The organism is Polyangiaceae bacterium, assembly GCA_020633205.1.
Classification (GTDB): domain Bacteria; phylum Myxococcota_A; class Polyangia; order Polyangiales; family Polyangiaceae; genus JAHBVY01.
The window spans coordinates 1-57671 of the sequence record JACKEB010000023.1; the positions used below are offsets into that span (position 1 = coordinate 1).

39 protein-coding genes, 1 tRNA gene and 1 pseudogene (1 of these 41 running past the window's edge) are annotated in these 57671 nt (G+C 64.6%); 23 read left to right on the forward strand and 18 right to left on the reverse strand.

Annotated features, from left to right (window positions below; translation table 11 throughout):
* Window positions 1-119 precede the first annotated feature (119 nt).
* Window positions 120-1133, reverse strand: a complete 1014-nt coding sequence (locus tag H6718_34545) for a hypothetical protein (GenBank protein ID MCB9590580.1) — start codon at window positions 1131-1133, stop codon at window positions 120-122.
* A 203-nt stretch (window positions 1134-1336) separates the two neighbouring features.
* On the opposite strand from H6718_34545, the gene H6718_34550 reads away from it, so the two are divergent.
* From H6718_34550 to H6718_34560, 3 genes are all read left to right on the forward strand, one after another.
* Window positions 1337-1900 (forward strand): DUF99 family protein, encoded by a 564-nt coding sequence (locus tag H6718_34550; GenBank protein ID MCB9590581.1) that lies wholly within the window; start codon window positions 1337-1339, stop codon window positions 1898-1900.
* A complete protein-coding gene (locus tag H6718_34555; protein MCB9590582.1) occupies window positions 1897-3018 on the forward strand; it encodes an aromatic ring-hydroxylating dioxygenase subunit alpha in 1122 nt (373 codons plus the stop codon). Before H6718_34550 ends, H6718_34555 begins: the two co-directional genes overlap by 4 nt.
* Window positions 3019-3222: 204 nt before the next feature.
* Window positions 3223-3468: a hypothetical protein gene (locus H6718_34560; protein ID MCB9590583.1), complete on the forward strand. Its 246-nt coding sequence runs from the start codon at window positions 3223-3225 to the stop codon at window positions 3466-3468.
* A 132-nt stretch (window positions 3469-3600) separates the two neighbouring features.
* Here H6718_34560 and H6718_34565 read toward each other — a convergent pair whose 3' ends face one another.
* Complete coding sequence (locus H6718_34565) at window positions 3601-5985, reverse strand: UvrD-helicase domain-containing protein (protein ID MCB9590584.1); 2385 nt, start codon at window positions 5983-5985, stop codon at window positions 3601-3603.
* A 484-nt stretch (window positions 5986-6469) separates the two neighbouring features.
* Here H6718_34565 and H6718_34570 point away from each other — a divergent pair, with 484 nt between their 5' ends.
* Window positions 6470-9286, forward strand: coding sequence for a hypothetical protein (locus H6718_34570; protein ID MCB9590585.1), 2817 nt, complete (start codon window positions 6470-6472; stop codon window positions 9284-9286).
* Window positions 9287-9297: 11 nt separating this feature from the next.
* Here H6718_34570 and H6718_34575 read toward each other — a convergent pair whose 3' ends face one another.
* On the reverse strand, window positions 9298-11046 hold the full coding sequence (locus H6718_34575) for a serine/threonine protein kinase (protein ID MCB9590586.1): 1749 nt from the start codon (window positions 11044-11046) through the stop codon (window positions 9298-9300).
* Window positions 11047-11274: 228 nt separating this feature from the next.
* On the opposite strand from H6718_34575, the gene H6718_34580 reads away from it, so the two are divergent.
* The 4 genes from H6718_34580 (at window position 11275) to H6718_34595 (ending at window position 19358) form a co-directional block, all read left to right on the forward strand.
* On the forward strand, window positions 11275-12714 hold the full coding sequence (locus tag H6718_34580) for a hypothetical protein (GenBank protein MCB9590587.1): 1440 nt from the start codon (window positions 11275-11277) through the stop codon (window positions 12712-12714).
* Window positions 12635-13384 (forward strand): nucleotide exchange factor GrpE, encoded by a 750-nt coding sequence (gene grpE / locus H6718_34585; protein ID MCB9590588.1) that lies wholly within the window; start codon window positions 12635-12637, stop codon window positions 13382-13384. The genes H6718_34580 and grpE overlap by 80 nt, the downstream gene beginning before the upstream one ends.
* Before the next feature lie 179 nt (window positions 13385-13563).
* Window positions 13564-15399, forward strand: a complete 1836-nt coding sequence (dnaK, locus tag H6718_34590; GenBank protein MCB9590589.1) for a molecular chaperone DnaK — start codon at window positions 13564-13566, stop codon at window positions 15397-15399.
* On the forward strand, window positions 15396-19358 hold the full coding sequence (locus H6718_34595) for a protein kinase (GenBank protein MCB9590590.1): 3963 nt from the start codon (window positions 15396-15398) through the stop codon (window positions 19356-19358). The genes dnaK and H6718_34595 overlap by 4 nt, the downstream gene beginning before the upstream one ends.
* A 94-nt stretch (window positions 19359-19452) precedes the next feature.
* Here H6718_34595 and H6718_34600 read toward each other — a convergent pair whose 3' ends face one another.
* Window positions 19453-19665 (reverse strand): hypothetical protein, encoded by a 213-nt coding sequence (locus tag H6718_34600; GenBank protein ID MCB9590591.1) that lies wholly within the window; start codon window positions 19663-19665, stop codon window positions 19453-19455.
* Between the two features lie 170 nt (window positions 19666-19835).
* Between H6718_34600 and H6718_34605 the strand changes: the two genes are divergently transcribed.
* The gene (locus H6718_34605) at window positions 19836-20594 is read left to right on the forward strand and encodes a hypothetical protein (protein MCB9590592.1); all 759 of its coding nucleotides are present in this window, start codon (window positions 19836-19838) and stop codon (window positions 20592-20594) included.
* A gap of 106 nt (window positions 20595-20700) precedes the next feature.
* On the opposite strand, the gene dnaA is transcribed toward H6718_34605, so the two are convergent.
* Entirely contained in the window at window positions 20701-22215 is a 1515-nt protein-coding gene (dnaA, locus tag H6718_34610; GenBank protein MCB9590593.1) for a chromosomal replication initiator protein DnaA, read from the reverse strand.
* A gap of 1327 nt (window positions 22216-23542) precedes the next feature.
* Here dnaA and H6718_34615 point away from each other — a divergent pair.
* On the forward strand, window positions 23543-24607 hold the full coding sequence (locus H6718_34615; GenBank protein ID MCB9590594.1) for a hypothetical protein: 1065 nt from the start codon (window positions 23543-23545) through the stop codon (window positions 24605-24607).
* Between the two features lie 5 nt (window positions 24608-24612).
* On the opposite strand, the gene H6718_34620 is transcribed toward H6718_34615, so the two are convergent.
* The gene (locus H6718_34620; protein ID MCB9590595.1) at window positions 24613-25941 is read right to left on the reverse strand and encodes a hypothetical protein; all 1329 of its coding nucleotides are present in this window, start codon (window positions 25939-25941) and stop codon (window positions 24613-24615) included.
* A gap of 19 nt (window positions 25942-25960) precedes the next feature.
* Window positions 25961-26797, reverse strand: a complete 837-nt coding sequence (locus H6718_34625; protein ID MCB9590596.1) for a hypothetical protein — start codon at window positions 26795-26797, stop codon at window positions 25961-25963.
* Window positions 26798-26933: 136 nt separating this feature from the next.
* Between H6718_34625 and H6718_34630 the strand changes: the two genes are divergently transcribed.
* The 4 genes from H6718_34630 to hemG all read left to right on the forward strand — a co-directional run bounded on the left by H6718_34630 (window position 26934) and on the right by hemG (window position 30937).
* On the forward strand, window positions 26934-27422 hold the full coding sequence (locus H6718_34630; GenBank protein ID MCB9590597.1) for a hypothetical protein: 489 nt from the start codon (window positions 26934-26936) through the stop codon (window positions 27420-27422).
* Between the two features lie 197 nt (window positions 27423-27619).
* A complete protein-coding gene (locus H6718_34635; GenBank protein MCB9590598.1) occupies window positions 27620-28240 on the forward strand; it encodes a cytochrome c maturation protein CcmE in 621 nt (206 codons plus the stop codon).
* Between the two features lie 176 nt (window positions 28241-28416).
* Window positions 28417-29442, forward strand: coding sequence for a uroporphyrinogen decarboxylase (hemE, locus tag H6718_34640; GenBank protein ID MCB9590599.1), 1026 nt, complete (start codon window positions 28417-28419; stop codon window positions 29440-29442).
* 40 nt (window positions 29443-29482) lie between these two features.
* Window positions 29483-30937, forward strand: coding sequence for a protoporphyrinogen oxidase (hemG, locus tag H6718_34645; GenBank protein MCB9590600.1), 1455 nt, complete (start codon window positions 29483-29485; stop codon window positions 30935-30937).
* 68 nt (window positions 30938-31005) lie between these two features.
* Here hemG and H6718_34650 read toward each other — a convergent pair whose 3' ends face one another.
* From H6718_34650 to H6718_34660, 3 genes and pseudogenes are all read right to left on the reverse strand, one after another.
* Window positions 31006-32418, reverse strand: coding sequence for a hypothetical protein (locus tag H6718_34650; GenBank protein ID MCB9590601.1), 1413 nt, complete (start codon window positions 32416-32418; stop codon window positions 31006-31008).
* 113 nt (window positions 32419-32531) lie between these two features.
* Window positions 32532-32918: pseudogene (locus H6718_34655) on the reverse strand (DUF4440 domain-containing protein).
* Between the two features lie 694 nt (window positions 32919-33612).
* Window positions 33613-33683, reverse strand: a tRNA-Gln gene (locus tag H6718_34660).
* A gap of 168 nt (window positions 33684-33851) precedes the next feature.
* Here H6718_34660 and H6718_34665 point away from each other — a divergent pair.
* Both H6718_34665 and H6718_34670 read left to right on the forward strand, forming a co-directional pair.
* On the forward strand, window positions 33852-34706 hold the full coding sequence (locus H6718_34665) for a sigma-70 family RNA polymerase sigma factor (GenBank protein MCB9590602.1): 855 nt from the start codon (window positions 33852-33854) through the stop codon (window positions 34704-34706).
* A complete protein-coding gene (locus H6718_34670) occupies window positions 34703-35125 on the forward strand; it encodes a hypothetical protein (GenBank protein MCB9590603.1) in 423 nt (140 codons plus the stop codon). Before H6718_34665 ends, H6718_34670 begins: the two co-directional genes overlap by 4 nt.
* Before the next feature lie 108 nt (window positions 35126-35233).
* On the opposite strand, the gene H6718_34675 is transcribed toward H6718_34670, so the two are convergent.
* The 4 genes from H6718_34675 to H6718_34690 form a co-directional block, all read right to left on the reverse strand.
* Entirely contained in the window at window positions 35234-36007 is a 774-nt protein-coding gene (locus H6718_34675; GenBank protein MCB9590604.1) for a Stp1/IreP family PP2C-type Ser/Thr phosphatase, read from the reverse strand.
* A gap of 290 nt (window positions 36008-36297) precedes the next feature.
* Window positions 36298-37437, reverse strand: coding sequence for a serine protease (locus tag H6718_34680; GenBank protein MCB9590605.1), 1140 nt, complete (start codon window positions 37435-37437; stop codon window positions 36298-36300).
* A gap of 273 nt (window positions 37438-37710) precedes the next feature.
* Entirely contained in the window at window positions 37711-38394 is a 684-nt protein-coding gene (gene rpiA / locus H6718_34685) for a ribose-5-phosphate isomerase RpiA (GenBank protein ID MCB9590606.1), read from the reverse strand.
* 72 nt (window positions 38395-38466) lie between these two features.
* Window positions 38467-39606: a hypothetical protein gene (locus tag H6718_34690; GenBank protein ID MCB9590607.1), complete on the reverse strand. Its 1140-nt coding sequence runs from the start codon at window positions 39604-39606 to the stop codon at window positions 38467-38469.
* Between the two features lie 257 nt (window positions 39607-39863).
* Here H6718_34690 and H6718_34695 point away from each other — a divergent pair, with 257 nt between their 5' ends.
* The 3 genes from H6718_34695 to H6718_34705 all read left to right on the forward strand — a co-directional run bounded on the left by H6718_34695 (window position 39864) and on the right by H6718_34705 (window position 47310).
* On the forward strand, window positions 39864-43163 hold the full coding sequence (locus tag H6718_34695) for a BamA/TamA family outer membrane protein (GenBank protein ID MCB9590608.1): 3300 nt from the start codon (window positions 39864-39866) through the stop codon (window positions 43161-43163).
* A 284-nt stretch (window positions 43164-43447) separates the two neighbouring features.
* Complete coding sequence (locus H6718_34700) at window positions 43448-45217, forward strand: ABC transporter ATP-binding protein (GenBank protein MCB9590609.1); 1770 nt, start codon at window positions 43448-43450, stop codon at window positions 45215-45217.
* Window positions 45218-45297: 80 nt separating this feature from the next.
* Window positions 45298-47310, forward strand: a complete 2013-nt coding sequence (locus H6718_34705; GenBank protein ID MCB9590610.1) for an ABC transporter ATP-binding protein — start codon at window positions 45298-45300, stop codon at window positions 47308-47310.
* A gap of 13 nt (window positions 47311-47323) precedes the next feature.
* On the opposite strand, the gene H6718_34710 is transcribed toward H6718_34705, so the two are convergent.
* On the reverse strand, window positions 47324-47704 hold the full coding sequence (locus H6718_34710) for a hypothetical protein (protein ID MCB9590611.1): 381 nt from the start codon (window positions 47702-47704) through the stop codon (window positions 47324-47326).
* Window positions 47705-47816: 112 nt separating this feature from the next.
* Here H6718_34710 and H6718_34715 point away from each other — a divergent pair, with 112 nt between their 5' ends.
* Window positions 47817-48263 carry a hypothetical protein gene (locus tag H6718_34715; protein MCB9590612.1) on the forward strand — a complete coding sequence of 149 codons (447 nt, stop codon included), beginning with the start codon at window positions 47817-47819 and terminating at the stop codon, window positions 48261-48263.
* A 33-nt stretch (window positions 48264-48296) separates the two neighbouring features.
* On the opposite strand, the gene H6718_34720 is transcribed toward H6718_34715, so the two are convergent.
* Window positions 48297-49163: a hypothetical protein gene (locus H6718_34720; protein ID MCB9590613.1), complete on the reverse strand. Its 867-nt coding sequence runs from the start codon at window positions 49161-49163 to the stop codon at window positions 48297-48299.
* Window positions 49164-49571: 408 nt separating this feature from the next.
* Here H6718_34720 and cobA point away from each other — a divergent pair, with 408 nt between their 5' ends.
* On the forward strand, window positions 49572-51119 hold the full coding sequence (cobA, locus tag H6718_34725) for a uroporphyrinogen-III C-methyltransferase (protein MCB9590614.1): 1548 nt from the start codon (window positions 49572-49574) through the stop codon (window positions 51117-51119).
* A 61-nt stretch (window positions 51120-51180) separates the two neighbouring features.
* On the opposite strand, the gene H6718_34730 is transcribed toward cobA, so the two are convergent.
* Window positions 51181-52299 carry a hypothetical protein gene (locus H6718_34730; protein ID MCB9590615.1) on the reverse strand — a complete coding sequence of 373 codons (1119 nt, stop codon included), beginning with the start codon at window positions 52297-52299 and terminating at the stop codon, window positions 51181-51183.
* Window positions 52300-52469: 170 nt separating this feature from the next.
* Here H6718_34730 and H6718_34735 point away from each other — a divergent pair, with 170 nt between their 5' ends.
* Window positions 52470-54095 (forward strand): protein kinase, encoded by a 1626-nt coding sequence (locus tag H6718_34735; protein MCB9590616.1) that lies wholly within the window; start codon window positions 52470-52472, stop codon window positions 54093-54095.
* Window positions 54086-55003 (forward strand): hypothetical protein, encoded by a 918-nt coding sequence (locus H6718_34740; GenBank protein ID MCB9590617.1) that lies wholly within the window; start codon window positions 54086-54088, stop codon window positions 55001-55003. The genes H6718_34735 and H6718_34740 overlap by 10 nt, the downstream gene beginning before the upstream one ends.
* 5 nt (window positions 55004-55008) lie before the next feature.
* Here the strand turns inward: H6718_34740 and H6718_34745 are convergent, their stop codons facing one another.
* Window positions 55009-57671, reverse strand: partial view of a glycosyltransferase family 39 protein gene (locus H6718_34745; GenBank protein ID MCB9590618.1) — the 3' portion only. 322 nt of this gene lie beyond the right edge of the window; the window shows 2663 of its 2985 coding nt (coding positions 323-2985); its start codon lies beyond the right edge, outside the window; the stop codon is at window positions 55009-55011.

The window sequence follows — 57671 nt, forward strand, 5'->3', positions numbered from 1 at the left end:
TGCTTTATAGTGCTGAAGCGCTCCGTGCGGCTCGCGGCCACGTGTGGCCCGACCGTTTGCCTGCGAGTCCCTAACAACATTACCGTGCGGAACGGAATGCGGCTGGCGGCAGCTGGCGGCTACTGCGTGCAGGTCACGCCTTTGGTCTGCAGCTTGATGCTTGGGTCTTCCGCGTAGATGTATGCACCCGCGTAGCACATCTCGTCGTTGGTGCTCTCGCCGTACTGCACCGCACCCCCGGTATCGTTGATGTAGGTGCAATCGACCTGAAGCTGATCTCCCTTCTGCATGCTCACCGGCGGGTCGAGCAAGCGGAAGCGCTGTTCTTCGAACTCATAGTCCGTGTCGAGGAGCGTGCTTGGATTGCTCCCAAGGCTCGTGACCTTCATGTGGCTGCCGAGGGTGTGCATGTGGGGCATCACCGCGAACACGTTGAGGGGGATGGGGGAGGTGCAGTACCCAGTCTGGGTTGTCTCACCCGTGTCAACGAAGAGCCCTTTATCCTTGCCAGCAAGCACCGCGAGCGCCTCGTGTTCGACGTCCGCTGCTTCGACCGCCAAGATCTCGATCGCGCTGGTGCCAGCGATCGCCTTGGGTGTCGCGTTGAAGAGGTGCAGGTTCAGCTTGATTTGTTCCCCCGCGGCAATCTTTACCGCGACTCCGGACGGGAACTCAAGGGCGTCTGTGCCAACACCCGAGCCGTACAGCATGCGTGGGCCGTTCATCCCCCCATCGCAGTCGTCCTGCCCATCGGGCTTCCCGTCTTCCTCGACGCTGAGCACCGTGTGGTGCGTGCCGAAGGGTGCGACGGGGCGGAACGCGCTCACGTAAACATCTTCGGGAACGGTATAGCGCACGCAGACGTAGCCTTCTCCGCCGGGCTCCATGGTCCAGTCGCCCGACACCAGGGTGCGCCAGCCGGCGCCGCCACCGCCACCTTGGCCCCCAATGCCAGCCGAGCCGCCGCTGGCGCTGGAGCCGCCGCTTGCACCGGAGCCACCGCTTGCGCCCGAGCCACCGCTGCCAGCGGTTCCATCATCGCTGCCCCCGCAAGCGCTGGCGGTGAGAGCCAGCGCGCTGGTGAGCAGGGCCAAACGCAGGGTGGTTGGGTGGAGCAGTCGTGGCGTCTTCATGACCTGCGCTTGAGCAAGCGACATGCCGAGCCCAACATGGCCGTTTGCCGCCGGATTTGCGCGAATTTCACCACCGGTTGGCCCTTGGCGTGGCGCCTGCGCCACGTGAGGAGCGTGGCCTCGGCGCCTCGCCTCGCGGCTTGCAAGTCAAACTAACGCCGCCGATCGAGCCCGCGCCCCGGTGGTGAGAGTAAGCTCGGCGCGTGAACTTGCTCGGGATAGACGACTGCCCGTTTCCTCGCGACGTGGCGGGGGCGCGTTTCCGTGGAGATGTACGCTTCGTCGGGACGGTGTTTGCGGGAACCCGCCTCGACGGTGTGTTGGTCGGCAAGGTGCGGCGGGATGGACGCAACTCGACAGCGCGCATCGCGCAACTGTTGAACGACTCCCACTATCGGGGCCACGTCGGCGGGATCTTGCTCCAGGGCATCGCCCTCGCCGGATTCAACGTGGTGGATGTTCACGGCTTGCACCAGCTCACCGGGCTTCCAGTGATGGTGGTGGCGCGTCGGCAGCCGCGCATGGCGCAGATCCGCGCGGCGCTGCGCAAGCTCCCCGGCGGTGAGCGCAAGTGGGAGCTGATCGACGCCGCGGGGCCGATGGAACCTCTGAGGGGTGTGTTCGTGCAGCGCGTCGGCTTGGGGCGCAGCTTGGCGGCCCAGTGGCTGCAACGTTCGACGCTCCACGGCTCGTTGCCAGAGCCCTTGCGCGTCGCGCACCTGATTGCGGGCGCACTCGAGACGGGGGAGAGTCGGGGCCGCGCATGAACCTGCATCCCGATGAACTAGAGATCGACCCACGCATCGCACATGCAGCGACGCTCCCCGGAATTGCGTACACCGACTCGGTCTACTGGCAGCGCCAGCGGCGCCACCTCTGGCCGCGGGCGTGGCTCTTCCGGTCGGCGCCCACTGCGCGCGTCGAACCCTGGAGCCCCCTCCCGGGTGTGCTGAACGAACCGCTCGTGTTCGTGGACGATGGCGAGCTACGTTGCCTGTCCAATGTGTGCACGCACCGCGGTGCGTTGCTCGTGCGAAAGCCATGTGATGTACAGAGCCTACGCTGTCCCTATCACGGTCGGCGCTTCGGGCTCACTGGGCGCTGTCAGCACATGCCGGAGTTTGAAGGGGTTGTCGGTTTCCCTGCGGATAGCGATCACCTGCGTAGCTATCCGGTGCTGCGTTTGGGGCCCCTGGTCGGTACTTGTGTCGCGTCAGGCACGCCGCTGGTCGACCTTGAAGCGGGCCTCGAGTGGCTCTCGAGGCGCCTAGGTAGTGTGTACCGCCGCATGCTCGATGCGTTCGCAAGCAGCAGCGCCAGCCTGCGCTTCGAGCGGCGTTACGAGCTCCGAGCCAACTGGGCCCTCTACTGCGACAACTACCTCGAGGGTTTTCACATTCCCTTCGTGCACCCCGCGCTCAACCAAGCCCTCGACTTCGGGAGTTACCGTACGGAACTATTTGAGCAGGGCTCACTCCAAGTGGGGTTTGCGGACGCCAAGCAACCAGACGCCGCGTGCTTCGAGCTGGAAGCGAATGACCCCGACTTTGGCCATGCGGCGGGGCGCGTCGCGGGCTACTACGTTCAGCTGTTCCCCGGCTTGATGCTCAATTTCTATCCATGGGGGCTCAGCATCAACTTGGTGGAACCAAGCAGTGCCGAGACCAGCGTGGTGACCTACTTGGTGTACGTGTGGGACGCGTCGCGTCTCGAGGTCGGAGCAGGTGCCGACTTGCATCAGGTCGAGCTCGAAGACGAAGCCATCGTCGAGCAGGTCCAGCGCGGGGTGCGCTCGAGCGCCTACACCCGGGGGCGTTACTCCCCGACCCGGGAGCAAGGCGTGCATCACTTTCAGCGCTGGTTGCTTTCCGCGTTGCGAGAGTGAGTTTGCGTTCGGGTTCGCGTTCGCGTTCGCGTTCGAGTTCGAGTTCGCGTTCGCGTTCGAGTTCGTTCTTTTCGAATTTTGCCGGCGTGCTCGGCGTCGTCCAGGCCTTCGCCGGGCTGCGCCCGGTGCTCGCTGGGCTCGCAGCCTCGACGACGCCTGCGACTCGCCGGCGTGGCGATCGGGTGATCGAAAGGAGGTCACCCAATGCTCGATATCTATCCATTCATTCTCGAAACCATCGTGCTGATCCGGCCACTAGCGGAGCAAATTTACCGCGCGGATTCGGATCTGGGGCGGCAACTGCACCGCGCCCAGTCCTCCATAGCCCTCAACGTTGCCGAGGGTTGCTCAGCCGTGGCCGCAACCAAGCGGCGCGTTTTCACTCTGCGATGGGGTCAGCGCGTGAAACTTTGGCGTGCTTGGAGGTTGCCGCTGCGCTGGGGCAGATAGCTCCCTTGGAGGACGCGCTCCGCCGGCGCTTCAATCGCATCCTCGGTACCCTTCACCGCCTCTGCATCAAGTAGGGGTATGGGCGTGGGTCCGCTTGGGCCCACGCCTCTTGCGGCAGCACGCTCGTCGAAACTAGTGAGCGGTGCGGTTCAGCTTGGTGGCGAGCACCGTGCGTACGCCGAAGCCGCCAAAGTCGGCGACGATGCGTGGGGGCGACTCGGGCTTGATCTCGCGCACCACGCCTTTGCCGAAGCGATCGTGATAGACGCGGGCGCCTGGGCGCATCCAGCGTAGATCCATGGCTTCGTCGCCCACGTCGTCGAACGCCTCGGTGTCCACCCAGCGGCCGTCGTTGCCTGACTCTGCCGCAGCCCGGCCGCTGCCGCTGGCGTTGCCGGCGAGCATGCGGCTCCGCAGATCTTGCCAGGAGCTCCTCCCCCCCGAGCCCGAAACTCGACGTCCTCGGGCCGTCGTCTGGGAGTAGTCCACGTCTTGGTCGTACTCGTCGTAGGCCGGTCGACGCGCGTATGGATCCACCCGCCCCGAGTAGCCGCCTGCATACCCGCCCAGGGAGTTCACGCCGAAGCGCCTACCTAGGCCCTGCTGCTCCGAGACGTCTTCAGGTATATCCGAAAGGAAACGACTCGGGCTGCGCGGTTCAGTGCGACCGAACAGCATGCGCTGGCTAGCGTGGGTCAACGTGAGGAGCCGCCGTGCACGGGTCAGCGCGACGTAGGCGAGGCGGCGCTCCTCTTCGAGCTCGTCGCGATCGCCGTCCATTCCGCGGTAGGGGAAGACGCCTTCTTCCATGCCCGTGAGGTACACTACCTCGAACTCCAGGCCCTTGGCGGCGTGCACGGTCATCAGCACCACGCTGGGCGCTTGATCTTGCATGCTGTCGACGTCGGCGATCAGCGCGACGCGCTCGAGGTACGCTTCGAGGGATGGCTCCTCACCGAGGTGCTCTGCCTCGAGCAGGTACTCACGGATGGAGCCCACGGTTTCCTGCAAGTTCTCGAGGCGCGCGTCGGCCTCTGCGGTGTCTTGCTTCTTCAGCGCATCGACGTACCCGCTGCGCTCGAGCACTTGCTCCGCGAGTTCGTCCGCGTGAAGTTGATCCATTTCTGCGCGGAATCCGTCGATGAGTTCGTGGAAGCGCAGCAGCGCCTGGGTGGCGCGCTTCGAGAGCTTCTTTTCCAGGGCAGGGCTCTTGATCGCATCGAACAGGCTCACGCCGAGGTCGCGCGCCACATCCATCAAGGCATCCAGCGTCTTGTTGCCGATGCCGCGGGTTGGAGTGTTGACGACGCGGAGCAGATCGGCGTCGCTCTTCGGGTTCATGATCAGCCGCAGGTAGCTGAGCAGGTCCTTCACTTCTGCGCGGTCGAAGAACTTCGTGCCGCCGATGATCTGGTAGCTGATGTTGCGCGCGCGGAGCTCGCCTTCGAGCACGCGGGATTGAGCATGGGTGCGATAGAAGATGGCGATTTCGCGCGCGTCCGTGCCTTGCTGGAGCTCAGAGGCGATACCCATGACCACCGAGCGGGCCTCCTCCTTTTCGTCGAGCACGCCTCGGATACGCACCGGCTCACCAGGAGGAGACTGTGTGAAGAGCTGCTTCGGTTCACGCTCGAGAGCGCGCTCGATGACCCCGAGCGCTGCAGCGACGATATTGCCGCTGGAGCGGTAGTTCTGCTCCAGCTTGACGACCTGCGCCCCAGGGAAATCCTTGCGGAAACCGCGGATGTTGCGCACGTCTGCGCCACGCCAGCTGTAGATCGACTGGTCGTCATCGCCGACGACGCACAGATTCTGGGTGCTCGCGGCGAGCGCCCGCACGAGGCGGTACTGGATCTGGTTCGTGTCTTGAAACTCATCGACCAAGACGTGATCGAAGCGCTGGCGAAGGTCGCGCCCTGCGGGCGAATCGCTCTCCGCGAGTTGTGTGCCGAGCACCAAGAGGTCTTCGAAGTCCACCGCATCGGCCGCGCGCAGCGCCTGTTGGTACTTGCGGTAGAGCTCCACCATGTTGCCGTCGAAGTTCGGCGAGAGCTTGATGTCGTCGGGGCCGCGGCCCTCGCGCTTGTGAACGTGGATGCGGCTCAAGACGACGCGCGGCGGGTACTCCCGATCGCTTAGCTTTTCCGCCTTGATGATGCGTCCAAGTAGCGCTTTTTGGTCGCTATCGTCGTAAATCAAGAAGTGGCGCGAGAGCCCGACCTGATCGTGGTAGCGACGCAGCAGGCGCACGCAGATCGAGTGAAACGTGCCCACCCAAAGATCGCGCACGATGGCTTCACCAGCCAGCTTGCCAAGGCGCTCCTTCAGCTCTCCTGCTGCCTTGTTCGTGAACGTGACCGCCAGGATGCGATAGGGCGGCACCTGGTGCAGCGCGAGCAAGTTCGCGACGCGAAACGTGATGACGCGGGTCTTACCGCTACCGGCGCCTGCGAACACCAAGAGGGGGCCACTGTCGTGAGCGACTGCCAGCTGCTGGGGAGGATTCAGTTCCGTCATTTGCGCGTTTCGCCAGGGTGCATGCCGCGCCCGGTTTCAGGGCCGTACCTCAGGCGCGCGGCCCTGGCCAGCGCTGATCGGGAAGCGCGCGGATCGGTTGCGTATCAAGTGCCCCAGCCGCAGTTGCCGGCTGGTTTCTGCCGAAAGCAGCGCGCGCGTACATTTCGCGCACGCCGATCTGTGCGCGGCGTTCAGGCTCCTCTGGGTGGGTTCCCGTGGACTGGTCGGGCAGGCGCCTGGCCACCTCCGTGCGCGGGTTTGGGGGAGAGTTTATCCGTGTGGGAAATCGTGCTTGCCGCGCGTAGCGTGTCGCTCGAGACACGAAACTCTAGTTGGCTCAAGTCCAAAGTTGGTTAGTCGCCGTTGCGACGAAGAAACGCTCCCGTGGCGAAAACGTCGGCGACCGTGCGGCATCCGGCTCACCCTGGTGGCCGCAGGGAACATCTACTAGGCTCCGCCCACCCGGGGGTAGTCGAGAGTTCCTATGCGCAACTGGCAGCTGCAGCCCGAAGAAGTCATCCAGAACCACCGCGTCGAGCAAGCACTTGGGCCGCGCCGCTACCGGGTGACGTCGCTTCGCGATGGGAGCTCGCGCGTACTCACGTTGCTCGAGCTGAGCGACGCGCAGGCGGTGACTCAGTTCGAAGCCGACGCGAAGAAGCTCTGCCGGCTGCGTCATCGGGCGTTGGTGAGCTACGTCGAGCAAGGCTTCGTGGAGCGCGTGGATGGCTACTGGGGGCTGCTGTTTCAGGAGCTCGCGCCGGGGGTGAGCCTGCGCCAGTGGATTGAGAGTGGAGCGGCTCCGAGCCAAGAGCGCGTCGTCAAGTTCGCACAGCAGATGCTCGAAGGGCTCGGGTTCCTTCACGAGCAAGCGCCGCCAGTTTTGCACGGTCAACTGTGTCCAGACTACGTATTCGTGGACAACCAGGCGGGCCCGAAGCTCGTGTGCTTTGGCGATGTGGAGCGCTTCGAAGGAGCGACTCAGCTGCGCGGCGCCGTTGGGTTTGCCGCGCCAGAGGAAACTCGAGGGCAGAAGGCAGTCTCCTCCGATCTCTACGCGTTGGGCGCCTTGCTCGTCTACATGCTGGCCAGGCGTTCCCCTGCGGAACTGGTCACTCCGGGGGGCAAAGTCGACCTCCGCTCGCTAAGGCTCAGCACGTGGCTGGCGCCCCTGGTCGAGCGACTGCTCCAGCCTGATGCTAGCCGTCGTTTTCCTTCGGCCAGTAGCGCGCACCTCGCCTTCGAGCGCAAGGAGACGCCGCTCAATCTGAAGCGCATGTTGATCCTCGGCGTGGTGCTGACGCTGCTCGTCGCGGTTCCGGCAGTCGGATTCGCCTGGTACTCCACGCGCTCGGAAGCACAGACGGCAGCCGCGCCCGCACCGACTGTTAGCGGTGTGTTGCCGCCGCGCCTTCCCCCTTCGGGCGCGCTGGTCGTTTGGCAGCGGGAGTTCGTGGGGCACCTCGGAGTCGTGAGCAGTCTGGCGTGGCTGCCTGACAGCGAACACTTCGTCAGCGCGGGATATGACGGCGCAATCAAGCTCTGGCACCGTGATCACGAAGAACCGCTACGCTCTTTCAGCGGCCAGCAGGGGCAGGTGCAATCCCTCGCAGTAGATCCTCAGGGAAAGATAGTCGCGGCGGGCGGCAAAGACGGGCAGTTGCGCATCTGGTCGGTCGAGTCGGGGAAGGTGATCCGCAGCATTCCGGACTCGGCGGGTGGCATTCACGACGTCGAGTTCTCCAAGGAAGGCAAGCTCCTCGCGTCTTCGGGCGCCGACGGGGTGGCGAGGATCTACGACGCCGAGACTGGCAAGGAGCTGCGGAGGTTCAGCCTTGGCTCTCCTGGTTTGGCTGTGGCGTTTTCCCCTGATGAGAAGCTGTTCGCGACGAGCGCGATGGGGCCGGATATCACGCTCTGGGACCGAGAGTCGGGCGCCAAGCTCTTCAAGTTGGTGCACGGCGCGAGCGTGAGCGACCTCAAGTTCACAGCGGATGGTGCTGGCCTGATCAGCGCGGGAGACGACACACGCATCCTGGTGTGGAACATGGCAGCCCGCGATGTGCGGCATGTGATCAGCGTGCACCGCGACGAGGTTTGGCGAATTGCGCTGAGCGACAAGAACGGCTTGATGGCGACCGGCGGCAAGGATCACCTGCTCGTGGTCTCAGACCCCTTCAAGGGGGAGCCGCTCCAAGCCACGTTCGGTGGCAACGTCGGCTTTCCGGCACTGGCCTACTCACCTGACGGTCGCTACCTGGTCGGGGGTGGTGCTCAACAGAAGATCTGGCTTTACTACGCGGAAAAGTCCACCTGGTTCCCAACGCCGGTGCTCACGGCGCCACCGCGCGCCACGTTCAAGCCGAGCGACGGGGCGTCGAAGGCTCGCGCTTTGGCCGAAGAAGGCATCTTCGTGATGCGCCAGGCGCCGGACAAGCAAGGGCTCCTCAAGGCGACCAAGCTCTTGGAGCAAGCCGAGGCGCTGGATGAAAACGACCCGCGAGTGCTGGAGCTGGGCTCTCGCGTGGCCCAGGACGCGGCCTACTTGCACAACGACAAGTATGAGCCCGTAGGCCTCGTCAGGGCACGCGTGCTGATCGACAAGGCGAGCAAGCTTGCGCCGAGAGACCCCGATGTTTGGCGCCGGGTGGCCTACGTCGCGTTCGCCCAGAAGAAGCTCGACGATGCCGCAGCCGCAACCGCGAAAGCGGGCGTGCTCGACCCTGGATCCGTGTGGCAAAAGCGCTGCGAGCTCGAGCTAGCCATTCATCAGAAGGCAGCCCGCGAGCGGCGCTTCGCGCTGGCGAAGGCCCTACTGGAGTCCGACCCGACAGATGCGTACGGCCTGTCGGCGATGCTCAAGATCTTCAAGGAGCGCGGCGAATGGGAAGCGGCGGAGTCCATCTACAAGAGTCAGCTCGTGCTGGAGCCGAACTCCGCGTGGCTGGCGGGTCGGGTGGCTGACTTCTACACCCTCCAGCGCAAACCAGAGAAGGCGCTGGAGATGGCGCGGCGAGCTCTGGCCATCATGGATTATGGCGTGGGACATCGCGTGCTTGGCGACGCGTTCCTGGAACAAGCCCACCAACAGCTGAGGGCCGGCAAGCCGCGGGGCCAGGTGGTGCGCCTCGTTGACTCCGCGGCGAGCGAAGGCGCGACGGAGTCTCATGTGTTCTTCTTGCGAGGCCTGCTCGCCTGGACTGGGGGTGACTTCCCCAGGGCCCATGGTCTCTTCAAGAAGGCTTTGGATATCGACAAGCACTACAAGGAGGCGCAGGACGCCTTCTCCTGGAAGCCTTGAGATCTCCGCGGTCACTCCTCCCGAGACTGCTCTTGGGCCGTCAACACCAAGCGTCGCGCGAAGCTCTGCTCCCCGCGCCGCAGATCGATGCGCGCGCCAGGGCAAGCGTGACGTAGTCCTCCGGAAAGCACGCCCGCGAGCCACAAGCGAAGCCCCATCGGCGCAGCCTCGAAGTTCTCGATTATGAGCTCTCCGTTGTCGGGATCGAGACGCCAATCTCCGAAGTCTAGGAGTGGCTTGCAGGCGGTGGTCAGGCGCCGCATCACAACCACCAAAGGTGCGAGTCGCAACGCCGATCTCAGCATCGGCCCAAGGCTGCCGTCGACTGCGCTCTCTCCCGCTTGGCGACACCAGGCAGGGTTTCCGCCGTAGAGTTCATCGGTCGCCACTCTCAAGTAGCTGGCTGCCATATCCATGGGGTAATAAACGATGGCTTGCAGCGTTTGCTCTTCGAGTTCCGCGCGAGCATCTGGGGGGAGGCCATCGAGCACGCGCCGGTGCATCCAGGGCGCGAAGTTTTGCGCGATGTAGCGGTCCAGAGCCTGGACGACTGCACCACGCGTGTGGAAAGGCGACTGAGCCTCCAGCTTCGGGCGATGTGACCAGTCAAGTTGCCGCGGGCTCTCTAGCGTCTCGTCGCTTGGGTTGCGAGTCCTGGGTGTCGACGCGCGTGGCCGACGCTCTGCCGCCAAGAGGTCGTTGGGGTTCGACTGTCTCGACTCTCTCGGTGGGCGACTGCTGCGCGCGGCGCGGTGCTTGGGTACTTCTTCGTCGAGGCGGACCGTTGGCGTCAGCGGGGCGTGCCTCGCCTTGGCGGCGACCCGCTGGCTGTGCCGCAAGCGCAGGCTGCCGGCGAGCTCTCGCTCCATGGCGTCTGTGTCTTCGACTAGTTCAATTAAATCTGCGCGGAAATCTTTTGCGGAGGTGTAGCGGCGCTCACGGTCCTTGGCCATCGCGCGGCCCAGCAGTGCGTCGAGGGCTGGACCTCGCGGGACTTTGCGCTGGCTCAGCGGTTCTGGCTCTGAGTGAGCGATGCGATACGCGGTCGCGACAGCCGAAGCAGCTTGGAACGGCCGCTCGCCGGTGAGTAGCTCGTAGAGCATGACTCCGGCGCTGAATACGTCACTGCGGGCATCTACCCAGTGGTCCCCGGTTGCTTGTTCTGGGCTCAGATAGTCCGGGGTGCCCAAGATCATTCCTGTGCTCGTGCGGGCGTCGCTGTCCCCGCAGTCTTCGAGTGACTTCGCGATCCCGAAGTCGAGCAGCTTGATGCACGGCTTGCCCGCGTCATCCAGACTCAAGAACACATTCTCTGGCTTGAGGTCTCGATGAACGATACCGACGTCGTGCGCGGCACTCAGCGCATCCAACACCCGGACCACTACGCCCAACGCGGCGTCGATGGTCAGCTGGGTGCGACGAATGAACTGGTTTAGCGTGACCCCATCGAGGAACTCCATCACGAGGTAGGGCCCCATCTCGCACACGCCAGCGTCCATGACCTGGGCAACGCCTGGGTGGTGCAGCTTGCCGAGCGCTCGCGCCTCACGCATCAGGCGAGCGCCCAGCGCGCGATCTCCAGCGCGCTCCGGCAACAAAAGCTTCACCGCGACCTCGCGGCCAATCAGCAGGTGCTCCGCTCGGTACACCACGCTCATCCCACCTGAGCCGATCTGCTCAAGCAGTCGGTACTTGTCCCCAACCTGGGGCAATGCGTTCCCCCCACGCATGCGCAACGTTCGAGCGTACCCGAAGACCACGGGCGCAGGGACACCTCCAAACTAAAACGTTCAAGCCCTTGGCCTGGGGAAACAAGAAGTGGGCGTTGTGCAGGGGTTTTTTTATCGTTCGCTTGCCGTCGCTGCGCTGTTTGTTTCGAGCGGCGGTTCGTTTCGAGCGGCGGTTCGTTTCGAGCGGTGGTTTCGTTTCGAGCGGCGGTTTCGTTTCGAGCGGCCGCTTGGCTGACTTATGTGTGCCGCTGACACGAGATGCGCGACCCGACTGACGATGAATTGAAACTGGAGGAGCTGCGAGGCGGCGATTCCGCGTCGAGTTCGGCGCTCGGGGAGCTCGGTGTCGCGGAGGGGGCTGTCGACGGAGCTGTCGATGCCGCGGTGCCGGTGGTCGCGGCGCCCGAGTCGGTTGACCTCGCGGTTCTCAAGCTTTCCGCTACGGAGGTCGACGACGCACCCAGCGCTCCCTCACCCCCAAACCCGGGTGACGATGCTCTTGAAGCGTCCGGCAAGGCCATCGAGAGTAAGCGTGCGGGTGACGCTGCTCATCCCGACGCTGCTCGACAAGCGCAGGCGCACGCCGCGCTAGCGTCGCTCGTGCTGCCGCAGGTCTGCGCGTGTTGCGGGGCACCGTCGAGCGCATCTCGGAAACTCGACTTGGAGACCCGGCCTGGCGCGCTGATTGTGCCGCTCTGCGAGCGTTGCTTGACCCACGACGCCGTTTCCCGGACGCGCTCATTGAGTGTGGTTTTGGCGGCGTTGTTGATTGGGGGGGCGACTGCCCTGGGTCTCCCACTGATGTTCGAGCGACTCGCGAACGCCGGCACGTGGCAGCTCTCGGTTGGCTCATGGTTCAGCCGCTGGGGGCTCTTTGTATTGCCTTGCGGAATCGTTGCTGGCCTGTTCGGGATGCGTGGTTTGGGGTGGTACGCATGGGCGCGCTTGCGACGACGCCCCGGCTGTTCGCGCTACCCGGCGCTGGCGATTCGCGAGACTCCTCGCGAAGACTGGGTCGCTGTGTTGCGCTGCGCTCGAGCCGACTTTGCGCAGCAGCTCTTGGCGTTGAATCCAGAGCGGGTGATTGCACTCTCTCGTGGGGTTGCGCCGCGCCGCGCGCCGACAGCAACGCCCGGCGCGCGGTGGATGTTCGCGGTGCTGCTCGCGACGGCGCTCCTGAGTGTCGCAAGCTACGTCATTCATCGACCGCGGATTCAGGTGCTGAACCTCACGGAGCACCCGCTCGCCCTCGAGGTGGACGGCGAGATCGTGGCTCGTATCTCGGTCACCAGTCAGGAGTCTCCCGACGCGGGCGTCGTGCTCAGACTGCCGGCGGGTCGTCGTCATTTCCGTGCGCTGCAGCATGCTGGCTCGCCTGAGCAGCAGGTAGTGGCGGAGGCGGACCTCACGCTGCAGGGCGCCACGCGCCATCTGTATGCTCCCGCGGCGGACGCCTATTGTTTCTGGCTCGAGCGCATCGGTTACGGTCGCGGCAACGCCGCCGCGGCTCGTCCTGGCGCGGTGGAGCGCCTGCCTCTGGGAAACCCGCTGCACTTTTGGGCCTTTCCCCAGCCACCAGATGTGTGGTTGGCCCCGCCGCCGGAGCCGCTTCTGGACGATGCTCGGTCGAGCGGGGGAGAGGTCACCGCCCTGCGCCAAGCGCGTTGTATCGACGCACCCAAGGACGCCCAGCACTGAGCCTGGGGCCGTTTTTCGCTGCGTTCTACGAACGACCCGGGCGGAAACGTCGGCCACACGTTTGCAAAGCGGATCCGTTGATTATATTAGCGGGCCCGTGAGCGACGAGAACGAGAACCTGGAAGCAACCGAGGCCGCAGCACCGGAGCAAGGCGCTGCGGAATCGGCAGAAGGCAACTCTGGCGACGCCGAGGTCGCGGCCGCCGAGGCGCCCGTGGACCCGTTGGAGCAGGCTCAAGCAGAGGCCAAGCGCCTCAAGGAGCAACTGCTTCGCACCGCGGCTGACTTCGACAATTTCCGCAAGCGCACCCGCAAGGAGCTCGTGGATGCAGAGCAGCGCGGCACGGACCAGCTGTTGAAAGAGATGTTGCCGGTCTTCGACAACCTCGAGCGCGCCGCTCAACACGCCGAGACCGCTTCCGAAGTCGCGTCGCTTGCTGACGGCATTCGCATGGTGATGAAGCAGTTCACGGACACTCTGGGCCGCCTGAACATCGAGCGCGTCGAGGCTGTGGGTAAGCCTTTTGACCCAAGCGTACACGAGGCGATCCAGCAGATGGCCACGGAAGAGCACCCTCCGGGCAGCGTGGCCGCCGAAGTGCAAGCGGGTTATCGCCAAGGCGAGCGGTTGATTCGTCCAGCGCTCGTCGTCGTGGCCAAAGCTCCCTAGGTTCCGCTTTTCTGCGTCCTACGTGCGGTCTGAGGGCGTTCCACGCCTTCGCTGAGCATCTGGCGTGCCCGGCGCAGGCGGAGGTTGCGCTGCGTGGCGTCCGCGCGCCTGCCCGGCTCCTAAAAAGCTAACCATATCCCTCCAGTCCACTCGAGCGGACGGGTATGCTCACGCGTCCCATGGGCAAGATCATCGGTATCGACTTGGGGACCACGAACTCGTGCGTCGCCGTCTTGGAAGGCGTGAGCGCCACTGGAGAACCCGAAGTGCGGGTGATCCCCAACGCAGATGGCGCGCGCACCACGCCTTCCATCGTCGCGTTCACGGCGAGCGGTGAGCGCTTGGTTGGGCAGGTTGCCAAGCGTCAGGCCACGACCAACCCTGAGAACACCGTCTACGCGGTCAAGCGCCTCATGGGGCAGTCCTTCGACGCGACCGACATCAAGCGCCATCGGGAGAGCGTGCCTTACGAGGTAGCTCGGCACGACAACGGCGACGCTTGGGTGAAGGTCCAAGGCAAGGCGATGTCGCCCCCCGAAGTCTCGAGCTTCGTGCTCACCGCGATGAAGCAAATCGCTGAGTCGTTCGTCGGCGAGACAGTCGTTGAGGCAGTCATCACCGTGCCGGCGTACTTCGACGACGCACAGCGCCAAGCGACGAAAGATGCAGGGCGCATCGCGGGTCTCGAGGTGAAGCGCATCATCAACGAGCCCACGGCGGCTGCGTTGGCGTACGGGCTCGACAAGACCGCTTCCGAGCGGATTGCTGTCTACGACTTGGGTGGTGGCACCTTCGATATCTCGATCCTCGAAATCGCCGGGGGCGTCTTCAACGTGAAGGCGACGGGCGGCGACACCCATCTTGGTGGCGAGGACTTCGACATTCGCATCATCGATAAGCTCGCCGAGGAGTTCCTCAAGGAGCACGACATCGATCTGCGGAAGGACCGCATGGCGTTGCAGCGCCTGAAGGAGGCCGCGGAGAAGGCCAAGCACGAGCTCTCGAGTTCGCTCTCCACTGAGATCAATATTCCGTTCATTGCGACCGGGCCCAGTGGACCCATGCATCTCGAGCGGACGCTCAAGCGCAGTGAGCTCGAGATCATCACCTCGGACTTGGTGGAGCGGACGGTCGATGCGTGCACGCGTGTGCTTGGTGACGCGAAGGTGGCACCGAGCCAGATCGATCAGGTGGTGTTGGTGGGCGGCATGACGCGCATGCCCGCCGTCCAACGCGCGGTGAAGGAGCTGTTTGGCCGCGATCCCCACAAAGGGGTGAACCCCGACGAAGTGGTGGCGATCGGTGCTGCTGTCCAGGGTGCCGCACTCGGCGGCCAAATCGATGAGGTGCTGCTGCTCGACGTCACGCCGCTCTCCATTGGTGTGGAGACCGGTGGTGGCATCTTCTACAAGCAGATCCCGCGCAACACGACTGTCCCCACGGAAAAGAGCGAGATCTTCACGACCAGCGTGGACAACCAGCCGTTCGTGCCGATCCACGTGCTGCAAGGCGAACGCGAAATGTCCGCCGACAACCGCAGCCTCGCGCACTTCGAGCTCACTGGGATCCCACCGGCTCCGCGTGGTGTCCCGAAGATCCAGGTTACTTTCTCGATCGACGCGAACGGTATCCTCAGCGTGGAAGCGAAGGACCTCGGTACCGGTAGGGCGCAGTCCCTCAACATCACGCCTACCAGCGGACTCAGCCAAGACGAGGTCGACCGCTTGGTGAACGAGGGCGAGAAGTTCAAGGAGACGGACCACCTGCGGCGTGAACTAGCGGAGCTGAAAAACCAGGCGGAAACTCTGATCTACACGACGGATCAAGCGATCGAGGGCTACGGCGATCTGCTCGACGCGGACAAGGTCGCCGCGATGAAGGAAGACCTCGAGTTCTTGAAGGCCAGCCTGGAGAACGGCAGCGACATCGACACGATTCGCGACGCGTATGCCAGGCTCGAGAACGCGACGTTCGAGATCGCCGAGGCGATGTACGGCGGCGAAGAAGACTCGTGAGCAGCCTGGGAACTTACGGTCGATACCAGCTGCTCGATCTGCTCGGGCGCGGCAGCATCACGGAGGTCTTCAAGGCGAAGAGCTTCGGCGTCGAGGGCTTCGAGAAGACCCTGGTCATCAAGCGCGTGCTGCCCGAGCTCTCCGCGGAAGCGGACTTCGTCGGGCGCTTCGTGCGGGAAGCCCAGCTGTCGGTGCGCCTCAGCCACTCAGGGGTCGTGCAGGTGTTCGACCTTGGGCGTGTCGATGAGGCGGTCGGCACGAGCTTTTTCATGGCGACCGAGCTGGTGCAAGGGCTCGACCTACGCAGACTGCTTTCGCTCGTAGATCGCTCGGGCAAGCAGCTACCAGTGGGGCTCACGCTGTACATCGCGAGCGAGGTCGCGAAGGCGCTCGACCATGCGCATCGGCGGCGCGACGAACGGGGCACGCCGCTTGGCATCGTGCACGGCGACTTGAACCCGGGCAACGTGCTGCTCAGCTGGGAGGGCGAGGTCAAGCTGAGTGACTTTGGAATTGGTCGCGCCTTCTACTCCCTCGGCGAACGCGCTCAAGAAGAGCTTTTGAACCAGAAGCTCGCCTACACCAGCCCCGAGCAGATCTGCGGCAATGACATCGACGCGCGGAGCGACCTCTTCAGCCTGGGGACACTCGCCTATCGATTGCTGACCGCGAAACACCCTTTCGCGGGTGCGCGACCGACTCAGACTTCGTCTCGCATCCTTGGGGAAAAGCCTTTGCAGCCCGCGGAGCTACGCTCCGATGTGTCGCCCTCGCTCTCCGCACTGGTCATGCAGCTCTTGGAGCAGGACCCCGGCAAGCGCGGTGATAGCGCGGCGCGAGTCTATGAGCAGCTCTTGGAGGAGCTGTACGCGGCGGGTGCGCGCCAAGGCGCACGCGAACTCAGTGACTTGATCGAGGAGCTGAACGAGGCTCCGTCTAGTCCCGAGCTGCCATCCGAGCCACGGCTCGAGCTACCTTCGGAGCCGCGAATCACCTCCGTGCGGGCGACCTCCAGCGAAGGGCCGCCATCTTCCGGGCGCTTCCAGGGTGTCGCGCAGGTGTTGGACACCACCCCGGAGCCTGCGGCCGTCAACGCTCGAGCGTTTCCCCAAGGTGCGCTGGCGGACCTGGCGGGACGTGAGGTGTCCGCGCTGATCGTGCGGTTGCCTCGCGGATCCAACAGTGAAGAGACGAGCGAGCGTGCCCGCGAGGTGGTGGAGCGCTACGGCGCGCGCGTGCTGAGCTTTGGCGCGGACGAGGTCGTCGCGTTGTTCGGCTTGGACGAAGCGGATGGGCGAGACACGGAGCTTGCGGTGCGCTCTGGATTGGTGCTGCTCAGGAGCCTCGGCGCGAGCGATGTCGAGCCTGGTGTTGGGATCCACGCGGGGCGCATCGCCGCGGGTGCCATCGTCGACGTGAACGCGGCGGACGTGGCGCTCTTGCTCGGGCAGGCGCGTGATCTGTGCAACACCCTGGAGGGCAGCCTGATCATCAGCGACGCCGCGGCGAAGAACGTCGGGCGTTTGTTCTCTCTGGAGTCTGCGCCCGGAGCAGGGCGCACCGCGGCGCGTGCCTGGATCGTCGGTGAACCCCGGTCGCCGCGTGAAGCCTATGGGCGCTTCGTCGGTCGTCTCGACGAACTCAAGCGCCTCGGCGGCGTGCTAGCGCGGGCGTCGCGCCGTCACTTGCAGGTGGTCGGCATCGTGGGCGAGCACGGCATCGGCAAGTCGCGCTTGATTTACGAGATGGAGCGCCGCATCCAACGCGGTGAGTTCAACATCCGTTGCCACTTGGCAGAGTGTGTTCCGAGCGGAAAGAGCCTGCCGTATTCAGCCATCGTCGCCATGCTGCGTTCCCTGTGCGGCGTGCGTGAGGGCGACTCTCCGGAGCGCATCGCAGCGGTGGAGCCTCGCCTGCGCGCCCTCGGGCTGCACGACGAAGAAGTCGAGATCGTCCTTACGGAGCTTGGCCTCAGTCGCGGGGATCGCGCGGCTTCCGCGGGCGTCTTGAAGAACGCCGTCGCGGGCATGCTGGATGGTCTCGCGAAGGATCAGCTGCACGTCTTTTCGTGGGACAACGCTCAAGACATCGACGCGCCGAGCGTCGAGCTCTTGAGCCGCGTTGCTGAGCGACTCGAGCGCGCGCGTCTGATTCTGTTGTTCGCGGCTCGCAGCGGGGAGGCCGCCCATTTCCGCGAGCTACCGGGCTATCAAGAAGTGCAGCTCGGCACCCTGGATGAAGACGATGTGTATCGTCTCGTCTGTGTTCGTTTGGGGGTGAGGGAAGTTCCGGAAGCGCTGTTCCAGTTCGTCCATGAGCGTTGCGCGGGTCACCCGATGTTCGTCGAAGAGCTCCTGCGCGAGGCTCAAGAAGCAGGCGCCGTCGTCGTTGAGGACAAGCAGATCACCCGCCTGGATTTGGGTGGTGTGCTCAGCGTACCTCGACCCTTGCGCTCCCTGCTCGGCGACCGCATTCGGCGCCTGGACGATCCTGAGCGGGACTTGACCATCGCGACGGCCATCGTGAGTTCCCCCGCGGATACATCGGTCTTGAGCGCAATGCTCGACTGCAGCCTCGGGCACCTGAACCTGCTGGCTGAGCGCCTCGAGGCGGCGAAGTTGATGCTGCGAGACGGCCCGGTGGCGCTGTCGTTTCCGTCGCCGCTCCTGGCCGAGGTGATCCTGGCGAGCCTGGATGACGAGCAGCTGATTGAGCTGCACCACCGTGCCGCGAACGCCTACCAGATGATCCTGGGAGATCGGACTGAGCAAGAAGCGGCGCGCATCGCCTATCATCTGGCGGAAGCAGGCGAGCTGGATCGCGCGGCGGGGTTCTACGCGACGAGCGGCATGTATCAGCTGAACGCGCGGCGCCTCGAGTACGCCGTCGGCGACCTCGCGCGGGCGCTCGATCTCGCTGACTGGGACGCGCGGGGCGGCGAACAGCTCGCGGAGTGGGTACGCGCGTTGTCCCGAGCCATTCGTCACGTTCGCTCCGGCGAGGGTCTGGCGGAGCTCGTCTTGCGCCTCGCGGTTCGCCTGGAGCAGGACTCGGCGATGTCCATCGCGCTGCGCCTGGGTGCGGGCGTTGACCTCGCGTTGAGTCTTGGTGCCTTGCATCGCTACAAGGAGGCTCGCCAGCTCCTGAGCCGCGCCGCCCAGCTCGCTCAGCAAACCTCGCTGAGCAGCTCCGAGCGGCGCGCGCTGCTGGCCGCCGAGGCCGAGGTCTGCTTCCACCAGGGAGACTTCCGTGCGGCAATGGAATCGATCGAGCAGGCCAAGCAGCTCACGGGCGGCGACGACTTCGAGCGCCATCGTATGGAGCTCTCGTCCGCCCAGGCTCTCGCCGGCGCTGGAGAGCTAGACGCCGCGCAGCAGGCGCTGGATGCCGCGAGCGCCATTTTGCCCGCGGAGGATGACCCGGTGATGTTGTGCGAACGGGCGAAGGTGCGTGCGCTGATCCGCGCGTTCCAGCGCGACTGGGGTGGTTCCGCGCTCGCGGCGGAACAGGCGGCAGAGCTGGGGCGTGAAGCGGGCCTGAGCCACGAAGTTGCCGTCAACCTGCACAATCAGGGCGACTCACTGATGCGCCTTGGAGAGCTCCCGCGGGCCTACGCGGCGCTGCAGAAGTCGCTCGAGGTGGCTGAGGTGATCGGCTCCGACCGCATGGTGAACCTCAACCGCATCATGCTCGCCTATCTGGATGCGGCGAACGGCTCCAACGTCGCCCGCCGAGTGCTGGGAGAGCGCTTGGCAGCTGCAGAGGCGCAGCGTTGGACGTGGGACGCGATCACTGGCCGCTACCTCTTGGGCAAGCTGTTAGCCGAGCAAGGCGATGTGCTCGGAGCACGCCGTGAGCTCACCTTGGCGCGACGCTTGGCGGAAGACTCGAAGAACCGCCTACTCAGCGAAGACTGCCGGATGCAGCTCGAAGCGCTCGAGCCGTCTAGCCCGAGCTAAGGGGGCTGGGCGCGGCCGCGCGTGACGCGAAAAATCGACCGCCTCCGCGCCCACCGCCAGGAGTGCTGGCAGGGTGGGCGCGGGGCGTCTGCTGTCACGCGGATTTCGCCGGAGCCGGTCCGACGACACGGGCCAATTCAACCTTGGCTACCGTGGGCCCCTTGTCCTCTTCTGTCCAAATCGAGACGAGGGTGCCTCCACTGGGATAGGTGGTGTCCACTCGGACAATCTTGCCAACTCTCCCATCGTCCAGCAGAACGCGGCGGCGGTCCGTCATGTACTGATGGATATGCCGTAGGTCTGCCATAGACTCTTCAATATAGGTGGCTTTGCCAAACCAGCTAGTTTTTGCTGAAGAATACTTCTGCATGAACTACTCGCGAATGCGTAACTATCGGGAACTACGCGAGAAATCGGGCAACTTGAGGGTCCGCAACATTTTGGGGTCAGGCCTTTCCCTACGGCTAACCTGCTCGAATGGAGCGTCCCATTTGGGCTCGGGTCAAAGCGCAAGGTCAGGTCGATTGCCCGAAACGTAGGCATTCCGTGGGGTTACGGCGTCCGAGCGGCAGCGCCGGCGGCCTCTTGCTGACTTGCGTGGCGCTAGGTGCGGCAGCCCTGGGATGTTCCCCTGCGGAAGTGATGGGTCATCGCGCACCTGTCTCCAACGTGCCGGTCTATGCGGCCTCCTCGCAGGTGAAGCACTCGTCCAGGCTGTGGGTGGAGCTGCGTGACGAGACGCCGAACACTCAATGCGTCAAGGCGCTTCACAAGCAGCCCGTTTGTTTCCGTGAGGTACAGGCGGAGATGGGGGCGCAGCTGGTGCGGCTCCTGGGAGCTAGCTTTCCAGACGTGCGTGTTCGTCAACGAGGTGATGCCTTGGAGGCAGGGGACTACCTGCTGCGAATCGAGCTACGACTCAATGCCGTGGAGCCTGGCGAGGGAGTGGGTTGGGGCGCAGTCGGGCGCGGGCGCTGGCAGCTGGTGCGGGACGGCTTCAGTCTGACGCGGGAACGTTTCAGCTCTCACTCCGAGGGCCGCTTCACGTACGGCAGTGCCCTGGGGGTTGGCGCTGGCGAGGTGATCGCCGCGATTGCGACGCGCATCTCGGATCGCTTGGGGAGCCTTCCTGAAACCCGCGGGCAGTTCCCGGCTCCCGATTTGCCTGACGTAGTGGTTGAGACGCCGAGCGCATTTCCGCGCGGGAACAAGCAGGCCCAGCAGATCAGCCGCTGACCCTGCGCCCTCTGGCGCACCTCTCCCCCTAAAAATAGAAGCGAACCAGAGCGAAAACGCCGACCCTATGGGGGGTCGGCGTTTTGTGTTGTGGCTGCTGCGAGGCTCACTCGCCGCTAGAAGCGAGCTCCTGCTCGATAGCCTCGAGGTGTGCGTTGACCTGCGGGTCCTTCTGGCGGAGCGCTTCGACACGGCGCACGGCGCTCATCACGGTGGTGTGATCGCGGTTACCGAAGGAGCGTCCGAGCTCCGGGTAGCTGCAGCGCAGGCGCTGGCGGCAGAGGTACATCGCTACCTGGCGCGCGAAGGCGACGCTCTTGTGGCGATCCTTGCTCAAGAGCTCGGCGTTGGTGAGCCGGAAGTGGTTACACACGGCGCGCTGAATGTCTTGCACGCTGACCGGCTCCTGTCGCCGCGGGGCAACGGCGGCGAGCTCACGGCTGGCGAACTCGTAGTCGATGGGGCGCCCGGTGAGCGATGACTTCGCGGCCAAGCGGATCAACGCGCCTTCGAGCTCGCGCACGTTGCTCTGCACGTTCTGGGCGAGCAGGACGGCGACCTCGTCGGTCAACGGGATCCCTTCGAGCTGCGCCTTCTTGCGCACGATGGCGACCCGCGTCTCGAGGCGGGGCACCTGAACATCGGCGACCAAGCCAGAAGTGAAGCGCGACACTAGACGCTCAGGCATGCGTTGCAGCTGCTGAGGATAGGTGTCGCTGGTGACCACGATCGGCCGATCCGCTTCGTGCAGGGCGTTGAATGTGTGGAAGAACTCCTCCTGAGTCTGCTCTCTTCCCGCCAGGAACTGGATGTCGTCGAGCAGCAACAAGTCGCACTCGCGTCGGTAGCGGTTGCGGAACTCGTCCATCTTCTGGTGCTGAAGCGCCTCGATGAACTCGTTGGTGAAGCGTTCGGCCGACACGTAGATAACGCGGGCGTTGGGCTTCTGGTCGAGCAAGCGCTGGGCGATTGCGTGGACCAAGTGCGTCTTGCCGAGACCCGTACCACCGCAGATGAACAGCGGGTTGTAGCGAGGGCCGTCGTCACCTGCCGACGACATGGCAGCCGCATACGCCAGCTCATTGGATGGGCCGACGACGAAGTTCTCGAAGGTGTACTTCGGGTTGAGGACGTCCTTCAGTGATGCGCGCACAGGGTGGATCCGAGAGGGCGATTCAAAGCGGGGTTCACGAGATGATTGCGAATGGGCTGTCCCATCCGAGCGCGACGACGGTGGCGGTGGCTCGCTGACTTGCAAGCGCCGCGGCCGTACCGCAGGACGCATGGTTTTACCATCACACACCGGATTGTTCAGCTCACTCGAGATGCGCCACTCGACTTGAGTCGGTTCGTTCGACCGAGACACCGGTGCTTGGGGCGAACTGTCGCTGTAGGTGCGTGCTTCGCGTGCGCGCAGCTCGTCGATGGTGTTGACCAGGCTGGGCAGGAAATGGGTCTTCACCCAGTCACGCACGAACTCGTCGCGAGCAGTCAGCTCAAGGCGACCCGCTTCCAACTTATCGAACTGGATGGACGAGAACCACTGCTCGAACGAGGCGGGTGACGCCTTGCGAGTGCGTTCGAGGGCAGCGGTCCAGATTTCGAGGTTTGAGCTAGTCATCCTGCTTCAGATTGGGGGTCGGTGATGCGGGTGCTGGCTTGCATGGCGGAGCGGCCACGCTGAAGCCCCCACAACTTGTCCACAGCCTGTGGAAAGGCGTGAGCGAGTGTGGGGTAGGTGGTTCGCTCCCAGCAGGGTGCGAACGGCGGTGAATGAGTGGCGCGTCGTTGGGGCGCGAGGTCGAGGGGCAAGCTTGGAGTCTCGTGTGAGCGTTTGGAGAGTGGAGAGGGCTCTGGGCTTGGCTAGTTTTGTTGTTGGTTAGGGTCGACGTCTCAAAGCGCGAATGGGAAGTGACTGAAGTGCTGAGCTAACGGAGCGGTTTCCTGGTTCGCGCCGTGCGCGCGGATTCGGGACGACTGTGCCTCAGACCGAAACGACCGTTGCGTCGCTGGTCTTGAGATTGCTTCACGCGCGGCATGAAGCAATCGGTCATCAACGACCGGTTCGTGCTCGGAGGCGCGAACGATAACAGTTGCGACCCACCCGGAATCGGTGAGCCTAGCAAAGTCGACGGGCGACGCATCGCCCAATCAACACCATCCCCCCTTAGCTAATCCTGTCCCGCTGTCGTCAGTTGTGTGGCCTGCTGCTTGATCGAGTTTCGCGTTGCTTGCGTTGCTTGCGTTGCTTGCGTTGCTCGGTTTGCGTTGCTCGGTTTGCGTTGCTCGTTCTGCGTTGCATGTTGCTCGAACCGCGGTCACCCGAAGCAGGCTGAACGCGCTAGCGAATCGATCGAATCGCGCCGTTCCCAACCGACGAGCGAGTGCTGAGCTAGCACCGCCTCGCGCACGAGTTCAATGGACGATTTTCGGATCGCCGCGATCCCGCAGCAAAGTCCATCGAACAAAAATCGGGGTGTGACGTACGCGTGACCCGATGCGCCAAGACACTGCTTTGCTGATCGCGGATCCAGCTGAAATTACGAGTGAAACGCATCGCGCCGTGCGTGTGACGAAGGCAAGGCTGCACCAACTTTCGGGGTTTGAAAGATCAAGGGTGAGCGCCGAAAAAAATCCCGAAGCGCGCGTCGGTTGCGCGTCGTCCACAGCCTTGTGGACGAGTCTGTGAGTGGCCGAAACGCGGATCCAAGTTGAGCTCATCCGTCCACACACAGCGCGTCCACAGGCAGTGCACAACCTACGCGTTCGCGCCGCGGATCGACTCGCCCAGCACTGCAGCAACGAGCTCACCTCACCCCACGTGTTGAACTGGTGTTCGTCTGAACAGCATTCGCGGCGGGTTTGGGCGAGGACCGCGCGTTGCGACAAAACTTGGCCCGTTGGCACGCAGCCAGTTAGTGGGCGCGATGCCGTCCGAGTGCCCACCGATGGAAGAACTGCGTTCATCATCAGAGCCCCAAAGCGTCCTACGGCGCGGGACGCAGCGTGGCTACGCCGACCTTCGGCCGGGCGTTTTGGTGCGGACACTCGCGCGCTGGCTATCAGCCGTGGGCCTGGCGGGTAGCGCATTGCTGTCAGCGTCGACGGCTAGCGCTGACCCAAGCGATCTGCCGCCGGAGACGGGGTTCGACTACGGGGATGTCGAAACTCCTCGCACCGCTGCCATGGGTGGCGCCTTGCGCGCGTTCTCCAGCTCGACGGAGTCGATCTACATCAACCCGGGTAACATGGCGGCGTCTCGCGTCTATCACATCGGCGCACTGGCCGCGCTTTGGCCCGAGGCAAGCCGCCAGACGTATGGCGCCGCCGCGGTTGATTCCGTGGGGAGCCGCACGCAGCTCGCCGGTGGTCTGGCGTTTGCGTTCAACCGACAGGATCCAGACGGCGTCGATCGCCAGTGGAACGACCTGCGTTTCGCCCTGGCGTTTCCCTTCTCTCAGCAGTTTCAGCTTGGCATGGCGGGCCGCGTGATGTGGATGAAGGAGAACGGCGATGGACCGCTGGGTAACGACGCCGTGGCGGCTGGCCTGCCCGACGAGAACATCGTTCGTGACTTCACGTTCGACGCGGGGATGTCCTTCCGCCCCACGCCAGAGTTTGCCGTCTCTCTGGTCGGCAACAGCCTGACGAACCCTGATCACGGCTACTTGCCCTCTCGCCTTGGCGGGGGCATCGGCTACGGTACACCCGACTTTACGCTCGAGGGCGACTTGGTTGCTGACTTTACCACGTGGCAACGCACGACGGTGCTGGCGATGGGCGGCTTCGAGTACCTCGCGGGCAACGTCGTGCCCTTGCGGGTCGGCTATCGCTACGACGAAGGACCAGCCACGCACTGGATCTCCGCGGGACTGGGCTACGTCGACCAGCAGGTTTCCGCCGAGATCTCCGCGCGCCGCAGTGTCGCGGGCGAGAAGGCGACCGCCGTCATTATCGGTTTCAAGTACCACCTGGAGAGCGCCGGCGCGGGTATCTCCGGCGGCTTCGACTGAGCGCCTCAGCCCAAGTAGTCGAGGAGCGCGCGTGCTAGCGGCTCGAAGTCGACCGACGGAACCTCGCTGAACGGCGGGCGAGCGGCTTCCGAACGCATCTGATCGATTCCGCGGGGATTTCTAAACCAGTCTTCGTCGTGAGCGTCGCGCAGCTGTTCGACTTCTTGTGCAGCGAGGTGAGCTCCGAGGAAGCGTTGAGCGTCGTCTGGATGGAGCTCAACTAGCGCGCCGCAGAGCCGTGGATCGAGCGCGGTGCCCGTTGCTCTGCGCGCCTGCTCTTCGAAAGTCTGTTGCAGGCGCTCGGTGGAGTAGCTGGCCGAGGCGCGGAGCAGCACTCGCAGCGCAGCGAGCCTTGTCTCCCACAAAAGACTGATCGCGGTGCAGCGTAGGTGCTGGCTCAGCCGAGGCCCGGAGAGCTCGAGCTTGCGTCGCACGTAGCTAGGGTTCAGCGTCAGCAGGGCGAAGCGCGCGCCAACGCTGCGACGTCTGAGGCCGTAGGGATCGAAGCTGACGACGAAAGGCTGATCCTTGGGGCTGGCCGCGTCATGCCAGGCGGCGCCGACGCGCGCCAGCGCGCGCAAGAATGAAGCGCCGCCGAGGGCCTGGGGGAGTGGACCAGGGTCGAGGTTCAGGCTGCGGAACAGCTCTCCCTCGTCGAGCAAGCGGCGCAGCGTGTGGGGGTTGATGCGGGCGGGCCAGCCGTGGTCTTCACGCACGTCGAGGCCCAGCTCGAGCACGTGGCTCAGGCTATCGGGACCGAGGCTGAGCCACGCATCCTGCGTCTTGTCGAGCCACGCGCTAGCGAGCGCGGCGCTTTCTGGGTGGGGTAGCTCGATCTCGTCGGGCGACTCGAGCCCCATCCGCTTGGCGGTTTCAAGCCGCCGCTGCCATAGTGTCGCCGTTACCCTGCGGTAATCGTGGGAGTGTGTCGTGAGCGCTTCGAGCAGCGCCGAGCGGCGCCCGAGCCGCTCATCCAGCGCGCCGGGGGGGCGCAACACGCGCTGCTTCAGGGCGGCGAGGCTGAGCTCCTCTTTCTCGCTTTGTACCCTGAGCCGCTTGGTGCGAAGTTCGGTCGCTTGCTCGAGCAACGCGCCCTGATTGATGCGCGCGTCGGCCAGGCGATAGATCCAGCGACTCAGGTGTTTCCGTAGGGGATCGGCTTCGTGGAGCTCGAGGACTTCGCAGAAGCGGCTCTTCCCCAGCGCCCAGCGGTGGACTTCAAAGGCGCCAAGCGGCGCGATCTCCCCACTGCGGAGTCTGCGTGACCAGCGCACCCACTCCGTTGCCGCGCGAAATAGCGCGCGATCGAGCTTTAGTGGATCGAGGTAGTCCATGGCCTTGGCGATGGATTTGCTACAGCTCGCTGCCGAATTGAAAGGTCAAGTTGCCCACCACCTGAACATAGCTGTCCAGGTGGCCGCCCAGATCCGTGGAGACGTCTTGGCATTCGCCACTGCCCGTAGCCTTGCAGCGGCGGATCTTGTCGACGAACACGCGTGTGACGCTGAGCGCAGGCCCCAAGCGCAGGGTGCGGCTGAGGTGAAAATCGAACCCGATGCCGCCTCGCAAGGCAGGGCCTGCGCCGGTTTCTTCGTAGCCCGTCCGACCGTTTGTAGTTGGCTCTTCTTGGCGGGTGCCCAGCGCGCCTCCCCCCAAACCCAACTCGACGAAGGGTTCGAAGGCACCTTCATCAGCGAAGTAGACGCGGCCTGTGAGACCGAGGAAAGCCGCTCCGGCGCGGGCGTCTGTGTACTCCGGATCTTCCGGTTCATTGCGGAAGCCAGCGATCTCGAAGGTGCCGCCCCAAGCGAACATCGGGGTCACGCGCCACAGCGCGGTGAGGCCAAAGCTCAGGCCAGCGCCGACCCCACTACAGCGTGCGTCGGAGGCGTCGCCCTCCGCACAATGAGGCAGCCCTAGACCGAGATAGAGCACGAGTTCCACGGAGCGGCGCGCGAACTCGGGTTCCTCTGCGAGTGGCGCAGGGGTGACGACACTGGAGCTCGGGCCCGGCCCTGCAATGCCTTCGCCTTGATAAGGCGCATAGGGTGCGGGCTCTGGTTCTGACGCGGCGGCGAGGGTGGGATCGCCAACGTCCGACGACTGCGCGGCACCTGCCGTCAGGGAGCTGGACAGCGCGGCGAGGAAGCCAGCGCAGGACAAAAGTCGGGAGATCAGTGGGTGAATCATCGAGATTCGTAGTCGGTTGTCAGGACAGCCGGCGAGGACCGTATTACACCTCGAGCAAGGACACAGCCTTCGCGCGTTGCGGAAGTCGCGCGCACTCTTCATCGACCTGTTCGCGGCTCAGTTGCGCGAGTGCTGCATGGCACGACACCTCCCAGTCATCCAGAACCAAGATCCGGAAGACGCGGCCGCGGAAGAGCGCTCGCCGCGGGGCTGGGTCGTGGTTGGCGCGATGCTCGGCTTCACGCTTTGGCTGCCGCTCCTGATGATCGCGCAGTGGGTGAGCGCGAAGTGGACCGTCGCGGTGAGTAGCGACGGTGCGCCCAGCTACGATGCGCTGCTGTTGATCCAGCTCGGCCCGGTGCTGCTCACGCTGATGATCGCGACGGGTGGCGCAGGCGGTTTGGTCGGGCGCTTCGGTGGTCGGGCGGGCGCTCTGCACGGGGCGCTCTCGGGCTTGTCGATGGCCGTTGGGGTTGGCGTGTTGGCCGTGCTGAGTGGCAGCTTTCCGTCCTTGCTGGTTGCTGTGCTGGGCACCCTGGTGCTGGCGTTGGTGGCGACCTCCGCCGGCTATTTCGGCGGTCGCTTCGGCGTGCGGCGGCGACCAAGCATCAAACCGAAGGCGTGATTCGTGCGCTTGCGCGGCCTTCGAATGGTTTGGGGGGAGGCGCACTGAAGCGTCCCGTGGGCCCCCCAAAACGTCCTCGAGGTGTCTGCCGCAGCCCCCGAACTCGTGTGTATTCCCGGGTTTCGCGACCGCAGTGCGACCAATAGCCACCTAGGTGCGCTGGACCTGGCCCAGCGGACAAACTACGATCCCAAGTAATGTCGAACCTCGACGACGAGCTCAAAGCTGCGGTCGAGGCGAGCGAGGCGCAGAGCCCGGTCGCCACGGATGTCGCCCCCGAGCCCAAGAAGCAAGGCAAGCGCAGCCTCGGACTCCTGCTCACGTTGCTCGTGATCGGAGGCGGGCTCTTGGTGCTGGTGTTCACCGGATTCGATGGCGACGCGGTCTACTCTCGCGGCGTCGATCAGCTGATGGACGAGAAGGCCAAGCTCGACAGCGAGGTGGCTGCGGCGACAAACGCTGATCAGGCGGTGCGCGAGAAGGAGCGACTGCTCAATCGCAACACGCGAGTGATGGGAACGCTGGTCAAGGGCTCGCTAAAGAAGCGCGACCAGCCTTGCGAGTATCGTTTCGACATTGAAAAAGGTGGCAAGAAGCTGCCGGTCCGTTACTCCCAGTGCGTCGTGCCGGACACCTTCCGCGATGTACCTGAGATGGACGTCGAGGTCACCGTCACGGGCAAGCTGCAGAACGAAGGCTTCTTCCAAGCCGAACAGATCATGGCGAAGTGCCCGTCGAAGTACGACATGAAGCAGCGTGCGGCGAACGGAGAGACCGCGCCTCACGGCGACATGGGCGCCTCGCCCCGGGTCAACTGACCGCGCCCCGCCTATTCACCCGCGTTCACTCACCAGACGCGCTCCGCTGGCATGCCCGGCAGCGTCCCGCTCGCCGCAGGTCCTGCACGTTTTGCGGCCACAAACGCGCCGGATTCGCCGCTTGCTTGCGCGGTGTTGGTAGCTGACGCGAGCAGGCCGTGATAGCCCGAGGCACTATGTGGGATCGCTTCCTCAGGGCTTGCCGGCGTGAACCGGTCGATCAGACTCCCGTTTGGTTCATGCGTCAGGCGGGGCGCTACATGGCGGAATACCGCGCCATTCGTAAGAACCACACGCTGCTCGAGATCTGTAAGCAACCGGATCTAGCCACGGAGGTCACGCTGCAGCCGGTGAACGCGTTCGCCGTCGACGCGGCAATTCTGTTCGCTGACATCTTGTTGCCCCTCGAACCGATGGGCGCCCCCTTCGAGTTTGCAGCGGGCGAGGGACCCCGGGTGTTCGACCCGGTGCGGGACAAAGCCGGCGTCGAGCGCCTGCGCGTCATCGAGCCTGAAGAAGGCCTCGGCTACGTGCTCGAGTCGATCAAGAGTATCCGCAAGGAACTGGACGGGAAGACGCCGCTCATCGGCTTTGCCGGTGCACCGTTCACGCTGGCTTCCTACCTGGTCGAGGGCGGCAAGAGCTCGCACTACGCCATCACCAAGCGCATGATGTACGGCGAACCCGAGCTCTGGAAGAGCCTGATGGAGAAGCTGTCAGAGGTCGTTCGCCGCTACCTGCGAGCGCAGGTCGAGGCAGGTGCTCAAGCGGTGCAGCTCTTCGACAGCTGGATTGGTGCGCTGTCTCCTCAGGACTATCGCGACTTCGTTCAGCCTCACGTCGCGCACATCCTGAAAGATCTGGAGACGACTGGCGTACCGGTGATCCACTTCGGCACTGGCACGGCGATGCTGCTCAAGGACCAAAAGGCGGCGGGCGGCACCGTGATCGGTGTCGACTGGCGCACCCCCATGAACTGGGCTCGTGAACAGCTGGGTGACGACGTCACGCTCCAAGGCAACCTGGATCCGCTGGTGCTCCAGGCGCCCGAGGCGGTCGCCAAGCGTCATGTCGATCGGGTGCTGGACGAGGCCGGGGGCAAGCCCCATATCTTCAACCTCGGTCATGGAATCCTCCCGGAAACAAATCCGGACATGGTGAAGATGGTCGCGGACTACGTTCACGAGCGCAGCGCTCGCTGACCGACGTCTCGCATCCGCTCTACGCTTCAGGAGACGAGAAGTGAGCGAATCGCTCTCAAAGCACGTGGTCGTGGTCGGCGGTGGTGTCACCGGGCTGACCGCGGCGTATCGCATTCACAAGCTGCGCCCCGAGTGGCGGGTCACACTCCTCGAGAGCCGTGACCGCCTAGGTGGGAACATCGTCACCGTGCGCGAAAAAGGTTTCGTCATCGATGGTGGGCCGGATTCATTCGTGCGCACCAAGCCGGCGGCGGTGAAGCTCGCCCGCGAGCTCGGGCTGGAGGACCAGCTCATCACCACCAAGCCAGACGGTCGCAAGGTCTACCTGGCGCACGCGGGCCAGCTCGAAGCCATGCCCGAGGGGATGGCGCTGGGCGTCCCAACGCGACCCGGTCCGCTGGTGCGTTCACGGCTGCTCGGCTGGCCCGCCAAGCTGCGCTTGTTCTCCGAGCCTTTCTGGCCCGCAGGCAACGACGACGGTCGCGACGAGTCGATCTACGACTTCCTCTCCCGCCGTCTTGGTGGCACCGCAGCGGAGCGCTTGGCTGGCCCGCTCCTGGGCGGCATCTACGCGGGGGACATCCGCAAGCTGTCCATGCGCGCGACGTTTCCTCAGCTGATCGAGCTGGAGAAGAAGCATCGCAGCCTGGTGCTCGGCACGTTGGCCATGCGTGCGGATGGGCGCCGTCGCGTGAAGGGCGAAGCGACACCGAACAGTCGCCTGAAGCGCACCCAGCAGCTGATCCAGGCTGCCTGGGGCACCGCGGAGAGCCCGTTTTATTCGTTCAAGGGTGGCATGCTCAGCCTGATCGACGCGCTCGCGGATGCATTACCGCAGGGAACTGTTCGGCTCGAAGCTGGGCTCGATGGGTTGCGACGCGAGGGCGAGAAGTGGCAGCTCGTGTCGGGCGACCAGAAGCTCGAGGCTGACGCAGTGGTCCTGGCTTGTCCGGCGCGCGTGGCCGCAAAGCTTGTCCCAACTGAGCAGCTATCGCGGGATCTGTCGAGTATCCAGTACCTCTCGACGGCCACGGTGTTCTTCGCCTTCGACCGCTCGCAGGTGTCTCACCCTCTAGACGGCGTTGGGTTCGTGGTGCCGCCCGGCGAGGGCGATATCCTCGCGGGCACCTTCATCAACTCCAAGTGGGAGCACCGGGTGCCCGAGGGCAAGGTGCTCCTGAGAGCGTTCCTCGGCGGAGCGCGTGGTGGTGAGCTGGTCGAACAGCAGAGTGACGCCGAACTCAGCGCTCGCGCCCTGAAGGAGCTCAAGCGCCTGATGGGGAGGCTCGGCGAACCCGAATGGACGCGCGTGTTCCGCTACCCGAAGAGCAACCCTCAGCCGCACCTCGGACACAAAGAGCGCCTCGTGCGTCTGCGCGAGAACGGAGTTCGCGGGCTGGAGCTAGCCGGAGCCGCTTACGACGGCGTTGGCATTCCGGACTGCGTTGCGCAGGCGGAACGCGCTGCTGAGTCTATCATCAAGCAGCTCGCCTAGTCACTGCGGAGCCCCCAAGCGATCGACGCCGATGGGCTCCGTACAGTTTCCCTGCGGTTAATTGGTGGCTACTCGTTGTAGATGTACTCGAACTCGCCGAGAGTCATCTGCAAGGTGTTGCCGCTGACGCAATAGTCGATGGTGTCAGTCTTGCTCGGGGCCACCAGGGTGAGCTTGGTGCCCGCGGTGGAGTAGGTGCCGGTCTCGACGCCGTTGTCAGCCACGCTTGGGAACACGCTGCAGTCGCACTGCGTCGCCGGGTTGCCTTCACACACCATCGCCATCTTCATGGCCGCGCTCAGCGGGGCGTCCAGCTCCGAGCACTGGCTCACCGTGATGCTCAGCCCGGACTCGATCTTCGAGACGCAAGTCGGTTGCATGTGGAAGGTGGTTTTGGTTGCCACCGTGAGCGAATAGACGAAGTTGCCGCCATTGAACTCGAACAAGCTTCCACCCACCGTCCCCACGGAGCCGGTTGAGTCGGTGCTGCAAGTCGGGAATGGTCCGGCGCCCGGCGGTGTACCGGTAAAGCAGAAGCCACCCAGATCGTAGTGAGAAGCCAGCGTGCCTCCGCACGGAGACGCGATGTTGCAGCCGCTGGTCACATCCGCAGCGTTCCCTTGCAGTACGGCGTAGTAGGTGAAGTGATTGATCGGAGCCGCGACTCGCCCCGTGAGCTGCAGCGTGGGTACCGGGATCCAAACGTTGTTCGTCGTATCGAGCCAGGCGATGAACCACTGCTTGCCGGTTGGTGCCGCGCCGCTGACCGGTAGGGTCAACACGCCCACGTCGTCGAACTTCGTGCCGTTTGGGGTGAGGTCATACACCTTGCCCTGGATATCACCCGCACGCGGCAGTCCGGAGGTCGAGCTAGTCGAGCTGCCGGTGATCACCGTATTCCCGGTCACCGCGTTCTGACCGAACGTCAGCGAAGCGCCGTCGAACTCCAGGCGCCCGCCGTCGGTGGTGATGGTGACCGACGTACCCGCAGAGCTGCCTCCAGTGCCGCCGGTTCCAGCGGTACCGCCCGTCGTGCCACCGGCTCCAGCTGAGCCTCCCGTCGTCCCCGCAGAACCTCCCGTCGTCCCCGCAGAACCTCCCGTCGTCCCCGCGGCACCACCGGTGGTGCCGCCCGAGCCGGCTGTGCCGCCAGTCGAGCCGCCAGAGCCGCCTGTGGTGCCAGCGGAGCCGCCTGTGGTTCCAGCAGTGCCACCGCTGGTGCCAGCAGACCCGCCCGCACCGCCTGCGGCAGTTCCTCCGGTGCCGCCCGCCGTCCCGCCGGCGGCGCTCCCACCCGTTCCGCCGCTCGCCGCGCTGCCGCCGGCGCCGCCGTTTCCGGAGCCGCTAGACCCAGCATCTCCGCCGGTCCCGGCAGCCGAGCCGCCAGCACCGCTCGAGCCGCCAGACCCGCTGGTGTCATCGTCGCTACAACCCGCCAGGCCGAGCGCCACGGCGAGTACCCCCAAGGTGACTCTTCTCATAACGTCGGATAGTCCGTTCGAGCCGCCATCCCGCCAATCCCCCAACCAGGAGAAGCAAAGTTACTCACACGCATGATTCCGCAGGGTTGCCGCGCGCTCCGTCGCCTACCGCGGATCAGCGTGCCCTGGTGGTACACGATCTGCCAGCCGTCCGCGCTACGCCGCCAAATGGTGGCCCGCCGGCTACGCCTGCCCGCCTGATCCAAGATGTAGGTGAGCAAGTAGGTGTCCGGCCCGAGCTCCCGGCACCAATGGTCGCTGCTCGCCCAACGACTGGTATCTGGCTCGGTTCCCTCGAGGAAACGCGTCTCAACCGTATCGATCACGTGCTGTCTGTCGTATGCAAGACCGGTCGCGCCAACTTGCCAGAAGGCAGCTGCAGTCTGCGCCTCGAGCGCTTCACGGGTCACCCCAAGCTCTTCACGATGAAAGATCGGCTCACGCGCCTTGAGCTCTTCGAGGACATCCAGAAGCGCAGGGTCGGTCGCAGGCAGCGTCATGCTCCGAGCATAACCGCCACCTCCAAGCTGAGGGTCGTTGGTCTCGAACCGTCGCAGCCGCGACCCGAGCGCAGCAAGGGACGCTCGCTCTCAACTCGCCAGACCCGAGCGCAGCAAGGGGTCACAGGCGTTCCGACTCCCATCGCCAGCGACCCGAGCGCCGCAAGGGGTCGCCAGCGTTTGAACTCGCGCTCTCGATGGTCAGAGAGTCCGCAGCAGACGGGAGGACGCCGCAGGCGTCCGAACAGTTCTGGCGCTAGGACTCTCCCCGTGGTCCGCCGGCACGAATCGCCTCGAGCGACCCCGCGTGAGCGAGGGGTCGCTCTCGTCTCCTCAAGGCACCAGCTCTGCGTCCCCCGCGCTGTATTGATTTGCGCTCGGCCTACGGCCTCACGCCCTCGCGAATGTGCGAGCTAGGCTCGCACTCGCGAAGGTCAGAGAGTCCGTCGCGAGTGGCGAGCGCTTCAGCGCCTCGCACAGTTCTGGCGCTAGGACTCGACACCTAGCGAAATGCGCGAGCTGAGCTCGCGCTCGCGCCGGTCAGAGAGTCCGCGGCAGACGGGAGGGTGCTTCAGCACCCGAACAGTTCTGGCGCTAGGACTCGAAACCGAGCGAAATGTGCGAGCTAGGCTCGCACTCGCGAAGGTCAGAGAGGCCGCGGCCTGTGGGAGCGCGCCGGAGGCGCGCGACAATGTTCTGGCGCTAGGACTCGAACCTAGATTCAGGGATTCAAAGTCCCTTGTCCTGCCTTTAGACGACGCCAGAGTGTCTTCGCTTTTGGCGAAGGAGCCGGGAGCTTAGTCAGCTGAGCGTCTCCTTCAAGGGGAGAAAGCCGGATTTTCCTTGGGGCCAGGGGGCTCCAAAGAGTGCCGAGAGCGGGAGACTGCTCCGCTGCTGTGTGGGGCGCGAGCGCTGAGCGCGCGGCCGAGTCGCCTGGGGCAACAGCATGGGCGGGTCACACAGGACACTCGGTTCGCTCCGGAGTTCCGCCGTTTTGCGCTTTTCTGCCAAGCTTTTCTGACGCTCGTCAGTCCATGGGAACCCCGTGGGTCAAGGCGCTGTCCGCTGCGAGTGGCCGGCAACGCGCGCACCAAGTCGCCCCCAGTCAGTGGGGAAGCACCGAGTGTGCCCGACGCCGACCAAGTTCCGCTATACGGTTTACTTGAGGCTTGGTGGAGCGTGCCCGAATCGGACGAAGCCAGCGAGCGTAAGTTCATCGAGCGCCTGCGGGCGCATGACGAGCGAGCGTTCAACGAGCTTGTTGAGCTCTACAAGAACCGCGTGTTCGCGTTGGTCTTCCGCATGCTCGGGCGCCGGGATGAAGCGGAGGACATGACCCAAGAGGTCTTCGTCCAGGTCTTCAAAGCCATCGGTCAGTTTCGCGGCGACTCCAAGCTCAGTACCTGGATTTATCGCATCGCGGTGAACCTGTGTAAGAACCGGGTCAAGTACATGGCGCGGCGCCACAGTGATCGTCAGGCAGAGCTCGAACCCATCGCTGAACGTGCTCCGCTGAGCAACGCAAAGGGCGTCACCTTTGGCGACGTCGCAAGACCGGATCACATGGTCGAGGGCTTCCAGATGGAGGTCATCGTCAAGCTGTGCATCGAGGAGATCGAGACTGAGTTCCGCGAGGTACTAGTGCTGAGGGACGTGGAGGATCTGACCTACGAGGAGATCGCGGAGATCACGTCCTTGCCCGTCGGCACCGTGAAGAGCCGCATTCATCGCGCACGCGCGATGCTCAAGACCAAGGTGGAAGCGCGCATGGGGGAGAAGATCCGATGAGCGACTCCAATCCCCCCGAGGACGAAGCCATGGAGCAAGAGCTTGCAGACGCCATGCAGGAGCTCGAGGAGGAGGGAGTATCCCTGCCGGAGCTCAGCGAGGACGAAGAGAACGAGCTCCGGAGCCTGATCCGCGGTGCGCTCGCGGAGAAGCAAGAGAGCGACGCGCCCGATGTGCTCGCAGGCGTCCAAAAGAAGCTGCGCGAGCGAAGCGGCGGCAAGTTCTATCGCGACGGCTGGAGCACCTCTCAAGAGGCACCCATCGCGACCTATCTGGTGACCAGTGCGCTGATGCTCGTCGTGTTGCTGCTGGTCTACGCCGTGCTCGGGCCACTCTCAGGGGAAGCCATCAAAGTGGACATGCAGCCTGCGCCAGTCCAGGTGCTCCCCTCACCCCCGGCAAATCCTGGGCATAGCTAGACGAAACCCCCGGATCCTTGAGGAGCGGGGGTTAGGTCAGCTGTTTCGCGGCGGACACGCGCTGCGTCTAGCGTTTACGCACGGAAAATCCGAGACTGCGTTTGAGAATCACGGGATCCAGCGGGCGAGGACGCAGGTGATGTTGTCGGGTCCGCCGCCGTCGTTGGCTGCTTCGATCAGGCGATGGGTGGCCGTCGGCAGATCAGGCGATGCGAGCACGATCTCCAAGATCTGTTCGTCCGTGACTGGGCCGCACAGACCGTCGCTGCAGAGCAACATGGTGTCGCCAGCCAGCGGCCGCTCGAAGCGCGTGTCCACCTTCACGGTGTCCTTCATTCCAAGGGCGCGCACGATCACGTTCTTGTGAGGGAAGTTCGCGATCTCCTCCTCGGTGAGCTGCTTCATCTTCTTGTAGTCGTTGAGCAGCGAGTGATCTTCCGTGAGCTGTTCGAGCTTGCCGTCGCGAATGCGATAGCAGCGGCTGTCACCCACGTGCGCGACGTAGACGCCGTCTTCCACTGCGAACAGTGAAGCGAGGGTCGTACCCATGCCGCGTTGCTTCGCGTTGCGATGTGAAGCTTCGTAGATGCGCAGGTTCGAGAGCTTGATCCCGGTGATCAACCGGTTCTCTTCGTAACCCTTGGCGCGATCCATCTTGTACGGCCAGGTGCGCTCCGGATCGTCCGCGGTCGAGGCGAAGAAATCCGCCATCGTGTCCACGGCCATCTTGGATGCGACCTCGCCCGAAGCGTGACCGCCCATTCCGTCTGCGACGATGTAGAGGCCGTACTGCGCGAAGATCGCGAAGTTGTCCTCGTTGTGGGCGCGCTTGCGTCCGACGTCAGTTTCGCCGGCAACCTCGATACGTAGGGGCTGTGACACGGTCCTCTTGTGAGCTGCCTTACCTGCGGCCTTCCCTGGTCACGCAGTTCACAGGATCGTTGTCCGATGCGCTCGAAGTGTCAATCACGGCTCGCGGCTCTCGCCGCCTTGTGGGTCAATTCGCTCGTCCGCATGGCGCTTCTTTCGCGTTCACCCCGCAGGGGAGACATCTGCACACAGCCGCTCGACTAGGCGCATCGCGGCACGACGACGCGAAAACGCCCGCCAAGGCTGCTGACGGGCGTTTCGTTTCGTTTAGACCTCCACTTTCGTGGTGGACTTGCAATCGCCTAGCGTGTACGCGCCGGCCGCTTCAGCGCTTTTGAGCGAGGTGCCTTGCGGGTGAGGCCCTTCTTTGCGCTGGGTGCTGCAGTGAGGCCCAGGGAAACCTGACGGAATTTTCCCCCGCCGAATAGCAGCAGCTGAATGCTGTCGCCGACTGCGCGCTGGTTGATCGCGTTGGCGAGGGACTCCGGCGTCATCACCGGTGATCCATCGACAGCGACGATCACGTCGCTCGTCGACTCGTCACTGCCCCCATGTAGACCTGCGGCGGCCGCAGCGCTCTTCGGGTGGATCTTCATCACCCGCACGCCGCGCACCGGGCCGACATCCGCGGCTACGCCTTGAATGCCGAGCCAAGGCGCCGGCGGGATAGCGTTTGCCGGTACCGTGCGGAGAAAGGCTTTGATCGCTGTCACGGGAACGCCAAACGGCACCGTTGCACAGTCTTGGCCTGGCACGGGTGCGCAGGCGCGCCCGATCATGCCCACGACGCGACCCTTGTCGTCGACGATAGGAGACCCGACGTCGCTGTTCTTGAAGCGGCTTGCGAGGTCGATGGCGTCCCGCAAGAGCTCGCTATCGGCGCCTTGCATGGTGCGCAGGCCCTTCACGATCAAGCGACTCGGAGCGAGGTCCTTGTTCGCTACCGGCGTGAAGGTGCGTAGCGAAGCGCCCGCTCGGCTGGCGTCGGTGCCGCCCGCTCGCAGGCCCTTCTTCCAGCGGCCGCTCTGGGGAACCAACAGCGCGAGGTCCCAGGCGCGATCCGAGTGGCCCATCTTGATGGGCATCACAGAGCCATCGGCGAAGCGAGCGTCCAGCTGGTTGCCGTGCCCGACATTGGACAGTGCCGTGAGGATACGCCCGTCGCCGGCGAGCACCGTCCCGAGGCCGAGCACCTTGCCCTTGCGCTCGATCATCACGACGCCGTCGCGTGCCTTGTCGACTGCGCTCTCGGAGCCGTCCGGCTTCTCGATCGAGTCGTCTGCGGCTTGGTCTGCGGCGGTGGCTGCAGCTCGCGCGGCCTGAGCGGCGGCGCGCGCCGCCTCCGCCTTTGCAGCGTCATCCTTGCCCGCCGCGAAAGCCGAACCAGAAACTACCAGCGAGCCAAGGACGGCCCACACCCCCAAAAGTCGACGCCCGTTCACGCGCTGAGTGTAGCCAAAAATACCCAGGGCGCGAGCCGCACGGGCCCGGTTCACGGGATCGCGAGTCGTTGTGATTGCCCCTGAGTCAGCTGCCCGTCTGCTGCGTGAAGTCATGCTTGCCTCCTGCCTCTGTTGTCGACCTCGGGGCGGGCCCGAGGTGAGTAGTGGGCTGATTGCAAGGCACGGGCCGAAACGGCGAACCAGGCGCTCGCGTCGGCAGAGAGGAGACAAATGGCGCGGGTTGCCAGTCGGCGCGCGCCTAGGGTCGTTGAATCAATCTGCGGGCCTGTCGAGGCGGCGCACACCTTGTGGGCTCGCCACCAACACAACGTCTGCACGGCCCACGAACAGGCCCGTCTCCACCACCCCGGGGATCAAGCTGAGCTCGCGCTCGAGGGACGATGGATCGGTGATCACGCCGACTCGCAGATCATAGATGTAGTTGCCGCTGTCGGTGCGCCACGGAGCGCCGTCTCGCTCTCGGAGCACGGGCTCACCTAGCTTTTCCAGGCTCTTCGCGATGGCGCGATGGGCGAATCCCAGGATCTCGAGCGGCACTGGCCAGCGCTCCCCGAGTTTTTTCGAGAGCTTGCTCTCGTCGACAATGATCACGTTGCGCCTCGCTGCGTGATTCACAATTTTCTCGCGCAGATGCGCGCCGCCGCCGCCCTTGATCAGGTCGAGGGTTGCGCTCACCTCATCTGCTCCGTCGACGCACACGTCGATCTCCCAAGGACCATCTGGGTCCAGGATCGGGATGCCCAACGCTTGCGCCTGGCGGTGGCTGGCCTCGCTGGTCGGCACGCCTTGGAACTTACGGCCCTGGGTCACCAAGCGGCCCACGCCGTCGATGAACAATTTCGCGGTGGAGCCGGTACCCAAGCCGAGCACGCCGGATTCGGGAAGCAGCTCGAGCGCTGCGTCGGCGGCCTGCTGCTTCTGTGCGTCTGCGTCCATGTCCGGCTACCGAACACCGGCGCGGCCGAGCGTCAAGCAACGCGCTCTCGCTTCTGTGCTCTTCGCTACGAGTCAGCCGTCGCCGTCGGGCTTGCGAGTCAGATAGAAGAAGTCACGCATCGAGCGGGCGCCGACGTACTCGTCCTCTTTATGCTCAAAGCCTTTGGCGAGGGGTACGGCCTTGAGCGTCGACCCGCCTTCCACGGGTTCGTAGAGCAAGAACTTGGGGTAGCTCCAGTTCACGTCGAGCTGAGCCACCGTGGCTGCGCCGGCGTGGTGCATGCCGTCAGCCAACGCGCGGGCCGTCGTGTCCTTGGTGATCGCGACGAACAGCACCTCGCGGCTCTCATCGAGTCCAATCGCGCTTCGGCGTATCACCGTCTCTCCGTCAAGCGTCGCGCCCCAAGCACGCGCGTCCGGATCCATCAACCCCGGGTGGCGCTTGCCGTCTTCGTACATGCAGCCCGGCGCTTGGCGGAACCACTGCATCTTGTCTTCAATACCTTCGATCGTTTTCCAGGTGGCAATGCGTAGCTTGCCGTCGTCGAACTTGGCGACGGTGCAGGCCTTGGGTCGCGGCTTGACCAAGGTGATGCCGTCGATCTTCATGCCGTAGTAACCGTGCTCCGTCTTGAAGCCGCCGTTGAACGCCCCGAGTAGGCGCGAGACATGTTCCGTGGGGATCTTGGCGGCGCGCTTGTACTTGCTGCCTGCGACCTCGAAGCTCTTCGGCTCTTGGTAGCCGGCCATCGCGTGCAGGTCGACACGGCGCAAGTCCACAGCCACCACGAAGACTTCCGCCCAGGAGCGGTTGCGGTCGGAGTGAAGCAGCGTCTTGAACATCACGGTCTCCGCGTCCGGATGCTGTGCGTCCTTGATCGGGACCCACTGACCATCGCCCGGGGCAGACCAGGACTTGTGTACGGGGCCGACGTCCGCCGGACGGAACGGCGGCAGCGGAGGCGGGCCCGCGTCGGGGGTTGCGCTGGGTGTTTCAGGGATGCTCGAGTCGGCGGCGGCAGGGACTTCCCAGTAGGCCTTGGGTGGCTCGTTTCCGTACCACCATTGATTGAAGCGATCTTGAACCGCGTAGGCCTTGTTCTCGATGCTCGTGACGGCGTCCTTGCCAATCACGGCCCGCAACGTGTCTGCCAGTACTGGGCCGAGCCCGGGGAAGGTGTGCACCGCGATCCACAGCAGCACCACCGCGATTGGCGCTGCGACCAGTCCGCGCTTGGTCCAGCGCCAGGCGGTGCGCCGAAAGCGCTGCCAACCCGAGCCGGAGTCGCTTTCCTTCGCAGACTTCGCGGGACGCTTGCTCTTGGCCTTCGAGGGCGGCGGTGAGGACGAAGGTCGCACCATCGCGGGAGTCTAACCAGCACAGCCCCGATCGCACAAAAGTCAGCCAAAAGCCTCGCGTTGCCCCACAGCTCACCCACGGGCAGCGCAGTTTGGCTATACAAGGCGCCATGCCCTCGTCCCGCGCGCGTTCGCCACAGAGCGATGCGCCCCAACGCGCTCCGAGCCCCTGGTGGTCGCTCGTCGTGTGGGGGTTGGGGGTGAGGCACGCGGCGCTCTTCGGCTGCGCGCTGTGGTGCGCCTGGCAGCTCCTCAGCTGCCCCACAGCGCTGGCCCAGGACGACGAAGACAGCGTGGTCGAGGCGGTGCCGAAGTTGCGTCCGCCGACGGTCACCACGGCGCTCGACGGAAAACCCGTGGTGCGCATCGAGGTCGTCACCGAAGGGGCTCGCTGGCCCGAGTCACCCAAGCTCAGAAACACCCGCGCCGGTGAGCCATTCAGCGCCGCTCTGGGGCGCCGCGCGGCGCGAGAGCTGAGCGACACCGGGCGCTTCGCAAGCGTGAAAATCGAGGCATTTATCCAGGGCGGAGGCGTGGTGTTGCGGCTCAGGGCTCTGCCTCGGCGCATCGTCACCGCGATTCGAGTCGCCGGCGGCGCCCTCGATGAAGAAGAGATGCTGGGCAGTGCACGGCTAGAGGTCGGAGGCGAGGTGACCGCACCCGAGCTGCCACGTATTGCCTCGCGGATCCGCGCCTTCTATGCGCGGCGTGGCTTCGGCCTGGCGCAAGTCAAGGTCGACGCTGTCGACACCGACGAACGCATGCAGGTGGTCGTGCGGGTCGAAATCGAACAAGGTGAGGCGACGTCGGTCGTCGCGCGCAAGTTCCTGGTGGATGGCTCTTCACCACAGCTCTTGAAGGAGCTCGACGACTACCAGGTCGGTCAAGGCGACCGTGCGGATCAAGAGCTGCTGCGTGAAGCTGACCTCGCGCTGCAGAAGCAGCTTCGCCAGCGCGGCTGGCACCGCGCCGAGGTCTCCCACAAACTTCAAAAGAGCGGCCTGTCGATGCGCCTCCTGGTGTCGATCAAAGCGGGGCCGCTCTTTCGCCTGCGCTACGAAGGCAACCAGCACTTCGACGCGGATCAGCTCTCGGAAGCGCTCGATCTAGAGGAGACCGAAGACCGCTCGCAGGCGACCCTCGAGCGCGGAGTCAAAGAGTACTACGTCAATCGTGGCTTCTTGGACGTGCGGGTCAAACTCACCGAGCGCGGCGGCGATGAGGATCGCATTCACGACTTGGTGTTCACCATTCGCGAAGGCGAGCGGGTCAAGGTCGTCAGTCGAGAGTTTCCTTGCCTGACTGGAGAGCGCGACGCGGATGACGTGGGTGCGGAAATCGACTCGTTTCTAAGCGAAGAACTCCCCGGCAGCGGGCTCTTCGGGAGCGTCAATCCGGCGCGCGTAGACGAGACCTTGGGGCCTACGGGCACGACAGGTTCGCGGGTCGCGCCCCTCGAACTCAACCCATACCAAACCTACCAGCCTGAAGTTTACGAGCGCGCGATCAAGCACGTACGGGACCTGTATCGCTCTGAAGGTTACCTCGCGGTAACAGTTGGCCCCGCGGTGCTGCTGCGTCGCGAGTGTGCGCGCGGCTCCCGCCCAGGAAAGTGCAAGCCGGTGGGGCCACGGCCCCGCGTCCCAACCCAATGCGCGTACGATGAACGCGGCTTGCCCCTGGATGAGCCAGCGCCAGAGCGCAACATTTCGTGTGTCCCGGATCCCGCTCGAGGCATCGAGTGTGAGCCCAACGTCTCACTCCATATTCCGATCAAACTGGGGCCGCGCAGCGTGCTCTACGACGTAGCCTTCGAGGGTAATCGTCTGCTCGTGGAGAAGCAGCTCGAGGACATCGCCGACATCGACCTCGGCGGCTATGTGAGTCAGGTCGAGCTCGATAGGGCCAAGCGGCGAGTGCTCGATGCCTACGCCGAGGAGGGCTTCGCCTACGCAGAGGCCGAGACGATCCTCGATCTGAGTCCGGACCGCACTCGGGCCCGCGTGCGCTTCGTGATCAGCGAAGGCGAACGCGTGATCGTCAGCGGCATCACCGTACGCGGCGCTCGGCACACTCAGGAGTCGTTGATTCTGGGCCGCGTGGCGCTCCAGAAGGATCAGCCGTATCGCCGCAGCAAGGTGCGCCAGACCGAAGAGCGCCTGGCGACGCTGGGTGTGTTTGCGAGCATCAATGTGTCCCTGGAGGACCCGTACGTGCCGGCCAAGCGCAAGCGGGTCGTGATCACCGTTCAGGAGCGCTTGCCGCAGTATCTCGAAGTGCGCCCTGGCTTCGGCACTGGCGAGGGTTTCCGCATTACGTTCGAGTACGGCCATCGGAACCTCGGCGGGCGCGCCATTCAGCTCACACTGAGGTCGCAGCTCAGCTTGCTCCCGAGCACGCTGATATTCGACGATGACGTGCGCGAAAAGATCGACCAATTGCCGCTCGGAAAACGCCTCGAGCGGCGTAACACGATCTCCTTGGAGTTTCCTGAGATTGGACTCGGACCTCTGTTTCGCTTGGGCGTCGACGGGATCGAAGTCAACGACCTGGCTCGGGAGTTCCTGATCACCAAGCGTGCGGGGGTGGTCACGCTGATCTATCGTCCGAATCGTCAGTTCTCCGCGCAGCTCGGGCAATCCGTCGAGCTCAACGACGCAGAGATCCTCGGCTTCGACGCAGCCGCGCGTGACGCCTTTGTGGCCTTCCTGCGCACCAACCCGATCCCCGAAGGGGAGAGCTTGGTGGTTGCTCAGCGCGTCGGTGTGACGTGGGACCGCAGAGACATCCCCTTCGGCGCGACCAAGGGTACGCTGGTCAGCGGAGCCGTCGAGCACGCAAGGGCGTTTCCGCTTGGAACTACAGAGGAAAAGATCGCTGACTTTTTGCGCTTTTCCAATCGCTTGGCGGGCTACGTGCCACTGAACGACAGCGGCCTCTCCATCGCGACCAGCTTCGCTTGGGGTTACAACCATCACCTGATCCCCGATCGCCAGACCTACCCAGATCGCTTGTTCTTCTTCGGTGGCATCGACAGCATTCGTGGGTTCTTGCAGGACTCCGTGGTGCCGCAAGACGTCGCTGATGAGTTGCTCGCGGTGAACGATCCCGTCGAACAAGACCGGCTCTTGCGGGAGGTCGTGCTGCGAGGTGGCAACTTGGTGCTCAATCCACGGGCTGAGCTTCGCATCCCGCTAGGCGACACCTGGTCGACGGCGCTCTTCGTCGACAGCGGCAACCTATGGCTCGACCCAATGCAGGTTCGCCCGTTCGTGTGGCGATATTCCGCAGGCAGCGGCTTGCGCGCAAACACCCCGATCGGCCCCTTGGCGTTCGACTATGGCGTCAACCTCGATAGGCGTCCCTGGGAGGATTTCGGCGCGTTCCACTTCAGCGTGGGGTTGTTTTAGGCGACTTACCCGACGTTACCTAACCCCCGGAAAAAACACCGGAATGGACTCGAGGCTCGAATGCCGTGGCGTGACCAGCGCTAGTTTGTCAGCAGTTCTCTACTCTTCCGTCCCAAGGGGCTGGCGATGACCTGGCGGGTGCGCCATATCGGCGCAGGGCCCGCTGTGCGACAAATCTCCCGCCGCAGCGCCCAATTCATTGAAAGCCTCACTGAGTGAACTCCCCACCAAAGAGCGCTTCACAAGCCGATGCGATCGGCTTGTGGGAGCAATTTCGCCGTCACATGCCGCGCTACGGCGTGGGTTTGCTGCTGCTCGCGGCGTACCAGTACCTGCAGTTCTGGATCGACACGCACATCGCAAAGGCGATCAACGCGGCGTCGGGTGGTGGCTTCGAGTTCGGCGGTTCGGGCTTCGCCCTGAGGCTTGGCGTCGGGCTGATCGTCGTCGCCGTCCTCGCCTTCGTGATCCGGGTGCTGAGCCGCGTGGCGATCTTCAACGCCGGGCGCATCGGTGAATACGAGCTGCGCCGTGGGCTGTTGAACCGCTTGCAGTCACTCGGGCCGAGCTTCTACAGCCGCATGAGCACGGGCGAGATCATGAGCCGCGCCACGAACGACCTCGCGCAGGTGCGGCTCTTGCTGGGTTTTGGCGTGCTCAACGCGATCAACACGCTCTTTGCGTTGGTCAGCGCGCTCTCCGTCATGCTGCCCTTGAGCCCGCGGCTGACCCTCGCGGCGATGGCGCCGCTGCCGATCTTGATGTTGGTCACGCGCCAGTTTTCGCGGCGAATGTTCTCGTACACGAAGGACAACCAAGCGGCGATCGGCGCGCTCAGTGATCAAGTGCAGACGAGCATCGCGGGGGTGAGGGTGGTGCGTTCCTTCGCCCTCGAAGACTCCGAGCTCGCGCGCTTCGACAAGAAGAACGCGGACTATCTGGACAAGAGCCTGCAGCTCGCGCGCTTGCGCGGTTCGTTCGGTCCAGTGATGCAGTCGATCACCGCGCTCGGTGGCGTGATCGTGTTCTGGTACGGCGGCCACCTGATGCTCGCTGACACCCTCGACCCCGGTGAGTTTCTGGCTTTCTCTCGCGCGCTGAGTCGCTTGACCTGGCCGCTCATCAGCTTGGGCTTCTTGGTTGGCTTGGTGCAGCGTGGTCGCGCTTCGTACTCCCGCTTGAAGGAGGTGTTCGACGCGCAGCCCGACATCGTGGACGGCGATCAGCGTCTCCCTGAGCCCGTGCTCGGCAAGCTGTCGGTGAAGCACCTTTCCTTCAGCTACGGCGACAACCGCGTGCTTGAAGATGTGTCCTTCGACCTCGAGCCGGGGAAGTCCCTCGCAGTCGTCGGGCGCACGGGGAGCGGTAAGAGCAGCTTGGCTGTGCTGCTAGCGCGGTTGATGCCAACTCCGCGCGGAACCGTTTTCCTGGATGGCGTGGACATTTGCGACCTACCTCTGGAGCAGGTGCGTGGGGTCGTTGGATACGCCCAGCAGGACGCCTTCCTCTTCTCCACGACGGCGGGGCGAAATGTCGGCTTCGTGCTGGACGAGCCGGACACCGGGCCCTCGCTCTTGACGATTCGCCAGGCCGCGGCGGAAGCTCAGGTGCTGGACGAAATCCTCGGATTGCCCGACGGCCTCGACACCGTGGTGGGTGAGCGCGGGGTCCAGCTCTCTGGTGGCCAAAAGCAGCGTGTGGCGCTGGCCCGGGCGCTGGTCTCCGAGCCGAAGGTGCTGGTGCTGGACGACCCGCTGAGCGCCGTCGACGGCCGCACGGAGAAGAACATCCTCGAAGCAATCGACCGGCAGCGCGCCCAGCGTGGCGTCGTGCTGATCACTCACCGCGTTGCTGCAGCCGCGCGCTGTGATCAAGTCATTGTCTTGGACCAAGGACGGGTCGTCGAGCAGGGCACCCACCAGGAGCTGTGCACCGCAGGCGGGTTGTACGCGACCTTCGCCGAAGAGCAGCGCCTGGAGAGTGAGCTCGAGCGGATCGGCGCTCAGGAGCTAGCAGCGGTCGATTCGGCGGAGCTAGAAGGAGCCTTGGCGTGAGCCCGAGCGAACAAGCGGTTCCCGCCAAAGCCAATGAGGCGGAGGCGCCGGCTCCTGCCGGGCGGAAACAGACCGAAGCCATCCTGCGGGCCTTCCACGAGGAGGACGCGCTTGGAAAGTCGTACGATTGGGGTCTGATGAAGCGGCTGTGGCCCTTCGTGCACCCGTACCGCACGCTGTTCTTCGCCGCGATGAGCGTGGTGATGATCACCGCCGCGGGCGCGCTGGCGCAGCCCCTCGTCATGCGCTGGGCGATCGATGACGGTGTCGCCTCGCGCGACGCTGGCGTGCTGATGCGTGGCGGCTTGATCGTCGCCGCTATCGTCGTCGTGTCCCAGCTCTTGAGCTTCTTCCAGATCTACACCATTCAGGTGGTTGGCGCGCGCGCCATGGCTGACCTGCGCCGGGTGATCTTCAAGCACCTGCACAAGCTGAAGGTCGGTTTCTTCGATGTGCAGCCGGTAGGGCGCTTGGTCACTCGCGTGACGAACGACGTCGACGCGATCTTGGAGCTCTTCGCCTCTGGCGCGCTTGGCGCGTTCGGTGACTTGATTCGCCTGGTTGGCATCGTGGTGGCGATGCTCATCCTCGACTGGCACCTCAGCATCATCGCTTTCCTCGCGGTACCACCTGTGGTGCTGCTGGTGCGCGCGGTGCGCAAGCGCTCCCGGGAAGCGTACCGCGACATCCGCGCAAAGACGGCGCGCATGAACGCCACCATGAACGAGCAGGTCAACGGCATGGCCATCGTTCAGGCCTACCGACGTGAGCACGCCGCGGGGCGCGAGTTCGATCAGATCAACTCGGACTACCGCGACGCGAACATCCGCTCCGTGAAGTACGAGGCGATTCAAGATGCCGCGATCGAGATGGTGAGCGCCGTGTGCTTGGCGAGCATCATTCTGGCCCTCGGCTACCGTCAGTCGAGCTTCGGCACGCTGGTGGCGTTCAACGCCTACCTGGTGATGTTCTTCGAGCCCATCAGCGCCTTGGCGCAGCGCTACACACTGCTCCAGTCCGCGATGGCGGGCGCTGAGCGCGTGTTCGGTTTGCTCGACATCAAGGAGGTTGACGCCGCACCCACGAGCAACCCGGACGACGGCGATGCGGGGCTAGCCTTCGAGCTCGATCACGTGGACTTCGAGTACAAGCCCGGAGTGCCGGTGCTGAAGGATGTGTCCTTCAGCGCGCGGCCCGGCGAGAAGATCGCCGTGGTCGGCCCGACCGGCGCTGGCAAGACCACCGTCGCCAGCTTGCTCTTGCGGCTCTACGAGCTGAAGGGTGGCGTGGTGCGGGTGCAGGGCAAAGACGTGCGCGGGATCTCGCGCGATGAGCTGCGCAAGCGCTTCGCCGTGGTGCCCCAGGACGTGTTCCTGTTCCAAGGCACCGTGGCCTCCAACATCGCCGCGGGGCTCGAGCCCGACATCGAGCGCGTGAAGCAGACGCTGCGCCAGATCGATGCCCTGGACCTGTTCGAGCGGCGCAAGGGAGGTGTTCTGGCTGAGGTCGACGAGCACGGCGCGAACTTTTCCGCGGGGGAGCGCCAGCTGATCGCCTTCGCGAGGGCCTTGTACCGCGACACCCAGCTCTTGATCCTCGATGAGGCGACCGCCTCCGTCGACAGTGACACCGAGGCACGCCTGCAGCGCGCCCTCGAGCGCCTGATGGAAGGGCGCACCGCGATGATCATCGCGCACCGCCTGAGTACCGTGCGCGCCGCCGATCGCATCGTCGTCTTCCACAAGGGCCATGTGGTCGAACAAGGCAACCACGAGGAGCTGCTCGCCCTAGGCGGCCTCTACGCCAAGCTGTACCAGCTTCACTTCGCGGAGCGAAGCAGTGAGCAAGGCGCGAACGAAGGTGAGCGAAGCAACGAGCAAGGTGCGAGCGAAGGCGAGCGAAGCAGCGAGCAAGGCGCGAACGAAGGTGAGCGAAGCAACGAACCGAGCGCGGACGATGCTGAGCCGACTGCTAGCGCCGCAAAGGGCTCCTCAAATGCCGCCAAGCGGGTTGGGGGAGAGGGCAAGCTGAGCGCAGCGGACCTGACGGAGGTCACCGAAGGCTGTCCAGACAGCAGTTCCGTGCGGATGTAGTCTTCGGGCCTGTTCAGTCGCAGAGGTTGGGACAGGCTTTGAGCTCACAGTCGACATGGGCCCAGAACTTGTCGTGGCTGGCTTGAGCGCCATTTGTTGCCCAAGCGTCTGAACACAGATCGCTGCACTCTCGGGTGGTGCAGGCTTCCACGCAGGTCATCCAAATCTGATAGTAGGGATCAGCAGCCAGCGTCTGCCACTCCTCGCAGCAACTGGCCTCGACGCAGCGGTCGCAGTCGTCCACCGCTTCATGACCGGCGCACGCGGCCTGCTCCCCTTGAACACCAAACGGCGCGGCCCCACCGGTTCCACCGCTGCCCTCCACCGTCGTCGTACAACCGGCCTCAAGCGCCAGTAGGAACAGCCCAGCAATGGGCCACGCGAATGTCTTCATGCCGCCCCTATCGGCGTCCCTTGCTCACAGTTTCCGGATAAGTTCCTCGCAGGGCACTCGAGCGCTCGCATCGCCTCGCCAAGGCTGCGCCTTTCGGCTACCACTGGCAGCGATGAAGCAGCGCCGAGCCATCCCTAGCAAAACACGTCGCGGCGTCTGGGGCGCTGGTTTGCCAAGCGCCGCCCTGTTTTGCCTCGCGGTCGCGGGCGCAGCGAGCAGCGCGAGCGGATGCTCCTCCTCCGCGTGTGACAAAGGCGTCGATGAAGACGGCATCGTCGAGGTGCGAGACATTCAGCCGGTGGGCGCCACGTATGCCAGCAGCGACTGGCAGGGGCCGTACTTTCCGTTTCCTCCAGGAAAGGTGTATCAGTTCTACCACGGCTTCGGGAAGCAGCCCGAGGTGGTGACGGCCTACGTCGCCTTCGAGGAGAACCCGGGCACCGTGAGCCAGGCCGCGGGGGATGAGGCGCTGCTCAGCGTCGACGACGAGAAGATCGAAGTCTACAACAACACCTGCCAGGACTTCTGGGTGCGCGTGGCCGCGAGCTCCTCCCAGTGAGCGGCGCAGCAAGTTAGACGGGCGCGGCTAGCTTCAGTCGACCCAGCCGTCGACCACGATGCGCGCGATGAGCGCCTCGGTCACGTCTTCGGCGCGGGCCACATCACGAGCCCGAAAGCCACCAAAGACCCGCCCGAGCTCCAGCGCGGCGAACGGCTCGCCCAACAAGAAGATCGGGAGCGAAGCGACGCTCGTCACCTGGCCCGCCGCGCGCTCTAGCCGCGCGGAAACACTGCGCGCGACGGCGCCATCCCTTGCCTCGGCGATCAACGAGCGACCGCTGCGCACGGCCGCTGCCGCCGCATCGGAGGGAGACAGCGTCTCCCCAAGCAAGAGCTCGCTGCCTCCGCCGCTGGTCGATTCGACCCGCAGGTGGCCGCTCGGAGTGGCGCGCAAGAGCAGCGCAATGTCCGCGCTCGCGGCCGTCATGGCGGTGGTGACACACAGCATCAGTGCGTCCGAGAGGCAAGTGGCACTCGCAAGCACGCCAACTGGATCGATAGGCGGCGGGCGGAGCGTGGAGGGCGGCTGGGAGTCGTAGTCCGAGCGAACCCGCAGCGTTTCCCCGCTCTCGTGGTGTGGTGAGCGCGGCTCTACTCCGGCGCTCGCCTCCGCCAGGCGCTTGACCAGTGCATTCCGCTCGGAAACGTCGAGGTGCTCGAGTTCTTTCAGGCGGCGCCACACGCGCCAGCTGGCGTGGCGGACGAATGCCGTCAAGGCGACCCTGCCGTGGGCGATACCTCGGGACAGCAGGTTGAACCCGATGGGACCGGTGGCGACGACGCCGTTGGTCACGTACCAGCTGTCCTCGCTGGTTCCCTCGAGCTTCCGTGCGTGACCAAGTGCGGACTCGTCGTCAGCGGGGTGGATGAACTCGACGCGGGGTTGCTTGCGGTCCATGGAGGAGGGGAGCGGCTCTGTGAGGGGAAGAGCGGAGTGCCGACAACCAGCCAGGGATGCAGGTGTGGCAAGGTGGGGCATTCTCGGACAGTCTGCGCTCCGGTCAAGCGCTATCCAGGAACCGGCGGTTTGTGGGTGCATGTGAGACCGATTCGTACGCGGGGTTCCAGAATCTCGAATCATTGCTTCAAACCTCCCGGCCCGGTCGACCAGCGCTCGCCCGGCCTTGCACCAGCTTCAAGAGCGCTGAGGAACCGCTGCGGTGATCTAGCCGTCAACTCGCGAAGATCACGTGACATGCAGTCGCGACCGTTGCGCTTGAATGCCGCTCCACGTCTGGCGTGTTGACGCTAGGTTTCGACCACCGGGATCGCGCACACTGAGAGAGGTCGAGCAGTGAACGAGCAGATGGGAAAGGTGTGGTTGATTGGGGCTGGGCCGGGAGAGCCGGACCTGATCACCGTTCGAGGGCGTGAGCTCCTCGGCCGGGCGGACGTTGTGCTCTACGACGCGCTGTCCCATCCCGCGCTTCTCGATTGGTGTCGCGACGACGCAGAGCGTCGCAACGTGGGTAAGCGCTATGGCGAACGCAGCCCCGATCAGAGTTGGATCACCTCCCAGCTGATCGAGCTGGCCCGAGCCGGCAAACACGTGGCGCGCCTCAAAGGCGGGGATCCGCTGCTGTTCGCGCGCGGTGCCGAGGAAGCGGAGGCTTTGGCGGACGCGGGCATCCCCTTCGAAATCGTGCCTGGGATCTCGAGCCCGGTCGCGACCACCGCCTACGCCGGGATCTCGATGACCCACCGCGATCTGTCGTCGAGCGTCACGTTCATCACCGGCAGTGATCGCGAAGGCAAGCAGTGGTCCGATACCGCGTGGAAAAAACTCGCGACGGCCACTGACACCATTTGCGTGCTCATGGGCATGCGCCGGATCGCGGAGATCACCCAGGCCATCATTGATGGAGGCCGCGCCAAGGACACGCCAGCGGCGGTCATTCAGTGGGGTGCCCGTCCTCAACAACGCGTGGCAGAGGGCACCCTCGAGAACATCGCGGAGCGTGTTCACACCCTGGGTCTGCAAAACCCCGCGATCATCGTGATCGGTGAAGTCACCCAGCTTCGCTCCAAGCTCGCCTGGTACGACTCACGCCCGTTGTTTGGTCAGCGCGTGATGGTTCCGCGCCCGGCGGCGCAAGCCCAAAGCACCGCGGCGCTGATCCGGGAGCGGGGCGCGCAACCAGTGACGCGCCCGTTGATTCGCATCGAGCCTCCGCCGGATCCGGCACGCCTCGAGCAGGCGATCGCTGAGCTAAGCAGCTATGACTGGGTGCTCTTCACGAGCGCCAACGGCGTCACCAGTTGCGCTGAGGCTCTTGGGCGTGCGGGGCGAGACGCGCGAGCCTTCGGTGCGGCGAAGGTTGGCTGCATCGGCCCCAAGACCGCGCAGTCTCTGCATCAATTGGGTATCCGTGCGGATTTGGTGGCGAAGGAATACGTCGGGGAGGCGTTTGCTCGCGATCTCTTGGATCGGGGGTTGGGGGAGAGGAGCCGCGTCCTGTTGCTGCGCGCGCTGGAAGCCCGTGAGGCTCTACCTGACTTGCTCGTAGCGGCAGGCGCGAAAGTCGATGTGGTCCCCGCGTACCAAACCTTGAAGCTCAGCGAGACTGAGCAAGTCGAGCTCCGGGCGGCGCTCGGAGTCGATGGCAGCGGCGCGCGAGGAGTCGATGTGGCGCTCTTTACCTCGAGCTCAACGGCGCACTCTTTCGCCGACGCGCTTGGAGACGCCGTATTGCCGGCGGGGGTCGTGCTCGCGAGCATCGGTCCGGTGACGTCTGCGACGTTGCGCGAACGGGGGCTGCGAGTGGACGTCGAAGCCGAGCGTTACACCGTGGACGGCTTGCTGGACGCGCTTGAAGCGTTCTTCCTGGCGCGGCGCGCGGCCTCTCAGAGCTGAGCGCCTTGCCCCAGCTTCATTGAAGTGCGCCCTCACCCCCAAGAAGAGAGCCTTCTGATGCCTATGGGCAGGCCATCGGCACGTCTTCGGTGACCGCGAGTCCTTCGAACACTCCGCGGTAACCACGAAAGCCCAAGCTGGCGCTGACCGCGTCACACAGTGCAGTTGGCCCGCCGGTGCCTGGCGTCGCGCGCACGTCAGCGATGCTGGAGAGTGAGTTGTCGAGGAACTTGCGCTCCACGCTGCCCTCGCAGATCCCAAGCTGGTCCGCAGCAAGGGCAATGTCCGACAGCGCCCAGCGGCCGCTCAGCACCACATCCTCGAGGAACTGACCATCGGGGGAGATGCGCCCGACGATGCTGGCGTTGATGAAGCGGAAGTTGACCGCCCCGTCGTCGATGTTGAAGGTGATGTCCGCGCGATCCGGTAGGCGCACGACGAGCCAACCATCGCTGACGTACGCGTTGTCGTTTTTGACCAGTGGCTTGTCCGCGCTGCCGTCGAACGCCGAGTCCTCGCAGTAGAAGCGATCACGACCATCCCAGCTCGGGTCGGCCTCCATGCTCTGACCATGGGGGATGGCGTAGATGGTTTGGGCGATGAACACGTCTACGCTCGGGTCGTTGGGTTCACCGTTGTAGCCCCGGATGTTAACCAAGATCCCACCGCGGCCTCGTTCTTGATCCTTGCGGATACGAGGTTCGAGGTTCGTGTCTAGTCCGACCAGCGTGCTGGCCATGCGGTGACCAAACGCGTTGTCGATGCCTCGCTCGCCGTCGGTCTCAGGCGTCGTCCCGGCTGGGGGCAGGCACTCGACATCGGGATCGGGCGGTAGCGAACAGCGATCGTCCAGATCGAATCCGAGCGTTGCCCAGCGATCGAGGGACTGATCGATTTGAATGTCGCGCAGGATGTAGGAGCGCTCTGGGCCGCTCGAGTCAGCGCCGCTGGGGCGCAGCGGTGGCTTGATCGGGTCACAGGTGCTGGCGTCCGCGTCCGTCCCGGCATCCTTGCAGTCGCCTTTGCAGGTCGCGCCGCCAAACAGCTGATCGACGTCCGCGCCGACGAGGCTGCATCCAAGTGCAGCTAGGCCGACTGCGGAGATGGACGCGGCGAGGAGCGCACGCCGGAATGCTGCGCAGCTGGTGTTTCGACGCGCGATGACGCCTGCGCTGGCCACGTTAGACACTATACGCGACGCGTCGTCCGGGTTCCCACTCACGTCCATCGCTAACTCATGAAGCACTTGCGAATCGCGCTCATAGACGCGGCAACCAAACGCTCGCCCAAGAAACTTGAGTCCTGAAGGACTGGCTTTGCGCTCCAAGCCGTTGCAGGCTGAGCGCGTCGATGAGCGTTCAGCGGCAGTCTCGAGCTGACAGCGCGGCGAAGCTGCGCCCAGTGGAGCCGGAAGTGCTCGCGGGGCGCTATTTGGTTCTGCACGAGATCGGCATGGGCGGCATGGCGCGTGTCCAGCTGGGACGCGTGCTTGGGCCGGGCGGCTTCGTAAAGCCCGTCGCGGTGAAGCGCTTGCACCCACACCTGGTTGGTGACCCTGGCTTCGTCACGCTGATTCTGGATGAAGCGCGCCTCGCGGCGCGCGTGCGACATCCAAACGTGGTGGCGATCCTCGATGTGCTCGAGGTCACCGATCCTGACTCGACGCTGGACGGCGAGCCCGCGCTCACCGAGGTGCTGCTCGTCCTGGAGTACGTGGAGGGCGAAACGCTCCGGCGGCTCTTGGCGGCGAGCTTGAAGCGCGGTGAGCTCCTGGACACATCCCTCGTCGTTTCGATCATGAGCGGTGTGCTCCACGGCCTGCATGCTGCGCACCGAGCCATGGATGCCCAGGGCCAGCCCCTGGAGCTGGTTCACCGAGATGTTTCCCCGCAGAATATTCTCCTAGGCAGCGACGGGGTCGCCCGGGTGCTCGACTTTGGTATCGCCAAGGGCACCGGGCGCATCCAGTCGACGCGAGATGGCGAAATCAAGGGCAAGCTCCGTTACATGGCGCCGGAGCAGGTGTTGAACACGCCCATCGACTCGCGTTGCGACATCTTCGCCGCTGGCGCGGTGCTGTTCGAGGCGCTCACTGGCGAGCCCTTGATCCACACGGCAACGCAGGCCGAGGCGATGGAACTCCTGATGCGTGGCGAGTTCCCCCGCCTAGCGGACTACGACCCGGCGCTGGAGCCTTTCCAGCCCGTGTTGGACCGCGCACTCCAGCGCGACCCAGAGCAACGCTTTCAAACGGCTCTCGAGTTCGCGATCGCTCTACAAGCAGTGCAAGCGCCAGCGCCACACCACGAGGTGGCGAACTGGCTGGAGGGACTGGCTCGGGAGCACCTCGCGAAGCGACGCAAGCAGCTCTTCGAGGTCGAGACCTTGGATCTCACGCAGTTGCCCACGCCTCCCCGAGAGCTGCTGGACTCCTCAGCGAGTTGGCAGCGCCCGAGTCGCCCCACTCCCGCGCACGGCTCGAGCGTCGTGCGCAAGGTGGGTACGGAGTCCGGCAACTTCACGTCGTTCGCTCCAGCCACACCACCGGCCAAGCCGCGTCGCAAGCTGTGGCCGCTCGCTGCCCTTGCACTGCTCGGCTTGGGTGGGCTTGCTTGGTGGCAGTTACGTCCGGTCGCCGTGGAAGGGCCGAGCGTCGGCTCGGCGCTGCAAGATCCAGCGCTGCAAGACTCGCAGGTTGCTCCTACCGTCACTCCCCCGCGTCCGCGTGAGTCCGACCCCGAGACGCTTCCCACGCCAAACAGCGAGCCGGAACCTGCCAAGGCTGCGCTGGAAGATCAGAAGAAACCGCTGGTTCCCGAACCCGCCGCTCCGCGGGTCGTTCGCCCAAAGAGCAAGCCCGCAAAAGCGAGCGGTGTCGCGACCGCTCACGCGCCACCGGCAGCCCGGCCAGAGTGTTTGGCACCCGTCACCGTGGATGATAACGGGATCAAGCACATCAAGCCGGAATGTCTGTGACGGGTGAGACTCAAGCTAGCGTACGAGTCCAAGGTGGTCATGCGCGGGGGCAGCGCACGCTGCTGGCGGCGCTGTGCTTTGGATGCGTCGCTTCCGTAGGGGAAAGCGCGTTAGCCGATCACGCGGAGTGCGGTGCGGCCTACGTCGCAGCGCAGAAGCTGATGCGTGAGGGCAAGCTCCGCAGCGCGCGCAAGCAGCTGATCGAGTGCGCCAAGGACTGCCTCCCCGAGGTCGAGCGTGACTGCACCACCTGGCTCACCGAGGTTGGTTCCAGCATGCCGACCGTCGTCGTCGTGGCGCTCGATGGGCGTGGCGAAGAGCTGAGCGACGTCAGCGTCGAGATCGACGGCGAGACTCGAGCAGCGTCCCTCGACGGGCACGCGCTGGAGGTCGATCCGGGGCGCCGCCGCTTGAAGGTCACTCGAAGGGGCAAGACGCACCAGCTCGAGCTCACGATCCTGCAAGGCGAGAAGAACCGTCGCGTCGAAGTACATTTCCCTGAGGTAAATCCAGCACCGCCGGAGTCGGGACCAAGCGCGGGGGGCAGCCCAAACGGCGCCACCACTCAGCGGGATCAAGCGCGTGGTGTCGGGCCGCGGGCTGACGCAGGGCTGCCGACGGGAGCCTGGATCGCTGGGGGGGTGAGCCTGACCAGCTTGCTCGGCGCGGCTTACTTCTGGTTGGCCGCTGAGAACCTCCGGCAAGATTTGTTGGACCGCGGCTGCGCGCCTGGTTGTCCGGAGGCAGACCGTGAGAGCATCCGCGACCGACGCGTGATCGGCGATGTGTTGCTCGGCGTTGGCGTGGTGAGCGCGGGAGTCTTTGGCTACCTCTGGCTCAGTGACTCAGGGCCCGCGGCCGCGCCGACTCGGGACGGCGCCTGGGCTGGCTGGCGCGGCCGCTTCTGAGTGCGCTACTTCTTTTCGTCGTCGAAGATCACGCGCGCGAGCATGAACTTGTTGTTCAGCGCCTCGTCTGTCAGCACCTCGAGGTGCGCCGGGTTGTCGAGTTCGCGCTTCAGTGACGAGATGCGGCCGTGCTCTGTAGTGAAGTAGATGGTCTTCACGCCGGCTTTGCGCTGCTCGGCGATCCACTCCTTGAACTTCTGTCCTGTAGCGACGAACGCGGGGATGCGGTTGCCCGTGTAGAAGTTCTCACCCTTCCAGTTCATCTGGTAAGCGACGATGGGCTCGTCAGGGCCGGAGCGCTGACGGTAGTACTCGAGGATCGTCTCACGCTGCCCCCAGTGGGGACCTAGCTTCACGAAGTAGGCGTTTACACCCCACGCGGCCCACCACACGGAAACGCCCAGCAGCAAAGCGGCGGCGTGGGGCCTGAGCCAACGCCAGAACATCAGTGCGCACGCCAGTGCTGCAGCGAGGGTGAACCCGGAGAGCGCGCCGTTGAAATCCAGCGTCTTCGGCCATGGGCGCTTGTAGTTGTAGGTGAACAGGTGCATCAGCCGAGCCTGGCCTTCGATGTCACCGGGTTGGCTCGACACCAAGTCCACACCGACGACGGCGATGACCAGCGCCGAGCAGAGCGCGATCGCTCCGAGCAAGGCGCTGGAGAATGCCGGTCGGCTACCAGGGACGAGTCTCGGCCGCTTCGCGCCGAACACGCGCACTGCGAGGGCGAAGCCAACCAGCGCTGCGATGAACGTCACCAGCGCCGCCGCACGGCTAGGCGCCGGTGGGCTCCCGTCTGGCTGTGAGCCAAGGATTCCACCCGGAAATAAAAGCGTGGCTGAGTAGCTCAGCAGCAGCGCGGCCGAGCCGATGGTCAACGCGTAGGGAACCGCGGAGCGTGCCTTGATCGGGCTCCTGCCAGAGCCGCTGCCCGCGGGTACCTCTGGGCGACCGAGCATGCGGTCGAGGACGACGCCGGCGCACATCGCGATCGGAGGCACGGCTGGCAAGATGTAGTGATGGAACTTGGTCAGCGTGATGCTGAACATGCCGAACGCAGCCACGAACCACATGCCCAGCAAGAGCAAGGCGTCGTTGCGGCGCGTCGGGTCGCGCTCTGGACGCCGCGCCCACCACAAGAGGCCCGCGGCGGACAGGCCCGTCCAGGGGAACAAGCCGTACCCGAGCTGCCAGACGTAGTAGCGGAAGGTGACGTCGTCGCCGCTGTTCGTGTCGTGAACATGGACGAACGCCCGCTTGAACATGTCATGGAAGATCAAGCGATCCGTGAATGGGGAGCCGTGGCGCAGGTACATCTGCACGTACCAAGGGAGCGCGACGCAGCCCACGAGCAGCACCACCGCGGGCAGCTCCATCTTGAGCAGCCAGTTCCAGCGTCGGGTGACTCCCACATAGGACAGGGCGATCACCAGGGGCAGCACCAGGCCTGGCGCACCCTTGCCCATCGTGGACAGCGCGGTCATGAGCCATGCCGCGAGGAAATAGATCCGGGAAAGGCGCCGCTCCTGCCGGTTGAGCAGCAGCAGCAAGAACAGCACCAGGGCCCAGAGCAAGCCCAGCACCGAAGGCTGCAGCCAGAGCGCGCCATACACCGGGCCCCCGGTGCGACACGGTTGGTTACCTGGCAGGCCGCAGTTGCCACCTCCAGAGCCTGACGTGAACTGATCGAGGTGCCATTGAAAGCCAAGGTGCGGCCCGCTGAGCAGCAGCGAGACGTTGCGGCTGATCAGGTACAGCACCTGTGGCACGACCAGCAGTGAGATCACACCGAAGAGCAAGTGCCACGCGCTGAGCGACAGCGTGCGACCACCGAAACGCACTTCATAGCGCCGGATCTCCTGGGATGTATCCGTAAGGAAACCTAAAAGGAAGAAGCCCCCCGCCGCCGCTAGCGGGGCGACGTACGGCATGTCCGTCATCGTCTGGTGCGACAACAGAAACCAGTACGGCATCGTGATCAGGATCACCCCGCCAAGGAACGCCGCGCGCCTGCCAGCGGCCTTCACCATGCCGCGGTAGAGCACATAGGTGCTGCCGAGGGACATCAGGAACACCGGGAAGCGAGCCGCCCATTCTGGCTGAGGCAAGCGCCCCGAGGCGGCGCCCGCGAGCATCTGGTCAGGCTGATACTGGACGCCGAATGTCGCAAAGCTCAGCCCCTGCATCCAGAAGTCGAGGATCGGCTTCGACCAGAACCAGCCATCCTGCGCCCACCACAAGGAGATCCAGTCGTCCTTGGCGAGCATTTCACGACTGACCTCGCCGTAGTGAGTCTCCCAGGGGTCCGTCAGGGAGAAAGAACCCAGCATCGGCAGGTACACGAGCGTCGTGATGACGATGAGCCAGAAGCCGTGCCGCCTGAACAGACCGCGAACCTGCCCCTGTTCGTCCAAGTTCCAGACGCCGACGCCTTTGCCCACGCGGAAGACGCAAACGACGACCCACAAGAACGCGAAGGTGACCGAGCCGCCGGCGATCAGAATCTGTTGCCGTGGGGAATTAGGCGAGAACATCAACGCGCCAGATACGGCGAGCTTCAGCAGCGCCGCGAGCACGATGGTGGAAGCGCTGAGTTCGATCAGCTTCGCGACGAGCTCGCCGATGGGCACAGCCTGAACCAGCTTCGTGTCCCGCTGATTCCAGCCTT

Bases quoted from the DNA above. Each gene is read 5' to 3' on its own strand.
- H6718_34545 (MCB9590580.1), bottom strand. From the start codon at position 1,133: ATGAAGACGCCACGACTGCTCCACCCAACCACCCTGCGTTTGGCCCTG.
- H6718_34555 (MCB9590582.1), top strand. From the start codon at position 1,897: ATGAACCTGCATCCCGATGAACTAGAGATCGACCCACGCATCGCACAT.
- H6718_34560 (MCB9590583.1), top strand. From the start codon at position 3,223: ATGCTCGATATCTATCCATTCATTCTCGAAACCATCGTGCTGATCCGG.
- H6718_34565 (MCB9590584.1), bottom strand. From the start codon at position 5,985: ATGACGGAACTGAATCCTCCCCAGCAGCTGGCAGTCGCTCACGACAGT.
- H6718_34570 (MCB9590585.1), top strand. From the start codon at position 6,470: ATGCGCAACTGGCAGCTGCAGCCCGAAGAAGTCATCCAGAACCACCGC.
- H6718_34580 (MCB9590587.1), top strand. From the start codon at position 11,275: ATGCGCGACCCGACTGACGATGAATTGAAACTGGAGGAGCTGCGAGGC.
- grpE (MCB9590588.1), top strand. From the start codon at position 12,635: ATGCTCGGTCGAGCGGGGGAGAGGTCACCGCCCTGCGCCAAGCGCGTT.
- dnaK (MCB9590589.1), top strand. From the start codon at position 13,564: ATGGGCAAGATCATCGGTATCGACTTGGGGACCACGAACTCGTGCGTC.
- H6718_34600 (MCB9590591.1), bottom strand. From the start codon at position 19,665: ATGGCAGACCTACGGCATATCCATCAGTACATGACGGACCGCCGCCGC.
- H6718_34605 (MCB9590592.1), top strand. From the start codon at position 19,836: ATGGAGCGTCCCATTTGGGCTCGGGTCAAAGCGCAAGGTCAGGTCGAT.
- dnaA (MCB9590593.1), bottom strand. From the start codon at position 22,215: ATGACTAGCTCAAACCTCGAAATCTGGACCGCTGCCCTCGAACGCACT.
- H6718_34615 (MCB9590594.1), top strand. From the start codon at position 23,543: ATGGAAGAACTGCGTTCATCATCAGAGCCCCAAAGCGTCCTACGGCGC.
- H6718_34620 (MCB9590595.1), bottom strand. From the start codon at position 25,941: ATGGACTACCTCGATCCACTAAAGCTCGATCGCGCGCTATTTCGCGCG.
- H6718_34625 (MCB9590596.1), bottom strand. From the start codon at position 26,797: ATGATTCACCCACTGATCTCCCGACTTTTGTCCTGCGCTGGCTTCCTC.
- H6718_34630 (MCB9590597.1), top strand. From the start codon at position 26,934: ATGGCACGACACCTCCCAGTCATCCAGAACCAAGATCCGGAAGACGCG.
- H6718_34635 (MCB9590598.1), top strand. From the start codon at position 27,620: ATGTCGAACCTCGACGACGAGCTCAAAGCTGCGGTCGAGGCGAGCGAG.
- hemE (MCB9590599.1), top strand. From the start codon at position 28,417: ATGTGGGATCGCTTCCTCAGGGCTTGCCGGCGTGAACCGGTCGATCAG.
- H6718_34650 (MCB9590601.1), bottom strand. From the start codon at position 32,418: ATGAGAAGAGTCACCTTGGGGGTACTCGCCGTGGCGCTCGGCCTGGCG.
- H6718_34670 (MCB9590603.1), top strand. From the start codon at position 34,703: ATGAGCGACTCCAATCCCCCCGAGGACGAAGCCATGGAGCAAGAGCTT.
- rpiA (MCB9590606.1), bottom strand. From the start codon at position 38,394: ATGGACGCAGACGCACAGAAGCAGCAGGCCGCCGACGCAGCGCTCGAG.
- H6718_34695 (MCB9590608.1), top strand. From the start codon at position 39,864: ATGCCCTCGTCCCGCGCGCGTTCGCCACAGAGCGATGCGCCCCAACGC.
- H6718_34700 (MCB9590609.1), top strand. From the start codon at position 43,448: ATGCCGCGCTACGGCGTGGGTTTGCTGCTGCTCGCGGCGTACCAGTAC.
- H6718_34710 (MCB9590611.1), bottom strand. From the start codon at position 47,704: ATGAAGACATTCGCGTGGCCCATTGCTGGGCTGTTCCTACTGGCGCTT.
- H6718_34715 (MCB9590612.1), top strand. From the start codon at position 47,817: ATGAAGCAGCGCCGAGCCATCCCTAGCAAAACACGTCGCGGCGTCTGG.
- H6718_34720 (MCB9590613.1), bottom strand. From the start codon at position 49,163: ATGGACCGCAAGCAACCCCGCGTCGAGTTCATCCACCCCGCTGACGAC.
- cobA (MCB9590614.1), top strand. From the start codon at position 49,572: ATGGGAAAGGTGTGGTTGATTGGGGCTGGGCCGGGAGAGCCGGACCTG.
- H6718_34735 (MCB9590616.1), top strand. From the start codon at position 52,470: ATGAGCGTTCAGCGGCAGTCTCGAGCTGACAGCGCGGCGAAGCTGCGC.
- H6718_34740 (MCB9590617.1), top strand. From the start codon at position 54,086: ATGTCTGTGACGGGTGAGACTCAAGCTAGCGTACGAGTCCAAGGTGGT.